At 65.1% G+C, this 56,482-nt stretch carries 50 protein-coding genes, 2 tRNA genes and 1 riboswitch (1 of these 53 only partly in view); of the genes, 26 read left to right on the top strand and 26 right to left on the bottom strand.

The features are described from left to right. From BLV07_RS09175 to BLV07_RS09145, 7 genes are all read left to right on the top strand, one after another. Positions 1-612, top strand: the 3' end of a protein-coding gene (locus tag BLV07_RS09175; RefSeq protein ID WP_091882875.1) for a TAXI family TRAP transporter solute-binding subunit. The gene continues 834 nt to the left of window position 1, outside the view; only the last 612 of its 1,446 coding nucleotides appear in the window; the start codon falls outside the window, past its left edge; the stop codon is at positions 610-612. A 188-nt stretch (positions 613-800) separates the two neighbouring features. After that, a complete protein-coding gene (locus BLV07_RS09170; protein WP_091882872.1) occupies positions 801-2,342 on the top strand; it encodes an alkaline phosphatase D family protein in 1,542 nt (513 codons plus the stop codon). Between the two features lie 312 nt (positions 2,343-2,654). Continuing rightward, positions 2,655-3,371 (top strand): prolipoprotein diacylglyceryl transferase family protein, encoded by a 717-nt coding sequence (locus BLV07_RS09165; protein ID WP_091882869.1) that lies wholly within the window; start codon positions 2,655-2,657, stop codon positions 3,369-3,371. Next, entirely contained in the window at positions 3,352-4,797 is a 1,446-nt protein-coding gene (locus BLV07_RS09160) for a radical SAM protein (RefSeq protein ID WP_091882866.1), read from the top strand. Before BLV07_RS09165 ends, BLV07_RS09160 begins: the two co-directional genes overlap by 20 nt. Further along, a complete protein-coding gene (locus BLV07_RS09155; RefSeq protein ID WP_091882862.1) occupies positions 4,794-5,078 on the top strand; it encodes a hypothetical protein in 285 nt (94 codons plus the stop codon). The genes BLV07_RS09160 and BLV07_RS09155 overlap by 4 nt, the downstream gene beginning before the upstream one ends. Before the next feature lie 238 nt (positions 5,079-5,316). Then, a complete protein-coding gene (gene typA, locus BLV07_RS09150) occupies positions 5,317-7,143 on the top strand; it encodes a translational GTPase TypA (protein ID WP_091882858.1) in 1,827 nt (608 codons plus the stop codon). Positions 7,144-7,416: 273 nt separating this feature from the next. After that, entirely contained in the window at positions 7,417-8,664 is a 1,248-nt protein-coding gene (locus BLV07_RS09145; RefSeq protein WP_091882855.1) for a flavin monoamine oxidase family protein, read from the top strand. A gap of 93 nt (positions 8,665-8,757) precedes the next feature. On the opposite strand, the gene BLV07_RS09140 is transcribed toward BLV07_RS09145, so the two are convergent. Genes BLV07_RS09140 through BLV07_RS09125 form a run of 4 tightly spaced genes read right to left on the bottom strand, consistent with a single transcriptional unit; the run spans position 8,758 to position 11,856 of the window. Then, the gene (locus BLV07_RS09140; protein WP_091882852.1) at positions 8,758-9,165 is read right to left on the bottom strand and encodes a thiol-disulfide oxidoreductase DCC family protein; all 408 of its coding nucleotides are present in this window, start codon (positions 9,163-9,165) and stop codon (positions 8,758-8,760) included. After that, positions 9,165-10,484, bottom strand: coding sequence for an SDR family oxidoreductase (locus BLV07_RS09135; RefSeq protein WP_091882849.1), 1,320 nt, complete (start codon positions 10,482-10,484; stop codon positions 9,165-9,167). Before BLV07_RS09135 ends, BLV07_RS09140 begins: the two co-directional genes overlap by 1 nt. An 8-nt stretch (positions 10,485-10,492) precedes the next feature. Then, positions 10,493-10,960 (bottom strand): DUF2269 family protein, encoded by a 468-nt coding sequence (locus BLV07_RS09130; protein WP_091882846.1) that lies wholly within the window; start codon positions 10,958-10,960, stop codon positions 10,493-10,495. Beyond that, on the bottom strand, positions 10,957-11,856 hold the full coding sequence (locus BLV07_RS09125; protein WP_091882843.1) for a dienelactone hydrolase family protein: 900 nt from the start codon (positions 11,854-11,856) through the stop codon (positions 10,957-10,959). Before BLV07_RS09125 ends, BLV07_RS09130 begins: the two co-directional genes overlap by 4 nt. A gap of 268 nt (positions 11,857-12,124) precedes the next feature. Here BLV07_RS09125 and BLV07_RS09120 point away from each other — a divergent pair, with 268 nt between their 5' ends. Continuing rightward, positions 12,125-12,634, top strand: coding sequence for a GNAT family N-acetyltransferase (locus BLV07_RS09120; protein WP_008136728.1), 510 nt, complete (start codon positions 12,125-12,127; stop codon positions 12,632-12,634). Positions 12,635-12,813: 179 nt separating this feature from the next. After that, positions 12,814-13,350, top strand: a complete 537-nt coding sequence (ppa, locus tag BLV07_RS09115) for an inorganic diphosphatase (protein ID WP_091882840.1) — start codon at positions 12,814-12,816, stop codon at positions 13,348-13,350. Positions 13,351-13,533: 183 nt separating this feature from the next. Here the strand turns inward: ppa and folD are convergent, their stop codons facing one another. From folD to BLV07_RS09100, 3 genes are read right to left on the bottom strand one after another with little or no spacing between them, the layout of a single operon-like run. Then, entirely contained in the window at positions 13,534-14,418 is an 885-nt protein-coding gene (gene folD / locus BLV07_RS09110) for a bifunctional methylenetetrahydrofolate dehydrogenase/methenyltetrahydrofolate cyclohydrolase FolD (RefSeq protein ID WP_091882837.1), read from the bottom strand. Positions 14,419-14,428: 10 nt separating this feature from the next. After that, a complete protein-coding gene (locus BLV07_RS09105) occupies positions 14,429-14,761 on the bottom strand; it encodes a DUF167 domain-containing protein (RefSeq protein WP_091882833.1) in 333 nt (110 codons plus the stop codon). A gap of 15 nt (positions 14,762-14,776) precedes the next feature. Beyond that, a complete protein-coding gene (locus tag BLV07_RS09100; protein ID WP_091882830.1) occupies positions 14,777-15,067 on the bottom strand; it encodes a YggT family protein in 291 nt (96 codons plus the stop codon). A 187-nt stretch (positions 15,068-15,254) separates the two neighbouring features. Here BLV07_RS09100 and BLV07_RS09095 point away from each other — a divergent pair. Next, positions 15,255-15,330, top strand: a tRNA-Ala gene (locus BLV07_RS09095). 106 nt (positions 15,331-15,436) lie between these two features. Here the strand turns inward: BLV07_RS09095 and BLV07_RS09090 are convergent. The 7 genes from BLV07_RS09090 to BLV07_RS09060 all read right to left on the bottom strand — a co-directional run bounded on the left by BLV07_RS09090 (position 15,437) and on the right by BLV07_RS09060 (position 23,286). Then, positions 15,437-16,249: an enoyl-CoA hydratase gene (locus tag BLV07_RS09090; protein ID WP_091882827.1), complete on the bottom strand. Its 813-nt coding sequence runs from the start codon at positions 16,247-16,249 to the stop codon at positions 15,437-15,439. 100 nt (positions 16,250-16,349) lie between these two features. Continuing rightward, positions 16,350-17,150 carry a glutamine amidotransferase gene (locus tag BLV07_RS09085; RefSeq protein WP_091882824.1) on the bottom strand — a complete coding sequence of 267 codons (801 nt, stop codon included), beginning with the start codon at positions 17,148-17,150 and terminating at the stop codon, positions 16,350-16,352. A gap of 125 nt (positions 17,151-17,275) precedes the next feature. Then, positions 17,276-18,055: an SDR family NAD(P)-dependent oxidoreductase gene (locus BLV07_RS09080; protein WP_091882821.1), complete on the bottom strand. Its 780-nt coding sequence runs from the start codon at positions 18,053-18,055 to the stop codon at positions 17,276-17,278. Between the two features lie 221 nt (positions 18,056-18,276). Then, complete coding sequence (locus BLV07_RS09075) at positions 18,277-18,765, bottom strand: tellurite resistance TerB family protein (protein ID WP_091882818.1); 489 nt, start codon at positions 18,763-18,765, stop codon at positions 18,277-18,279. Between the two features lie 288 nt (positions 18,766-19,053). Next, positions 19,054-20,463 carry an adenylate/guanylate cyclase domain-containing protein gene (locus tag BLV07_RS09070; RefSeq protein WP_091882814.1) on the bottom strand — a complete coding sequence of 470 codons (1,410 nt, stop codon included), beginning with the start codon at positions 20,461-20,463 and terminating at the stop codon, positions 19,054-19,056. 50 nt (positions 20,464-20,513) lie between these two features. Then, positions 20,514-21,878, bottom strand: coding sequence for a cytochrome P450 (locus BLV07_RS09065; RefSeq protein WP_091882811.1), 1,365 nt, complete (start codon positions 21,876-21,878; stop codon positions 20,514-20,516). A 34-nt stretch (positions 21,879-21,912) separates the two neighbouring features. After that, entirely contained in the window at positions 21,913-23,286 is a 1,374-nt protein-coding gene (locus BLV07_RS09060) for a hydrolase (protein ID WP_176945427.1), read from the bottom strand. A gap of 137 nt (positions 23,287-23,423) precedes the next feature. Here BLV07_RS09060 and BLV07_RS09055 point away from each other — a divergent pair, with 137 nt between their 5' ends. Next, entirely contained in the window at positions 23,424-25,112 is a 1,689-nt protein-coding gene (locus BLV07_RS09055) for an MFS transporter (protein ID WP_091883073.1), read from the top strand. A gap of 106 nt (positions 25,113-25,218) precedes the next feature. Here BLV07_RS09055 and BLV07_RS09050 read toward each other — a convergent pair whose 3' ends face one another. Both BLV07_RS09050 and BLV07_RS09045 read right to left on the bottom strand, forming a co-directional pair. Continuing rightward, on the bottom strand, positions 25,219-25,434 hold the full coding sequence (locus BLV07_RS09050; RefSeq protein ID WP_091882805.1) for a cysteine rich repeat-containing protein: 216 nt from the start codon (positions 25,432-25,434) through the stop codon (positions 25,219-25,221). 169 nt (positions 25,435-25,603) lie between these two features. Next, a complete protein-coding gene (locus BLV07_RS09045) occupies positions 25,604-25,939 on the bottom strand; it encodes a hypothetical protein (RefSeq protein WP_091882803.1) in 336 nt (111 codons plus the stop codon). A gap of 252 nt (positions 25,940-26,191) precedes the next feature. Between BLV07_RS09045 and BLV07_RS09040 the strand changes: the two genes are divergently transcribed. Then, positions 26,192-27,241, top strand: a complete 1,050-nt coding sequence (locus BLV07_RS09040) for a polysaccharide deacetylase family protein (protein ID WP_091882800.1) — start codon at positions 26,192-26,194, stop codon at positions 27,239-27,241. Positions 27,242-27,310: 69 nt separating this feature from the next. Here the strand turns inward: BLV07_RS09040 and BLV07_RS09035 are convergent, their stop codons facing one another. From BLV07_RS09035 to BLV07_RS09015, 5 genes are all read right to left on the bottom strand, one after another. Beyond that, positions 27,311-27,706 (bottom strand): hypothetical protein, encoded by a 396-nt coding sequence (locus BLV07_RS09035; protein ID WP_091882797.1) that lies wholly within the window; start codon positions 27,704-27,706, stop codon positions 27,311-27,313. A 165-nt stretch (positions 27,707-27,871) separates the two neighbouring features. Beyond that, positions 27,872-27,947: transfer RNA gene (locus tag BLV07_RS09030), tRNA-Thr, on the bottom strand. Between the two features lie 99 nt (positions 27,948-28,046). Then, on the bottom strand, positions 28,047-29,807 hold the full coding sequence (locus BLV07_RS09025; protein ID WP_091882794.1) for a heme biosynthesis protein HemY: 1,761 nt from the start codon (positions 29,805-29,807) through the stop codon (positions 28,047-28,049). A 35-nt stretch (positions 29,808-29,842) separates the two neighbouring features. After that, complete coding sequence (locus BLV07_RS09020) at positions 29,843-31,084, bottom strand: COG4223 family protein (RefSeq protein WP_091882791.1); 1,242 nt, start codon at positions 31,082-31,084, stop codon at positions 29,843-29,845. A gap of 72 nt (positions 31,085-31,156) precedes the next feature. Then, entirely contained in the window at positions 31,157-31,903 is a 747-nt protein-coding gene (locus BLV07_RS09015) for a uroporphyrinogen-III synthase (RefSeq protein WP_091882788.1), read from the bottom strand. Between the two features lie 151 nt (positions 31,904-32,054). On the opposite strand from BLV07_RS09015, the gene tsaD reads away from it, so the two are divergent. The 3 genes from tsaD to BLV07_RS09000 are packed head-to-tail and all read left to right on the top strand — an operon-like array spanning position 32,055 to position 34,527. Next, positions 32,055-33,128, top strand: a complete 1,074-nt coding sequence (tsaD, locus tag BLV07_RS09010; RefSeq protein WP_091882785.1) for a tRNA (adenosine(37)-N6)-threonylcarbamoyltransferase complex transferase subunit TsaD — start codon at positions 32,055-32,057, stop codon at positions 33,126-33,128. Positions 33,129-33,130: 2 nt separating this feature from the next. After that, positions 33,131-34,111, top strand: coding sequence for an NAD(P)H-dependent glycerol-3-phosphate dehydrogenase (locus tag BLV07_RS09005; protein WP_091882782.1), 981 nt, complete (start codon positions 33,131-33,133; stop codon positions 34,109-34,111). Between the two features lie 2 nt (positions 34,112-34,113). Next, positions 34,114-34,527, top strand: a complete 414-nt coding sequence (locus BLV07_RS09000; protein WP_091882779.1) for an EVE domain-containing protein — start codon at positions 34,114-34,116, stop codon at positions 34,525-34,527. A 64-nt stretch (positions 34,528-34,591) separates the two neighbouring features. Here the strand turns inward: BLV07_RS09000 and BLV07_RS08995 are convergent, their stop codons facing one another. Beyond that, positions 34,592-35,686, bottom strand: a complete 1,095-nt coding sequence (locus BLV07_RS08995) for an adenylate/guanylate cyclase domain-containing protein (RefSeq protein WP_176945426.1) — start codon at positions 35,684-35,686, stop codon at positions 34,592-34,594. 101 nt (positions 35,687-35,787) lie between these two features. Between BLV07_RS08995 and BLV07_RS08990 the strand changes: the two genes are divergently transcribed. Then, the gene (locus tag BLV07_RS08990) at positions 35,788-36,243 is read left to right on the top strand and encodes an SRPBCC family protein (protein ID WP_091882771.1); all 456 of its coding nucleotides are present in this window, start codon (positions 35,788-35,790) and stop codon (positions 36,241-36,243) included. A gap of 110 nt (positions 36,244-36,353) precedes the next feature. Here the strand turns inward: BLV07_RS08990 and BLV07_RS08985 are convergent, their stop codons facing one another. After that, entirely contained in the window at positions 36,354-37,523 is a 1,170-nt protein-coding gene (locus BLV07_RS08985) for a DNA topoisomerase IB (RefSeq protein ID WP_091882768.1), read from the bottom strand. Between the two features lie 402 nt (positions 37,524-37,925). Between BLV07_RS08985 and acs the strand changes: the two genes are divergently transcribed. Beyond that, the gene (gene acs / locus BLV07_RS08980) at positions 37,926-39,872 is read left to right on the top strand and encodes an acetate--CoA ligase (RefSeq protein ID WP_091882766.1); all 1,947 of its coding nucleotides are present in this window, start codon (positions 37,926-37,928) and stop codon (positions 39,870-39,872) included. Positions 39,873-40,290: 418 nt separating this feature from the next. Then, positions 40,291-40,806, top strand: coding sequence for a L,D-transpeptidase (locus BLV07_RS08975; RefSeq protein ID WP_091882763.1), 516 nt, complete (start codon positions 40,291-40,293; stop codon positions 40,804-40,806). A gap of 178 nt (positions 40,807-40,984) precedes the next feature. Here the strand turns inward: BLV07_RS08975 and BLV07_RS08970 are convergent, their stop codons facing one another. Next, positions 40,985-41,575 carry a thermonuclease family protein gene (locus BLV07_RS08970; RefSeq protein WP_091882760.1) on the bottom strand — a complete coding sequence of 197 codons (591 nt, stop codon included), beginning with the start codon at positions 41,573-41,575 and terminating at the stop codon, positions 40,985-40,987. 253 nt (positions 41,576-41,828) lie between these two features. Here BLV07_RS08970 and BLV07_RS08965 point away from each other — a divergent pair, with 253 nt between their 5' ends. From BLV07_RS08965 to cysN, 4 genes are all read left to right on the top strand, one after another. Then, complete coding sequence (locus BLV07_RS08965) at positions 41,829-43,574, top strand: methyl-accepting chemotaxis protein (RefSeq protein WP_091882755.1); 1,746 nt, start codon at positions 41,829-41,831, stop codon at positions 43,572-43,574. A gap of 154 nt (positions 43,575-43,728) precedes the next feature. After that, positions 43,729-44,748, top strand: coding sequence for a sulfotransferase family protein (locus BLV07_RS08960; RefSeq protein ID WP_091882754.1), 1,020 nt, complete (start codon positions 43,729-43,731; stop codon positions 44,746-44,748). Between the two features lie 5 nt (positions 44,749-44,753). Continuing rightward, positions 44,754-45,719 carry a sulfate adenylyltransferase subunit CysD gene (gene cysD / locus BLV07_RS08955; RefSeq protein WP_091883070.1) on the top strand — a complete coding sequence of 322 codons (966 nt, stop codon included), beginning with the start codon at positions 44,754-44,756 and terminating at the stop codon, positions 45,717-45,719. After that, the gene (gene cysN, locus BLV07_RS08950) at positions 45,719-47,614 is read left to right on the top strand and encodes a sulfate adenylyltransferase subunit CysN (protein ID WP_091882751.1); all 1,896 of its coding nucleotides are present in this window, start codon (positions 45,719-45,721) and stop codon (positions 47,612-47,614) included. Before cysD ends, cysN begins: the two co-directional genes overlap by 1 nt. Before the next feature lie 32 nt (positions 47,615-47,646). Here cysN and BLV07_RS08945 read toward each other — a convergent pair whose 3' ends face one another. After that, on the bottom strand, positions 47,647-47,838 hold the full coding sequence (locus BLV07_RS08945) for a DUF1674 domain-containing protein (RefSeq protein ID WP_091882748.1): 192 nt from the start codon (positions 47,836-47,838) through the stop codon (positions 47,647-47,649). Between the two features lie 189 nt (positions 47,839-48,027). On the opposite strand from BLV07_RS08945, the gene BLV07_RS08940 reads away from it, so the two are divergent. The 3 genes from BLV07_RS08940 to purH all read left to right on the top strand — a co-directional run bounded on the left by BLV07_RS08940 (position 48,028) and on the right by purH (position 53,010). Continuing rightward, complete coding sequence (locus tag BLV07_RS08940) at positions 48,028-49,374, top strand: RsmB/NOP family class I SAM-dependent RNA methyltransferase (protein WP_091882745.1); 1,347 nt, start codon at positions 48,028-48,030, stop codon at positions 49,372-49,374. Between the two features lie 158 nt (positions 49,375-49,532). Further along, entirely contained in the window at positions 49,533-51,251 is a 1,719-nt protein-coding gene (locus BLV07_RS08935; RefSeq protein WP_176945430.1) for a heparinase II/III family protein, read from the top strand. A 59-nt stretch (positions 51,252-51,310) separates the two neighbouring features. Continuing rightward, positions 51,311-51,392, top strand: a riboswitch (ZMP/ZTP riboswitch). A gap of 25 nt (positions 51,393-51,417) precedes the next feature. Continuing rightward, complete coding sequence (gene purH / locus BLV07_RS08930) at positions 51,418-53,010, top strand: bifunctional phosphoribosylaminoimidazolecarboxamide formyltransferase/IMP cyclohydrolase (RefSeq protein ID WP_091882738.1); 1,593 nt, start codon at positions 51,418-51,420, stop codon at positions 53,008-53,010. A 228-nt stretch (positions 53,011-53,238) separates the two neighbouring features. Here the strand turns inward: purH and BLV07_RS08925 are convergent, their stop codons facing one another. Further along, on the bottom strand, positions 53,239-54,627 hold the full coding sequence (locus BLV07_RS08925; RefSeq protein WP_091882734.1) for an MFS transporter: 1,389 nt from the start codon (positions 54,625-54,627) through the stop codon (positions 53,239-53,241). A 101-nt stretch (positions 54,628-54,728) separates the two neighbouring features. On the opposite strand from BLV07_RS08925, the gene ggt reads away from it, so the two are divergent. Then, positions 54,729-56,480, top strand: a complete 1,752-nt coding sequence (gene ggt / locus BLV07_RS08920; RefSeq protein WP_091882730.1) for a gamma-glutamyltransferase — start codon at positions 54,729-54,731, stop codon at positions 56,478-56,480. Positions 56,481-56,482 lie beyond the last annotated feature (2 nt).

Here is a 56,482-nt window from a genome sequence, read left to right as displayed (position 1 = left end):
GAGGTCAAGACGATCAGCTTCGCGCACCACATCGTGGCGCGCAAAGGTGTGTCCGAAACCACCATCGCGGCGTTCACGCGCCAGCTTTTCGCCGTGCGCCAGCAACTGGTGGCGGAATTCCCGCTGGCAGCGAAGATCGAGACACCCGACACCGACAAGGATGCAGTGATCCCCGTGCATCCCGGCGCCGCCGCCTTCGTCGACGGCGAGGAAAAAACCTTTCTCGACAAATACAGCGATTACATCTGGTGGAGCCTGATGGCGCTCTCCGCCATGGGCTCGATTGGCGCCTGGTTTGCCGGCTATCTGAAGAAGGACGAGCGCGACAACAACAGCCATTTGCGCGACCGCCTGCTCGACATGATCGCAACCGCGCGCAAGAGCGAGACGACCGAAGAGCTCGATCAGATGCAAACCGAGGCCGACGAGATTTTGCGCGATACGCTGCGCTGCTTCGATCACGGCGCTATCGAGGAGGCTGCGCTCACCGCGTTCAACATCGCACTCGACCAGTTCCACGCCGCCGTTGCCGACCGCAAGGCGGTGCTGTTCAGCCTGCCGCAGAACCTGCAACGCGCGGGCGCGCAGTTCAGAGCCGCCGGCAACGCGTAGCGCCTGCGCGTTATTGCTGCGTCACATTGTCTCAATATACGTTCACCGTCGTTCCGGGGCGCGCAATGCGCGAGCCCGGAATCCATCGCGCCGCATCCGCGACGGGAAATGGATTCCGGACTCGCGCCTGATGGCACGCTCCGGAATGACGAGCCTTCCCGCGACCCCAGCTTCGAAATCATCTCCCCATGAACATCAAATTCTCCCGCCGCCGTTTGCTCACGACCAGCGCCGGCGCGCTTGGCGCGGTCGCGATGCCTTACCTGTCGCGCGCGGCCGACCGACCTGCGGTCACCCACGGCGTGCAATCGGGCGACGTCACCGTCGACGGCGGCGTGGTCTGGGCGCGCACCGACCGGCCGGCGCAGATGCTGGTCGAGGTGGCGACGACGGAGTCGTTCAGGGATGCCCGTGCGCTGCCGCCGATCGCGGCGCTGCCCGAGAGCGACTTCACCGCAAAAATGCTGATCGAGAACCTGCCGGGCGGCCAGGATATCTTTTATCGCGTCCGCTTCCGCGATCTCTCGCACAGCGCGGTCGAGGGCGAGCCGGTGACCGGCCGCTTCCGCACCGCGCCCGCCGACCGCCGCGACGTCAGTTTCGTCTGGGGTGGCGATGTCGCCGGCCAGGGCTGGGGCATCAACCCCGAAGACGGCGGCATGTTCACCTTCGCCGCGATGCGCAAGCACCGGCCGGATTTCTTCCTGCACTCGGGCGATACGATCTACGCCGATAGTCCGATCCAATCCGAGGTGAAGCTCACCGACGGCAAGATCTGGAAGAACGTCACGATCCCCGAAAAGGCCAAGGTCGCGGAAACGCTGGACGAGTTCCGCGCCGCGCACAAATACAATCTGACCGACGACAATCTCCGCGCCTTCAATGCCGAGGTGCCGATCTTCGTGCAGTGGGACGACCACGAAGTGACCAACAACTGGTCGCTCTCGAAGGAGCTGCCGGCTACCTACAAGGAGCGCAACATCGCGCTGCTCGCGGCGCGCGCGGCTCGCGCCTTCCACGGGATGTATCCGATGCGCGAGAGCATCAATGAGCCGGGCCGGGTCTATCGCCAGATCGCTTACGGCCCGCATCTCGACGTGTTCGTGCTCGACGAGCGCAGCTATCGCGGTCCGAACGGCGCCAATCTCGAGACCACTTACGGACCGGCCAGCTACTTCCTCGGACCCGACCAGATCGCCTGGCTCAAGCGCGGCCTGCTCAATTCGCGTGCGACCTGGAAGGTGATCGCCTCAGACATGCCGCTCAGCCTCATCGTATCGGACACACCAAAGGGTGGCTCGGAGGCAGTCGCGCAAGGCGACGGCCCGGTGCGCGGCCGCGAGCTCGAGATCGCGGACATCCTGCGCTTCATCAAGATGGCGCCGATCAGCAACACGGTGTGGCTGACCGCGGACGTGCACTACGCCGCCGCGCATTATTACGATCCGAACAAGGCGCAATTCCAGGATTTCGAGCCGTTCTGGGAGTTCGTCTCGGGTCCGCTGCACGCGGGCACGTTCGGTCCGAACGCGCTCGACAACACCTTTGGACCCGAAGTCCGCTTCGTCAAGGCACCGGGCAAGGACAACCAGAATCTGCCACCGTCAGCCGGCATGCAGTTCTTCGGTCACGTCAAGATCGACGGCGCCTCCGGCCAGATGACGGTGACACTGCGCGACCGCGCCGACGTCGCGCTGTGGTCGACCACGCTCGACCCCAAACAGGCCTAATGGCTAGAGCACGATGAATTTGGTTGAATCGATGCGCGCTCAGGACTCGGTTCACCTCTCCCGTAGGGAGAGGTCGGAGCGCATCGAAGATGCGATCCGGGTGAGGGGATCTGGTCTCACTGGATGCCGCGGCCCCTCACCCGGATTGCACTGGACGATGCTTCGCATCGCCAGGAGCAATCCGACCTCTCCCCGTCGGGGAGAGGTGGACAACAGGCAGTCCGCCGAACCAGATTTCACCATGCATTAGCTTGCGGCTCGCACCTTGAGCGCAACCTATTTCGAACGTGATCGTGCTATGCTCTCCCCTGCATGAGCGGGGCTTTCCTTCACACCGTCTTTGACATCGCGGCGTGGCTGGCGGCGGCAGCTGCCGTCTACTGGCTGTCGCGACGGCGCCTGGAATTTCCGGCGCAATCCTTCGCGCTGCCCTACATCGCCGCGCTGGTGTTCGGCGCAGGCATCGGTGCCTATCTGTTCGGGTCGATCAATCTGTGGCTGTCGGGCCAGAGCGGCATTGCGCGCTCGGTCGAGGGCGCACTCGCCGGCGGCATCGTGGCGATCGAGCTCTACAAATGGTCCGCAGGCATCGCTATACGAACCGGGGCCCGTTTTGCCTTGCCGCTGGCGCTCGGGATCGCGATCGGGCGGCTCGGCTGCTACTTCGCAGGCCTCGACGATTTCACTTACGGCACGCCGACGGGGTTGCCCTTCGGGCACGATTTCGGCGATGGCATCCTTCGGCACCCGGTGCAGCTCTATGAGAGCGCCGCCATGGGCGTGTTCGCGCTTCTCTATGTGCTGGCGGCCTTGAACCGAAACGGGTTTGTGGTCACCAATGGTTTCTACCTCGTCCTCATCTATTATGGAGCGCAGCGCTTCCTGTGGGAATTCCTCAAGCCCTATGGCACGCTGATCGGCCCCTTCACGCTGTTTCACCTGCTGTCGCTGTCCATCCTTCTCTACGCCGCATTCATGCTGGCGACGGCGCCCAAAGCGAGATCCCTGCATGAACGCGCCGTTGCGTAAGTCGCGTCCCTATATCTTCTGGGGTCAGACCCAGTCCCTCTGCGAGACCTGCCTGAAGCTGGTGCCGACCAAGATCCAGATTCTCGGCAACGAGGTCTGGTACGAAAAGCGTTGCAAGCAGCACGGCGTCCAGTCGACGCTGGTGTCGACGGACGCGGCCTATTGGCGCCTGTGCAAGGACTTCATCAAGCCCGGCGATCGGCCGCTGCAATTCCAGCAGCGCACGGAATTCGGCTGCCCCTATGATTGCGGCCTGTGCGCCGACCACGAACAGCATTCCTGCCTGGCGCTGATCGAGATCACCGAGCACTGCAATCTCACTTGCCCGGTGTGCTTCGCCGACTCCTCGCCCGCGCGCACGAAATTCACCCCGCTCGTAAAGGTCGAGCGGATGCTGGACGCGCTGGTCGCGAGCGAAGGCGAACCCGACCTGGTGCAGATTTCGGGCGGCGAACCGACGCTGCATCCGGATTTCTTCGAGATCCTCGATGCCGTGCGTGCCCGCCCGATCCGCCACGTCATGATCAACACCAACGGCCTGCGCATCGCCCGCGAGAAGGATTTCGTGGCGCGGCTCGCCGAGAACAAGCGCGGGCTGGAGGTCTATCTCCAGTTCGATTCGCTGCAGCGCGATGCGCTGATCAATCTGCGCGGGGCGGACCTGCGCAAAATCCGCCAGCAGGCGCTGGAGAATCTCGAACATTACGGCGTCTCGACCACGCTGGTCGCGACCATCAAGCGCGGCGTCAATGATGCCGAGATCGGCGACATCGTCCGTCATGCGCTCACCTGGAAATGCGTGCGCGGCGTCACGCTGCAACCGGTGCAGGACGCCGGCCGCAACGAGAATTTCGACAAGAATACCGATCGCATCATGCTGTCGGAGATCCGCAAGCGCGTGATTGAGACCGGCGTGTTCGGCGACAAGGACATGATCCCGCTGCCTTGCAACCCCGAAAGCATCTCGATCGGCTATGGCCTGCGCAACGGCGAGAAGGTGCTGCCGCTGACCTCGCTGTTACCGCAGGAGCAGCTCGTCGCCGTGATGCCCAACACGATCAGCCCGGAGAAATATCCGGTGCTGCGGGAGAAATTCGTCGATCTGTTTTCGCTGTCCTCGGGGCCGCTGAACACCAGCGAGCGGGTCTGCGAATTGCTGTGCTGCCTGCCGAGCTTCGAGGTGCCGCAAGGGCTCTCTTACGAGAACGTGTTCCGCGTCACCATCGTGCAGTTTCTCGATCGCTTCAATTTCTGCGTCGGCAACGTCAAGCGCAGCTGCATCCATTTCGTAACGGAGCAGGGGGCGATCATTCCGTTCGACACCTACAATCTGTTCTACCGCAACGGCAAGATTGACGGCATTCGTGCCGAACTCGAAGGCCAGACTTATCGCGAGGCAAGGCAGAGCGAGGAGGCACCACGATGAGCGATACGCCACCACCGGTTCTGCCGCCCGTCTCGACGCCCGTTGAACCACGCAGCGGCTGCCTCACCGCGTTCATGGTGATTTCAGGGGTAATCCTGCTGCTTCCGGGTCTCTGCGCCCTGCTCTTCGGCGGAGCTTCGGTGATCGACGGGGGCAAGATCGACTCGGACATCGCGCCGCTGGTCTTCCTGGGACTGGTCGTCGGCATCGGAGGCGTCGTCCTGATCTGGGCGGCCATCAGGGGGCGAAAGGCCCCCGCCCATCCCGGAACCCAGCCCTAAGCCCCGGGAATTCCCGGACAAAATTCAGTCAACCAACGGCCAAAGAACACATTGTTTTTTGGCGTTTTTTGCATATATTGCGCCGCAACGCGTAGGGCGCCCGGTCTGATATGGCCGGGCTTCCTTTTTGGGCGGCGAGCGCCCGTTTCCAGTCTTCCAGCGTTGTTTCGAGAAGAGGTCCCGGTCCGACCGGCGAGATCGCGCTTAACCCATTGTTCGAACGCAAAGAAGCTCACTCATGAACCTCCGCAACGTCGCCATCATCGCCCACGTCGACCATGGCAAGACGACCCTGGTCGACCGTCTCCTGCAGCAGTCCGGCACGTTCCGCGAGAACCAGAAGGTGACCGAGCGCGCCATGGACTCCAACGATCTGGAGCGCGAGCGCGGCATCACCATCCTGGCCAAGGCGGCCTCGGTGCAGTGGAAGGACACCCGCGTCAACATCGTCGACACCCCCGGCCACGCCGATTTCGGCGGCGAGGTCGAGCGCATCCTGAACATGGTGGACGGCGCACTGGTGCTGGTGGACGCCGCCGAAGGCCCGCTGCCGCAGACCAAGTTCGTGGTCTCCAAGGCGCTCAAGGTCGGCCTGAAGCCGATCGTCGTCATCAACAAGGTCGACCGTCCCGACGCGCGTCCGACCGAAGTCATCAACGAGGTGTTCGACCTGTTCGCGGCGTTAGATGCCAGCGAGGAGCAGCTCGACTTCCCGATCCTCTACGGGTCGGCCAAGCAGGGCTGGATGGCCGAAAGCCCCGAGGGTCCGAAGGACAAGGGCATGGAGCCGCTGTTCGACCTGATCCTGCGCCACGTCGCGCCGCCGAAGGTCGAGGAAGGTCCGTTCAAGATGATCGGCACCATCCTGGAGGCCAACCCCTATCTCGGCCGCATCATCACCGGCCGCATTTCTTCCGGCGTGCTGAAGCCGAACCAGCAGGTCAAGGTGCTCAACGCCGACGGCAAGCTGGTCGAATCCGGGCGCATCACCAAGATCCTGGCGTTCCGTGGCCTGGAGCGTACCCCGCTCGATGAAGCCGAAGCCGGAGACATCGTTGCGATTGCGGGTCTGACCAAGGGCACCGTTGCCGACACCTTCTGCGATCCGTCCGTCGAGGTGCCGCTGCCGGCACAGCCGATCGATCCGCCGACCGTGTCGATGTCGTTCATCGTCAACAACTCTCCGCTCGCCGGCACCGAAGGCGACAAGGTGACGAGCCGCATGATCCGCGACCGTCTCTTGCGCGAAGCCGAGGGCAATGTCGCGCTGCGCGTCGTCGAAGCCGCCGACAAGGACGCCATGGAAGTCTCGGGCCGCGGCGAATTGCAGCTTGCGATCCTGATCGAGACCATGCGCCGCGAGGGCTTTGAGCTCTCGGTGTCGCGCCCGCGCGTCGTGTTCCAGAAGGATGAAGCGACCGGCGCCACCATGGAGCCGATCGAGGAGGTCGTCATCGATGTCGACGAGGAGCATTCCGGCGTCGTCGTGCAGAAGATGAGCGAGCGCAAGGCCGAGCTGATCGAGATGAAGCCGTCCGGCGGCAACCGCCAGCGCCTGGTGTTCTACGCGCCGACCCGCGGCCTGATCGGCTATCAGGGCGAGCTGCTCACTGACACCCGCGGCACCGCGATCATGAACCGCCTGTTCCACGGCTATGCCCCGTACAAGGGCGAGATCCAGGGCCGCCGCAACGGCGTCCTGATCTCCAACGACCAGGGCGACGCCGTGGCCTACGCCATGTTCAAGTTGGAAGACCGCGGCCCGATGATGATCGAACCGGGCTGGAAGGTCTATCGCGGCATGATCGTCGGCGAGCACACCCGCGACAACGATCTCGAGATCAACGTGCTCAAGGGCAAGCAGCTCACCAACATCCGCACGACATCCAAGGACGAAGCCGTGCGCCTGACCCCGCCGATCCGCATGACCCTGGAAAAGGCGCTCGCCTATATCGAGGACGACGAGCTCGTCGAGGTCACGCCGAAGTCGATCCGCCTGCGCAAGAAACACCTCGACCCGAACGAGCGCAAGCGCGCGGAGAAGGCCAAGGAAGCGGTGGCGTAAGCTACCGCACGCCGCAGTGCCGTAGGGTGGGCAAAGCGCAAGCGTGCCCACCACTTCTACTGCGACTGGCGAGCGATGGTGGGCACGGCGCTGTGCGCCTTTGCCCACCCTACGAAACTGTCATTCTCCGCGAAGGCGGGGAATCCAGTACGCCGCGGCTTCTCCGCAAATCACTAGCTTCTCTGGAATACTGGATCGCCCGGTCAAGCCGGGCGATGACAGTTGTGCGCGGGGTGGCTTCAGCGCGTATCACAGACGTGCTAGAGCCCGCCTATGACTTCCCTCCCCTCCTCCGTCGACGTGGCGATCATCGGCGCCGGTGCCGCCGGCCTTGGTGCCGCGCACGCGCTGGCGGGCTCCGGCCTTTCCGTGGTCGTGCTGGAGGCGCGTAACCGGCTCGGCGGCCGCGCCTGGACGGTGCAGGCCTCGCCCGAGGTCATCTTCGACGTCGGCTGCGGCTGGCTGCACTCGGCCAACAAGAACTCCTTCGCTCCAATCGCGAAGCAGCTCGGATTCGAGCTCAACACCGCCCTGCCGCCCTGGCGCGAGCGCGCCTTCGGCAACGCCTTTCCGCAAACCGAGCGCGACGATTTCATGCGCGCGATGGAGGCGTTCTATGAGCGCCTCTGGCAGGCCGCGCAAAAGGGCAAGGACGAACCCGCGAGCCTCAGCCTCGAGCCGGGCAACCGCTGGAATCCGATGATCGACGCGGTCTCGACCTACGTCAATGGCTGCGAATTGACGGACATGTCGACGCTGGACTGGGACGCCTATGAGGACAGTGACCTCAACTGGCGCGTCCGTCGCGGCTATGGCGCGCTGATCGCCGCCTACGGCGCGCCGGTCACGGTGGCCCTGAGCTGCAACGTCACGTTGGTCGATCACTCCGGTCAGCGCGTCCGGCTCGAAACATCGCGGGGCACGCTGACCGCGGACAAGGTGATCCTCACCGTCCCGACCAATCTGATCGCCGATGAGACGATTCGCTTTTCACCACCGTTGCCGACCAAGGTCGATGCCGCCGCCGGCCTACCGCTCGGCGTCGACGACAAGGTGACGCTGGCGCTCGATGGCGCCGAAGCCTTCCCAACCGAAGGTAATCTGCGCGGCGCCACCATGCGCACCAAGATGGGCACCTACCACATCCGTCCGTTCGGCCAGCCCTGCATCGAAGGCTTCTTCGGCGGCAGCTTTGCGCGCGAGCTGGAAGACGCGGGCGAAGGCGCCATTGCCGCGCAGAGCATCGACGAGATCGCGGGCCTTCTCGGCAACGACATCAGGCGCAAGCTGAGGCCGCTGTATGAATCGCGCTGGGCGCGCGATCCCTTCGCGAGGGGCTCCTATTCGCATGCGCTGCCGGGGCACGCGGGAGATCGTGCTGTGCTCGCGGAGCCAGTGGACGGACGGTTGTTCTTCGCGGGAGAGGCGACGTCGCCGAATTTCTTCACGACCGCGCATGGGGCGCGGGACAGCGGGGAGCGGGCGGCTAACGAGGCGCTTGCGGCCCTTCGCGAGCCCTAGCCACGACTTCCGTCATTGCGAGCGCAGCGAAGCAATCCAGACTGCCGCCGCGGGCAAGACCCTGGATTGCTTCGCTACGCTCGCAATGACGCGTCACTCGATCACCCGCGTCCGCAAATCGGCATCGGGCACGAAGCAGGTGTCATACTTGCCGAAGATGCGATAGCGGTTGCGTGCGACGAGGCTGTAGACGGGGTCTCTTAACAGTCTCGGCACGGCGAACAACGCGCGCACCCAGCCCCAGCCAGGGAGCAGCGACAACACGGTCAGCGCGGCGTCCGACTTCATGAGCACCTCGCCGCCGTGGACTACGGCATTGGTATCTGGATCGTGCGGATCGATGCCGAACGTCTTCGCGAGCCGGGTCCCGTAGTTCGACTGGATCGGCGTGAAGCGAAACCGCTTCGCCGTATCGCGGGTCGCCACGAAGTGGACCCAACGCGAGCAGAAGATGCAGACGCCGTCATACAGGATCACGTCGTCGTCGGGCCATTTGCTCATCAGCGATTATCCAGTGTCAGGAGGGCCACCAGCATCAGCACGATCGCCGGCCCGGTCTTCACCAAAGCACCTAACGGCTCGATCCAGAGATCGGGCGTGAGGATGGCTGCACCCACCATGTAGCCCAGCGAGGCGACGATGCCTGCAACGAGCCCGATCGCCGCGGTGCGGCGGAAGGCGATCAGCACGCCGATGCTCATATCCATCAGGCTGGTGCCGATGGTGATGGGATCGACCAGCGCAGGCGGAAAGTTGTGCGCGGTCAGGATGCCGGCGGCGCCGCGATAGGACACGAACAGTGCGATGAAACCCGAGACGAGCCAGAACACGACCAGGCTTGCGAAGATCGGCGCCTTGATCAGGAACAGCCGCGCGAACCATTTGTCCTGGATACGTGCCGGATGGCGACCGATCGTCTCAGCCAATGTCTTCGGCGCGATGCCCGTGGCTGCGATCCACGCCGCGGGATCGCCGGTCACGCCACGGCGCAGCTCGGCAATGGCGGTGGAACGCAGCGGCGGCGTCCAGCCGAGATGATTGGCTAAATCGCCGATTTTGGCGCCGAGATCGAGCAGGAGGGCCGGCATCGCGAGACGCGGCCAAGTGGCCGTGCCGAACGCGTGGCGAAACTGCTTGATGACGCCGGCCATCGTGACCGGCTCTGCCTGCATCAGGTCCCAGCTCACCGCTTTCACGGAGGCGTCATCGATGTCGCGCGCAGCGAGCCAGGCAATGGTGGCGGCGATGTCCTCGACCGCGACGGGCTGGAAGAGCGTCGCCATTTCCTTGTCCGGCAGGTCGAGCGGGAAAGCGGCCAGCGCACGCAGCATGGCGCTGCCGCCATAGGCTGACGGCGCAACCACGAAGCCCGGCCGCAGGATGGAATGGGGAATGCCGGAGGCCGCGATCAGACGTTCCGCTTCGCGTTTGGTCGTTGCGAAGGCAGTGCGATCCGCCTCCACCATCCCGGGGATCGAGATGTGCACCAGACGGATCGCACGGCCGCTATCGCCAATTGCCTGAAGCAGGCGCGCGACGAAATCACGATGCACGGCATTCGCGTCGCTGCCGGGCCCGTCCTGGAGCACGCCGAGGCAGTTCACGACGACATCGACGGCATGCTCGTTGAGCACTCGCGCCAGCGCAGCCGCATCCAGGATGAGGATCGGCAGCTCGATGTCCAGCGCGCTCATCTGCTGCGCCGGCGACAGCTTACGTGCCACGCCGACAACGCGAAAGCCACGCGCGCGCAGATCGTCGGTGACGAAGCGGCCGATCAGGCCGGAGGCGCCGAACAGCAAGATGGTTCGCTTACTCATTGCGCCTCTCAAAACGGTTTTGCGATCATCAGCCAGAGGATCAGCATCGTCGCGCCGAAGCCGGGGAAGCCGAATATGAACCAGCGGCGGAACAGAACGAAATAGCGCTCCGGAAGCGCGTTGCACTGTTCGGCCGCCTTGCGCGCGAGGTCGCGCATCTCGATCTGCATGAAAACGACGGGGACCCAGAACAGGCCTGCAACGGCATACAGCGCGAGCGAAGTCAGCAGCCAGCGCTCGGTGAGCGACGTCGCCGAGAGCATCATCAGCAGGCCGCCCGTGACCGGCTGAACGATCACGGCCGACAGCGTGAAGATCGCATCCGCGATCACGACCACGGCGGCAGTGCGCGCGATGAATGCCACATCCTGCGTGCGATGGGCCATCAGCATGAAGAAGGCGATGCCGGTTCCGGTGCCGAGGATGACGATGGCGCCGAGCACATGCAGGAATTTGACCAGGAAATACAGCGTCATGGCTTCTTGGTCGCCATTGGCTTGGGCTGGTTCAGCCCACGCGCGAGATCACCGCTTGCGGCTTTGACGCCGGCCTCGGTTTCGATCATCCAATGACCCTCGCTGCCGATGGCCGGCAAGGTGTGGAAGTCGACCTCGCCGCCAGCGCCGCGAAACGCCTCGACCAGCTTTTGCGAAAACGCCGGCGCGAAGTAACTGTCATTGGTTGCAACGAGCCACGTGACGGGAATGCGCGCGGCCTTGCCGAATTCGGCTGCGGCCGCAAGGAGCGTGTGCGGCGCGCAGATCCTGTTCGGCTCATCATTGGCATGGCCGCCGCGCCCCGGTGCGAATGCAATGATGGCAGAGACCGCCTTCGGATCGGCATTGGCGAGCGCCAGCGCGCCCCAGCCGCCGGCGGAATGGCCGAGCACGATCGCGGCGTCTTTGCGGATAAATTCCTGCTTTCGCAAATAGTCCAGCGCGAGCGAGATTTGGTCGGCCGTTGCGCGGGCCGATCGCGCGTAGTCCGCCTCGTCGCAGCCGCCCTGGTCTTCGACATAGTGGCCACCGGTCGCGCCATGGCCGAGCCGTTCCGGCACCAGTACGGCAAAGCCGCGCGCGACGAGATACGTCGTGAGCGCGCGATATTCCGGCCGCGGCATTTGCGCGCGACGCAAGCCATTCTGCGTCGAGGCGTGGGCGATGACCGCGAGCCGGAACGGGCCGACGCCGAGGGGGCGAAACAGCAGCGCATGCGCGGCCATGCCGGTATCCGGCGATGGCACGCGCCACTCTTGCCGGCGAAACGGTTCGCCCTGCTCTCCCAATGGGCCCAACGTGACCTGAGCGCACAGAGGTGACGCAGCCAGCACGGCCAGCAAAGACAAAAGCGCAGGAGTGACGAGGAGCCGCATGAATTGCCAGAGGAGGCGGACACGAACAGCAATGGCCACACTAATAGGAACGAATCACTCCGGGCAGACTTTCTGCGCTGCCATTGCCATTCATTCGTTGCCGCAACGAGTTTTGCACCGACACATGGCAGGCCACTGCCATTCAAAACGCCGGCGTGTCCTCTTTCGGGACAACGGGCTTGAAATACTGATGCAGAAAGTCCACACGTTAACCGATAATTAACGATAGGTCTTGCCGCCGGCGCGGCGACTTGATTTGATCGCCTCCATGAGCACAACCCTGATCGAGGTCCGGCCGGCCAAAGCCGCAGATGCAACTGCGGTGGCGTCGACCCATGACGAAGCCTGGCGCTCGGCCTATCAGGGCATCATCCCCGGCGCGGAGCTGGAAAAGCTGATCAACCGCCGCGGTCCACAGTGGTGGGACAGCGCAATTCGCAAGGGCAGCCGCGTCAGCGTGCTGGTGTTCGGCGACAAGATCGCGGGCTATGCCAACTATGGCCGCAACCGCGCCCGCAGCCTGCATTTCGACGGCGAGATCTACGAGCTCTATCTGCGGCCGGAATTCCAGGGCCTCGGCTTCGGCCGCCGTCTGTTCGCCGCCGCCCGCCGCGACCTGATGCAGAGCGGCCTGAAGAGCATGGTGGTGTGGGCGCTCTCCGATAACGATCCGGCCACCGAGTTCTACCGTGCCTTGGGCGGCCGCATGGTGGCGCGCTCCTCGGAGCGGTTCGGGCCGAAGTCGCTCGACAAGGTTGCCTTCGCTTGGACCAATTGAGCTGCTGAAACCTGAATCGGCAGCGTTTTCCATCCGTTGATACCGCCCGCCTTTTGCGTCGGTGATCGCCGGATTCATTATTTCACAAAAACGCGATGGATCAGCGGGCCAAGCCCGCGTATGACAGCGCCAAAATCGCTGCCGGGCGCGATTTCACCTCGGCAACAACGGAGCCTTGAATGCGTATCGATGCGGTCTCGATCGGGAAGAACGTACCCCACGACGTCAATGTCATTATCGAAGTCCCCGTGGGCGGCGAACCGATCAAATACGAGATGGACAAGGAGGCCGGCACGCTCGTCGTCGATCGCTTCCTCTACACGCCGATGCGTTACCCCGGGAACTACGGCTTCATCCCGCACACGCTGTCGGATGACGGCGATCCCTGCGACGTGCTGATCATCAACACCCGCGCCATCATTCCCGGTGCCGTCATGAGCGTGCGCCCGGTCGGCGTGCTGTTCATGGAAGACGAAGCCGGCGGCGACGAGAAGATTCTGGCGGTACCGTCGTCAAAGCTGACGCAGCGCTACGACAAGGTGAAGAGCTATTCCGACCTGCCGGATATTACGCTCCAGCAGATCCAGCACTTCTTCGAGCACTACAAGGATCTCGAGAAGGGCAAGTGGGTGAAGATTTTGCGCTGGGGCGGCCCGGAGGAAGCGCACAAGCTGATCCTCGAAGGCATGGATCGCGAGAAGAAAAAGAAGGCCTGAGCCTTCGGTATCCCGGACAAAAGGTGTGCTCCCTCGCCCCGTTCTTACGGGGAGAGGGTTGGGGTGAGGGGCTACCTCCACAAAGACGGTCAGAGTTGGACTCGCGGAGAGTCCCCTCACCCGGAGTCCGCGCTTCGCGCGAATTCCGACCTCTCCCCGCAAGCGGGGAGAGGTGAAGAAAAGCTACACCGCCGGCTTCGGCAGCCCTGCGATCGCGCAGGCGGCGCGCAGCGTGTTCACCAGCAGGCAGGCGACCGTCATCTGGCCGACGCCGCCCGGCACCGGCGTGATCGCGCCGGTAACTCCAAGTGCTTCCTGATAGGCGACGTCGCCGACGAGCCGCGTCTTGCCGTCTGCTTTGGGGATGCGGTTGATGCCGACGTCGATCACGGTCGCGCCCGGTTTCAGCCAGTCGCCGCGCACCATCTCCGGCTTGCCGACCGCGGCGTAAACGAGGTCGGCGCGCTTGACGAGGCCGGGCAGGTCGCGCGAGCGCGAATGCGCGATCGTGACCGTGGCGTTCTCGTTCAGCAGCAATTGCACCAGCGGACGGCCGACCAGGTTGGAGCGGCCGATGACGATGGCGTTCATGCCTTCGAGCGAAGTGTGCACGCTTTTGGTCAGGATGATGCAGCCGAGCGGCGTGCAGGGCGACAGCGCCTCAAAACCGCCGGCGAGCCGGCCGGCATTGCTCGGATGCAGGCCATCGACATCCTTGGCGGGATCGATGGCGTTGATGACGGCCTCGGTGTTCAGCCCCTTCGGCAGCGGCAGTTGCACCAGAATGCCGTGCACGGCCGGATCGCGGTTGAGCTTTGCGACGAGAGCCAGGAGATTCGCTTGCGAGACGTCGGCGGGCAGCTTGTGCTCGAACGAGGCCATGCCGGCGCCTTGCGTCTGGGTGTGCTTGGAGCGGACATAGACCTCGCTGGCGGGGTCGTTGCCAACCAGCACCACCGCGAGGCCGGGGACCAGATTGTGCTCGCGCTTGACGCGGGCGACCTCCTCGGCGACGCGGCCGCGAAGTTCCGCGGCAATGACTTTTCCATCGATGATTTTGGCGGTCATGTCAGTTCCCTCAGTCTTTCGATTTAGCCGACACGAGCTGGCGCAGGGCTTCTCCGAGCCGCACCGGGTCGCCGTCGACCGCGATCTGCTTCAACCGCGAGGTAGCTCCCGATAGCAATTTTACGCTGGCCTTGGGCACGCCAAGCGATTTCGCCAGCAGGACCAAGACAGCCTTGTTGGCCTCGCCACCATCGGCAATGGCGCGTACCCGCACCTTGAGCACGCTGCGGCCGTCGGAGAGTTGCTCGATCCCGTCGATGTCGTCGCGGCCGCCGCGCGGCGTCACCCGCAGCGCGATGCCGACGCCTGCGGCAGAGATGCGCCAGGGTTCTTTGGCAACCAAGGCGCTCCAGCCCGCTTAGATCACGTTCGGGTAGATGTAGTACAGGATCACCCGCTCGATGAACATGATCAGCAGAATCAGGATGATCGGCGAGATATCGAGGCCGCCGAGACTGGGCAGGAAATTGCGAATCGGTGCCAGCAGAGGCTCGGTGATCCGGTACAGGAACTCCGCCACCGCCGAGACGAACTGGTTGCGGGTGTTCACCACGTTGAAGGCGATCAGCCAGGACAGGATCGCGGCCGCGATCAGCAGCCAGACGTAGAGATCGAGCACGATGATGACGATGTCGAGAACGGCACGCATGGCTTTTGAAAACTCTGGCTCCGGTCGGGATTGACGGCGTTTGCTTGATATCGGTTCCCCCCGACCCAAACAAGGGAAGTCGGCGCCCGGATGGCCAAAACCGGGTTATACCCGTCCTTGACTTGACCTTGGCGGGGACTTAAATGGCGCCCGGTTGTCGGCCGCGTTCACCAGAGCGGCCAGCAAAGGGGCCATAGCTCAGCTGGGAGAGCGCGTCGTTCGCAATGACGAGGTCGGCGGTTCGATCCCGCCTGGCTCCACCACGCTTCGCCCTTCGGGCTACGCGTGGCGCAGCCGCGTCGGAGCCCGAAGGACGAGGCGTGGTGTCCGGCGAAGCCCGCAGGGCGAAGACGGACTATCTCGGAAAATCTACCTCCCCGTGAACCTCGGCGGCCGTTTCTCCATAAAACTCGCCACGCCCTCCCGGAAATCGCTGCCGTTGAGCGCCACCATCATTTCCCGGTTGGCCTCGATCGTCGCCTCGGCCAGGGTCTGGAACGGCACCTCGTAGAGCTGCCGCTTGATCACGGCCATCGCGCTCGGTGAGACGAAATCGGCGAGATCGCGCGCATAGGCATAGGTCTCCTCGCGGAGTTTTTCCGGCGAGTAGAGCCGGTTCACCAGCCCGATCCGCAACGCTTCGTCGCTCGGCACGCGCCTCGCCGAGAGCAACAGATCCAGCGCATGGGCATGGCCGACGATGCGCGGCAGCATCCAGCTGATGCCGTGCTCGGCGATCAGGCCGCGCCGCGCGAAGGCGGTCGTGAACACCGTATTGTCGGCGGCAAAGCGCAGGTCGCAATAGAGCGCGTGGACCAGGCCGATACCGGCGGTCGCGCCGTTGAGCATGGCGATGACGGGCTTTGCGATCGACGGATAGAAGCCGTAGCGCGTCTGCCAGTCCGGGCGGCGGTTCATGTCGAACGGCGGCAGGTTCGATGCGCGCCCGACGTCATTGGGATCGAGCCCTTTCAGCGCATCCATGTCGGCACCGGCGCAGAAGGCGCGGCCCGCGCCGGTGAGCACGATGACGCGGACATTGTCGTCGGCGCTTGAGGCTTCCATCGCGTGACGCACGTCGCGCTCCATCGTCGGCGTCCACGCATTCATGCGGTCCGGGCGATTGAGCGTGATGGTCGCGATCCTGTCGCTCACCTCATAGAGAATGTGTTCATAGGCCATGGCGCTCTCCCTTTGCTTGCCGGCGCAATCTCGCGTGCGCGCGTTGCGAACGAGCCTAGCATATAAAGGGATGAGGCAAGGGCTTGCGCGGAGGCGCGATTCACTCGGCGGCTTGCGCCAGCACCGGCCGGCGCGCCAGCCAGCCATTGATGAAGTGATCGAGCCAGGCGCGCTCCGCGAGGTCGTAGACGGCACGATCCGCGAAATGGTGATGCCGCTGCCGCGCGCCGGGCGCGCTGAAGCCGTCATAGCCGCGCGTGGTCCAGCAATGCATCATCGCGTAGGTCACGTCTGGATGAAACTGCACACCGAAGGCGTTGCCGGCACGGAACGCCTGCACCGGAAAATCATCACCTTCCGCGAGCTGCTCGGCGCCGACCGGCAGCTCAAATCCCTCGCGATGCCAATGATAGACCTGCGCAGGCCAATCCGGGCAGAGCGCGTGGCCCGCAGCGGTCGGCCTGATCGGGTAATAGCCGATCTGGGTCAGCGCATCCGCATGCGGCGCGACGCGGGCCCCTAGCTGCATCGCGAGCATCTGCGCGCCGAGGCAGATGCCAAGGAACGGACGCTGCTCACGAAGCGGAATTTCGATCCAGTCGATCTCGCGGCGGATGTAGTCGTCGGAATCATTGGCGCTCATCGGACCGCCGAAGAACACGGCGCCGGCATGCTGATCGAGCGTCTCGGGCAGGGGATCGCCGAAGCGGGGACGGCGAATGTCGAGGCGATGGCCGAGCGCGCGCAGCGCATTGCCGACCCGGCCGGGCGTCGAGGATTCCTGATGCAGGACGATCAGAACCGGCAACCGGGCTTCGGAAGCGGAGGCGGCCGCGCCCGGCGTCCTTCTGGGAAAGGGCACCAATTCTGCGCCACCAAACCTGTCCGTCCGGAACGACATGGCCTCTGCGAGTGCTATCGGTTCAGGCCGCCAGCATAGCTAAGCGATGGTTAACATCGTGTGAGTTCGCGCACACACACCGGCTGAAGCAAGCTCCGGGCCACTACGGTGCTTCAAAGTTTTCTCTAGTGCCTGCGCCTCTGAAACCGGCTGGTAGCGGCCAGGATGAAGCCTCGCGGGAAGAAACGCAGCGCCAACGGCACAATCTTGATGCCCAGACCAGGCAGCACTGCCCGTTTGTTGGCCATCAAGCCACGATATGCATCGCGCGCAACTTCGGCGGCTGAGACGTTGAGAACGGCCGTATCATGTTGGGAGCCGACACCGGCGCGCGCCTGGAATTCGGTGGGCACCGGACCCGGGCAAAGTACGGTGACGCGAACGCCGCGCGGCGCGAGCTCCGCCCGCAAGGCTTCGGTGAACGAAATCACATAGGCCTTGGAGGCGTAATAGACGGCCATGCCGGGGCCAGGCAGAAAGCCGGCGACCGATCCGACATTGAGAAGACCGCCCTTGTTCTTGATGAGCTGATCGGCAAAGCGCAGCGATAGATCCGTCAGGGCCCGCACGTTGACGTCGACGATGCCGAGCTGCTCGAGGCGATCGCGCTCGATCGCATCGCCGAACACGCCGAAGCCGGCATTGTTGACGAGATGATCGAGCTCGACGCCTTCGGCGGCAAGTGCTGCCGCAATGGTCTTGCCGGCATCCGCTTGCTCGAGATCGCAGGCGATCACGATCGGCTTCTTGCCGCCGTTGGCGGCGAGCTCGTTCGCGAGCGCCTCCAGCCGATCCGTCCGGCGCGCCGTCAACGCGAGGCGATGCCCGTTGGCAGCAAACACACGCGCCAGCTCCGTGCCGATGCCCGCCGAGGCACCGGTGATCAGCGTCACCCGCTCAGTCACGATGGAAGACTCTTGAATTCAAGTTTTTGGCCCCGCAATGGCGGAACGAGAGCACAGGCCGCGCGCGACATGCAAGCCGCGCCGCCAGCATGGCCGCTTGAGCAGAACGACAGGCCGCGCTGAAAAACCGTTGATTTGCAGGCGGATTCAGCGCAGGCAGCGGATAAATTAAAGTTTCGTCATGTGTCCGGGCAGGCCGCGATCAGTCGCGTCTAGAGCTGTCAGCCGCCGACAGCGCTGTCCTTGACTTGGCCGCCGACGCGGTCCGCGACCGCGTGCTTCAGGTCGATCCGGTCGCGCTGCGATATCCCGAGCAGGTCGGAGGCGCGCCAGACGACGTTGTCCTCGAATTCGCTGACCTGACCGTCGGCATAGACCAGCTCCCACATCATCTGCACGATGCGTTTGCGCCCCTCTTCGTCGAGCGAGCGCATGATGACGCTGGTGAAATGATAGAGATCGACCGCCTCGCCCTCGACCTGGGTGGCGTCGGCGATCAGCCGATCCGCGGTGCCGCGATCGAGCCCAAAATGGCTTTCGATCAGGCTGTGCAGCTTGCGCTGCTCGGCCGCGCTCGGCTGGCCGTCCAGCGAGACCACGTGAATCAGCAGCGCCGTGGCCGCCAGCCGATAGTCGCTGTCGCCAAATGCGCGGTCCTGGTCATGGGGAGCAACAATGTCGGCGATGAATTGGCGCAGGCCGTCGAGCATAAAGTCCTACCGAGATCGATGAAGCCGCGAGGGGTGGCTGTTATCAGCACTATATGAGCAGCAAACTCAACCGGCGCAATGTACGTCAGTTCCGCGCGCTGCATTACGTTTCGGCAATCTGTTGTCGTGATTTGAAGCACCCCTCAGGGGTCGTCCCGGCGAAGGCCGGGACCCATAACCACAGGGTGTAGTTCGGCGAAGATTGGTCGTTTTTTACTGTGTCCATTCGCAACCGAGAGATCACGCGGTATGGGTCCCGGCCTTCGCCGGGACGACGTCGGGTGATGATTACGGTATCTCATACACCACCATCTTGTCGGCGATGCCGCGCAGCGCGGCGTGCTTCTGGATCGGTTTGATCTCGCGCTGCTGAAGGATTTCAGCAACCGCGGGCGCATCGAGCACCGGGCCGGTGATGTGAATTTCCTGCGCGGTCGACAGACTTTGCACGCGCGAGGCGATGTTGACTGTCTGGCCGAAATAATCCTGGCGCTCGTTCAGCATCACCGCAAGACATGGACCTTCATGGATGCCGATCTTGAGAATGAGATCGTTGGCGCCGCGTTCCTTGTTCAATTCATCCATGGCTGCACGCATGCGCAGTCCCGCCGTAATCGCGTGCTCAGGTCTCACGAAGGTCGCCATGACAGCATCGCCGATCGTCTTTACAACCGCCCCCTTCTCGGCGGCAATGATCTCCAGCAGCGCACGGAAATGCGCGCGCACGAGATCGAAGGCGGCGAGATCGCCGACGCGCTCATAAAGCGCGGTCGATCCCTTCAGGTCGGTGAACAGGAACGTCAGCGAGGTGATCTGGAGCCGCTGGTCGAGACTGAGATTGTCCGCCTTGAAGACGTCGCGAAAAGTCTGGTTCGACAGCATCCGCTTGGCGGTGAGGAACGGCTTACGCTTGCCGATGAGATGATGAAGCGCCTCGGCCGCGATGAACACCGACGGCAGCACGCGCACACCGGCCTGGTTTTCCAGCGATAGCCGCAGCGGACCCGGCCGCATGGTCGTCGTTCCCGTTGGGGCCTGCACCTTGTTGTACATGATGGCGAGCTGCTGACGGTCCTTGGTCGGCTCGCCCTGGACATCGATGAAATGAGCGGCGTGCGTCACCGGCTCGAAGATGATGACGAAATCACTCGGCAATTGCAGTGACATCGTCGCCTTCTCGCCGGCCGGCAGCTCCATCGTATCCAGCGTCACCTCGTTGGCCAGCGTCGCAAACGATTCCTTGTTGAAGTCGACCCCGGAGCTCCAGAACACCTGCTTGAAATATTCCCACACCGGAAGCGTATCGGGATCGTGCGCCGCGATGCGCCGGACGCGCGGATTCACGGTGAAAGAGACCTCGACCTGGTCGTCGACGGACGCCTTGTAGCCGCAGGCGCAGAGCGCGCAGTGATAGTCGTCCGGCTTGAGCGCCTTGAGCGTCGAGTGAGCGCCCAGCACGCCGCCGCAACCCGGACACAGCACGTTCCAGCCGAGATCGAACAGACCGAGCCTGGCCGAATGCAGGAAAGCCGAGATGACGCGCTCTTCGTCGAGGCCGTGATGCCGGGAGAAATCGAGGACATTGACGCGGTTGAGCTCGTGGTCCTCGCCATCCTGGATGAGGCGCGCAATCGCATCGACCACCTTTGCATCGGCTGTCTGCTTCAGAACGGAAAACTGGGCCTGGATGTCGCTCATGGCGGGGCTCTGTCTAAGCTGGATCACGCCATCGGCCAGACGAGGGTCCGTTACCGACGGGTGATGCGGAACATGGGTGAGTGGTCCGGCTGGGTCGTGACGACGCCATGCGGGATCACGGGAACGGTATCGGCAAGCTCGACGCGGAACGCACCGATCAGCCGGGCCAGCGCCAGCACCGATTCGGCTTGGGCAAACGGCGCGCCGATGCAGACGCGTGGCCCCGCGCCGAACGGCAGATATGCGAAGCGATCGGGCTCCGCCGACATGAAGCGCTTTGGAATGAACGCGTTCGGCTGATCCCACAGTTTCTCGTGCCGGTGCAAAAGCCACGGCGCGATCATGATGATATCGCCCTTGCCGATCTCGATGCCGGCCGCGTTGTCCCTATCGCGCGCGGCACGCGCGACCAGGAAGGCGGGCGGGTAGAGTCGCATCGTCTCCTCGATCACGGCACGAGTGAACTTCTGCCGATCGATGTCGGCGATGCTGTCGAGATGTTCGCCGCGGGTCTCCGTGGCAACTTCCTCCTGCGTGTCAGGATCGAGCGACAGCAGATAGAGCGCCCAGAACAGCGCCGTCGCCGTGGTCTCGTGACCTGCGAGAATCATGGTCGCGACCTCGTCGACGAGCTGTTCGTCGGAAAAGCCCTTGCCCGTTTCAGGATCCCGTGCCTCGTCCATGAGATCGAACAGGTCGCGCGGCGGTGCGCCGTCCTTCTTGCCCGCCGCGCGCCGTTCGGCAATCAGCATGGCAACGAATTCGGTCCAGCGCTTGCGAAACCGCGCCCGTGCGAAATCCATCGGGCTCGGCCAGGACACGGGCAGCACCATGTCGAGGAAATAAGCCCGCCCCAGCCGCGCGGCATATTCCATGATGAAGTTGCGCAAGGTCGCGCCATGCCGGTCCATGCCGAACGAGAACATCGTGCGTCCGGCGATCTCGAGCGTCATGTGCTGCATGACCTCGCGCAGATCGACCGGCTCGCCGGTTCGCGTATCGAGCTTTGTGATGGTCTCGTCGAGCACCGCCGTCATATGCGGGACGAGATTTGCGGTGGCGCGCGGCGTGAAGGCCGGCGCGAGCGTGCGGCGCTGAAACGTCCAGGAATGACCTTCCGCAATCAGGAGGCCGTCACCCAGCACGGGGCGCAGCATGCGGATGCCCGCCGGCGTGCGCGTATAGTTCTCGTAATTGCTGAGCAGGACGTGTCGGATCGCGTCCGGCTGGTTGAGGATGAAACTGTTGCGCAGAAAAAAGCGGCCCGGGATGACGTCTTCCTCATAGGCACGCTGTCCCCAGGTCGCGATCATGTTCTGCCGGATCACCGCGAGCTTGCCAAAGAACGACATGTCATCCGGCGCGCGCGGCGGCGTCGGAGGGATGAGGGGCCGACGCACGCTGGCGATGTTCATGGCTCGCTCCCGCAGAAGTGACGCAGGTCAATAGCTAGTAAGTCAGCTCGGCGATCGCAATCCTGTTCTCGGCGGCGGGCCAGGCGCGTGCCACAATCCGTTCTTCGCCAAATTGGGCCACGATGTTACGCCCGACCTCGCTGGCCGGAAGCCGCAGGGTTGCTGCCGCATCCGTGGGCACGCCCGGTTTGACGTCGGCCGGCTCCTTGCCGTCGAGCAGCACCACGTCCCGCGGCAGGCCGAAATAGCCGCGCGGCCGCGACATGATCACGACAGCTCCTGCGTCCTTGTCGGCCGGCCCGAGCGGGCGCGCGGGACGCAGGTGCACGACGTCGGACGAGCGCGGGAAGGGCGAGCGGTAGATGTGCGTCGTCGGCGCGTCGGGCGATGCCAGGACGAATTCGAGTGACCAGGCCGGATTGACCTGCGCCGGTCCCCAGCGGCCATCGGCACCGGTCTTTGCGCTGTGCAGCGCCCCGCCGTTGCGCTCTCCCGTTTCAGGATCGACGCGGAAGACATCGACGGTTGCGCCCGCCACCGGACGGTTGGTCGACACGCCGCCCGGCGTGCCCGTGACCAAACCGCTCAACTTCACGCTTGGCTCCGGCACAATCGCGATACGCGTGGGCTCGCGGCCGGCGATGAACTTGTAGATCTCGCGGAACGCGCGCGGATGAAACGCCACCTCGCGATGATCGAGCGCACCAAGCACGAGGTTGGTGGCGCCCTTCAGCTCCGGCCCTTCGGCGGTGACACCGGTCGGAACGCCGGGCTTTCCGATGAAACGCCCGTCGGCCTGGGCATATTTGTCCAGGCCGTCACTGCGCAGAGTGAGAAAAGCCGTGCCCGGCGTCACCTCGCTCTCGCCCTCGTTCAGGCCGCGCAGGAATGCGCCGCGGCCGTTGAACTCGTTGTTGGGCGTATCGTCGGTCGCGAACACGCCGTGATTGGGCGTGCCGCACAACACGGCGTGGCTGACATCGCCGGCGCCGCCATTTTTGATGACGTTGCGGATGGCATAGCCGCCGCGCGAGCTGCCGACCAACGCCACGCGGGACGCGCCGGTACGGCGCTTCAGGTCCGCGATGGCCGCAGTGAGCCCGCGGCGCTGGTCCTCGGTCGAGGACCGGTTCGCCTGCTCGACCTTGTCGTCGCTCCGCGCCAGCGGATCGGTGAAATTGATCGCCGCCATGCGATCGCGCGCGACGCCGTTGGATTCCATCCGCCACAAGGTCGTGATCCAGAGCGCGTCGTAGTCGCCATTGCCGTGGACGAACAGGATCGGCGGCAGCTCGGTGCTTGGCGTGGCGGCCGGCGCAGTTTGGGCCATCGCGCCTGCCCGCAAGCTCGCAACTGCGAAAGGCAGGCTGCTGACCCCTTGCAGGATCGTCCGTCGCGACAGCTTCATTTGTTCCTCCCCCCGGCAAACGCCTCTTTGCACCGCTTATACCGACCTAACCACTGGACAGCGAAGGACTTTCGCAGGCATCAGTGAATTGGCCGGAATCACCACGACCACTTCTGACACCCGATATGGAAGGGGATATGACCGAGCAGACGAACCGCCAGAGAATTGCCGCCGAGGGCATCACCGCACCCCTGCGGTACACCGTATTCCGGCGCATCTGGCTCGCCAGCCTGCTCTCCAATCTCGGCCTCCTGATCCAGGGCGTCGGTGCCGCCTGGGCGATGACGCAGATGGCGGCCTCCGCCGACAAGGTGGCGCTGGTGCAGACCGCGCTGATGTTGCCGATCATGCTGATTTCGATGCCGGCCGGCGCCATCGCCGACATGTATGACCGCCGCATCGTCACCCTGGTCTCGCTGTCGATCGCGCTGACCGGCGCCACCGCGCTCACGATCCTGGCCGGGCTCAAGCTGATCACGCCGGAAACGCTGCTGGCGTTCTGCTTCGTCGTCGGCAGCGGCAACGCATTGTTTGGACCTGCCTGGCAGTCCTCGGTCAGCGAGCAGGTGCCGCCGGATGCGTTGCCGTCGGCCGTCGCGCTGAACGGCATCAGCTACAACATCGCGCGTAGCTTCGGTCCGGCGGTCGGCGGTGTCATCGTCGCCGCGGCCGGCGCAGTCGCTGCGTTTGCCTGCAACGCGGTCCTCTATCTGCCGCTGCTGGTGGTGCTGCTGCTCTGGCGTCGCAGCACCGAACCCTCGCGCCTGCCGCGGGAAAAGCTCAACCGCGCCATGGTCTCCGGCTTCCGCTACATCACCAACTCGCCGCCGATCAAGATCGTGCTGCTGCGCACGCTGGTGATGGGCCTGATCGGCGGCGCCGTAATGGCGCTGATGCCGCTGGTCGCGCGCGACCTCTTGCATGGCGGCGCGCAGACCTACGGCATCATGCTCGGCGCGTTCGGCATGGGCGCGGTGGTCGGCGCGCTCAACATCCATGAATTGCGCAAGCGCATGAGCGGCGAGGCGGCGATCCGCGCCTGCACCATCTCGATGGCGCTCGCGATGGCCGCACTCGCCTTGAGCACGGAGCCGGTGTTGACGGCGACCGCGCTGGTGCTGGCCGGTGCGGTCTGGATGGCCGCGGTCGCGCTGTTCAATATCGGCGTGCAGCTCTCGGCGCCGCGCTGGGTCGCCGGCCGCTCGCTTGCGGCGTTCCAGGCCTCGATTTCGGGCGGCATCGCGATCGGCGCCTGGGGCTGGGGCCATCTCACCGACTATGCCGGGGTCGAGGTCGCGCTCCTGGTCGCGGCCGGCCTGATGCTGATCTCGCCGCTGCTCGGCATCTGGCTGGCGATGCCGCGCGTCGGCGCGCGCAACGAGGATGCCGAGGTGCTGGCCGATCCCGAGGTGAAGCTGTCGCTGACCGGCCGCAGTGGGCCACTGGTGGTCGAGATCGAATACCGGGTGAGCCAGGAGAATGCCCGCGCCTTCCACAATGTGATGCAGGACGTGCAGCTCTCCAGGCAACGCAATGGTGCCTATGGCTGGTCGATCGCGCGCGACATCGCCGATCCGGAATTGTGGACCGAGCGCTATCATTGTCCGACCTGGCTCGACTATCTACGCCAGCGCAACCGTTCGACCCAGTCCGAACGCGCGCTGCATCAGCAGGCGATCGATTTCCACATCGGTCCCGAACCAGTGCGGATCAGGCGCATGCTTGAACGTCCGTTCGGCTCGGTGCGCTGGAAAGAGGAGACGCCGGACCGCGCCAATAGCGAGGTGCTGCCGGTGGTCGCGACTGCGGCGGGGAGCAGCACGTAAGTCTGTCAACCTGTAGCCCGGATGGAGCGAAGCGCAATCCGGGACGGTCTCACCGCGGAAACAGAACCCCGGATTACGCTCCGCTCCATCCGGGCTACGAAAACCACTACTGCCCGTGATCCGTCAGCACCTTGTCGCAGCCTTTGCTCAGCCGGGTACGGTTCTGCTTCAGGCAGGCGAGCACGGCGCCGTCGCCATTGTTCATCACGGGTCGGCAGAAGCGGCTGACATCACGCGCGCAGGCATCGTGGCCGGGCTGCTGCTGCGCGAACGCGCTCGATGCGCACAAGAGCAAAGGAATAATGAAAAGCAATCTGGTCATCGCGCAATGCCTCTTACCCGGAAGAAATGTGCGGGCGAAGCTAGTGCGGTGATCCCGAGGCCGCAACGGCTTTGTTGATTGGCTGCAACGTGCCGCCGCATGGTCCCGGCTTAACGCCGGGGCACATCGCGAGGGGAGCTAACCGACGCAACGATCGCCGCATTGCTTACTACTTGTCCTGCGCGTCAGCGATCTTGCGCGAGGCGCCCTTGGCGAGGTCCTTGTCCATCACCGCGCGGCAGCCGGCGCTTAAGTCAGAACGATGCTTGATCATGCACGCCGTGATCTTCGGGATGTTGGGGATGTCCGCCGAGCAGAGGCGGAATGCATCGCCGGTGCACATCTGCTGCGCCTCGGCCGAGAAGGCGAAGCTCGAGGTCGTCGAAACGATCGACACGATGGTGGCAAAGCCCAGGGCCAGGCTGGTGTCGCGGATCTTGGTGGTCAGGGACTTGGCAGAAAGAGGCTTGGCAGGACGAGACTTGCCAGAAAAAGACTTGGTCATTTGAAGCTCCCATTGGCGCCGTCGAACGGCGCCCGTTGTTGATGGGAACTACGATGCTCCGGCAAAACGGTTTCCACTGTGATGACAGTCACGGCAGGCGCAGCCTCTGTGACCTCCGTCACTTTGGCGCACCTCGCTGAAATTCCTCCGCAACCGCTGTCGCGTTGGTGTCACGTTAACTGTTCCTTCGCATTAATGGCTCGTCGCGCGGGAAATTCCGCCGGTTTGGTTGCGTAATTGGAAAGAATAGCGATGCGTAATGCGTTGGGCCTGATGCTGGCCAGTGTATTTGCGGCGGTCGTGATCGCCGCCGGCGGTTGGTTTTATTATTCCGCGCGCGCCGATCAGGGCGCTCCCAAGACAGTTGCCGCCCGTGCCGCCGATCCATTGCCGGCACCGGCGAAGCTCGCCGCCAAGGACGATGTCGAGTCCACCGCGACGATCGCGGCCAAGCCGGCGGCAGCTGCTGCAGCACCTGCGCCCGCCCCCGCCATGCCGGCGCAGCAGAAACAGGCCTGCGCCAATCCGAACGCGCTGGGCGTTGCCCGGGTGGTCGAGATCGACACCACAGGCGGTCCCGGCTTCGGCTTCGAGCACTTCAAGCAGTTCGACTTCCTCACCGAGAAGGAGGTTGTGTTGACCTTCGACGACGGTCCGTGGCCGGTCAACACGCCCGCGGTGCTGAAGGCGCTCGCGGATGAATGCACCAAAGGCCTGTTCTTCTCGGTCGGCAAGCACGCAACCTATCATCCGGAGATCCTGCGTCAGGTGCTGGCCCAGGGCCACACGGTCGGCACGCACACCTGGTCGCATGTCAACCTGAACAGCAAGAAGATGACCGAGCAACAGGTCAAGGACGAGGTCGAGAAGGGCTTCAGCGCAGTGCGATTCGCGCTCGGCACCAACCCGGCGCCGTTCTTCCGCTTCCCGCAGCTTCAGCACAATCCGGCGATGGTGACCTATTTCGGCACCCGCAACGTCGCGATGTTCTCGACCGACATCGACTCCTTCGACTTCAGGAAGGGCGCCACGCCGGAGAAGATCGTCGAGACCGTGATGACCAGGCTGGACAAGCTCGGCAAGGGCATCATCCTGATGCACGACTTCCAGAAGCACACCGGCGAAGCCCTGCCGGCCCTGCTCGCGCGGCTCAAGGCCGGCGGTTACAAGGTGGTGCAGATGAAGGCCAAGACCACCTTCCAGACGCTGCCGGAATATGACGAGGCGTTGCTGAAGGACCTGAAGGTGCCGACCTCGAGCGCGCGTCCGATCGGAAGCGTGGTGCAGACGGTTTCGCAGTAACCGTGATCACCGCTTCAATATGCGCATGGCCGGGCCTTCGCCCGGCCATTTGCTTTGGGCAAGCGGCTGTTACCAGTAGATACCGTGACGGTGCAGCTCGCTGATGATGCGGCGCTCGGTCCAGCTGCGCTTGTGCTTCGGCTTGTCCGCCCTGGCCGTGGTCTTGGTGGCGGGCTTGGTCGTCGCGACCGGCGCGGAGCTCGTCGTGGGCGTCGTCGCGGCCGGAGCAGTCGCCGCAGCCGGCGCAGAAAGCGACACGGCCGGCGGACGATCGGAATATTTCGGAGCCTCCGTGGTTGGCGCGACTTCGCTCAGCTGCGTCGTCGCGGTGGCGGTCGCCGACGTCGTGGTTTGCGGCGCGGAGGTCTGCTCGCCTGCCGCGGCCAGCGACAGACTGCGGGGCCCGCCTGCCTGGGCAGACGCGGAAACCAGGAGCATGGCGGCAACCAGAATGATCTTGCGCATGTGAAATCTCCCCGTGTTGGCGTTGCTGGACGTTACGGGAAGCGCGCCCGAGCTTATGTGATCACGGTCACTCGGGCTGCCGTGCAGTCTTGAACCGTGTGCTCGAGCAGGCTGGATGCGCTGGTCAAAACGCCGGGCTTGTGAGGGTCGGATGAACTGAGGCACTGGTGCCGCAAGAGGGATTCGAACCCCCGACCCCGTCATTACGAATGACGTGCTCTACCGACTGAGCTATTGCGGCGAACCCTGCCGGAGCCAGGACGATGCCGGCCCGATACGCGCGCCCCTGATATCGGGCATGGCCCGAATTGGCAAGGACAAGCGGCGTTTGAAATGCGTCTCACGCGCCCCAGCGGGACCAGAATCCGCGCCAGCCGCCGGCCTGGGCCTTCGGCGTGCCGATTTGTTCCGTAAATTCATCGCTCGGGCCCTCGTCGTCGATCCCGGGATCGTCAGGCGCGCGGACGATCGGGATTACGGCAGGGATGGGGGCCGGTCCCGGTTTGCCGAGGTCGGCGCGACTCCGGAACACCGGCGTTGCCGCCGGCGACGATGATTCGACGGGCGCGGGAGCGGGATCAACCGGCTCGGCGGGGATAAGGGTCGGCTCTTCCTTGACAGCTTCCTTGGTAGGCTCCTTGGCCTGAGGGGGCGAATTGTCCTGGGCGGCCGGCGCTGGCGCTGGGGGCGCCGCCGGCGGTTCCACCGGAGCTTCGCTGGCAGCCGCCGTCACCCGCTTCGGCGGTGGGGCCGCCAGCATGGCCTCCTCGAAGGCCGAGGATTCGATCGTGGCGCCCTTGTCGGAAGGAAGGCTCGCGACCGGTGTCTGCCACTGGAACGCATCGAGACGGCCGGTGACCGGGGAGACCGGACGCCAGCGGTCGCTGACATAGCCGTCCGCAGTCCAGGCCGGATCGTGGCGGGCCCGCACCGCGCGCAAGGTCCAGGCGCGGGCACGGCCGCCGTCGCCATGCTCGGTGCGTTCGATCTCGGCCATCAGCAGCGCGACGCGTTGGGTCGGATCGTTGACGTAGGGCGCGAGCGCCTCGCGCGCGCGGGCGAACTCGGAGGCATCGATCGCAGCGCGCGCGATCGCGAGCTGGCCCTCGATCTGACCTGCCTTGTCGGCAGGCGTCTTGGCCGCGAGCGTCTCGACCCGCTGCAAGCGCTGCCGCGCGGAATCGCCGAGCTTCACATGAGCATAGGCATCCGCGAGATCGGGATGCGGATTGGCGAGCCAGGCGGCCTCGACCAGCTTCATGGCGCGGCGCACCTGATGTGCCTCGCTCTCGAATTTCGCGGCGAGCACCGCGGCCGGCACCAGGGTCGGCGCGAGCTTGACCGCCTCCATCACGCTCTCGCGCGCGACGTCGCGGTCCATGGTTTCCAATTCCAGCGCGCGCGCGGTGAGCAGGACGCCGCGCTGCCGGCGATAGCTCCGCTTGTCGATCAGGCCAGCTGACAGATTCGAATCGAGGATCGCGAGCGCGCCGCTCCAGTCGCCGCGCGCGCAGCGGAAGCCGAGCACCGCCTGCGAGGCCCAGGTCGAGGACGGCGACAGCTTGATGGCTTCCTCGGCGATCATGACGGCGCCGACCGCATCGTCGGCGCGCTGCGCCTCGATGAACAGGCCGCGCAGACCGAGCAGCCGCGTGTCCTCACGCTCGGCCATGGCGCGGAAGACGCGCTGCGCTTCGTCGCGATTGCCTTCGAGCTGCGCCGACTGCGCGTGCAAGAGCAGCGCGAGCGGATCGTTCGGCGCATGCCGTCGCGCCGCTTCCGCATGCCGACGGGCGAGCGCGGTGTCGCCATGACCGATTGCGAGCAGGCCGTGAGTGATGGCGTGGCGGCCGCGGGCATGGCGCTTCTCATGACGACGGCGGCGCAAACGCCCCGGCATGCGCCAGATCATGGTCAGGATGCTCCAGACCAGCACGATTGCGGCTGCGAAGATGCCGAGCCCGAGCACGAACCCGGGAAACGTCGTCGTGGCACGGAGACCGCCCCAGGTCAGGACCAAATCGCCGGGCTGATCGGCAACCCAGGCTCCACCGGCCGCCGCCAGTGCGATCAGAATGAGAAAGAGGACGATGCGAAGCATGGTGATCTCTATACGCGCTGATTGTTGCGCGAACCTTATTGAGCAGGCTTGACCGGATCAGATTTGGCGAGATCCGCCATGGCATCGTCGGCGAACTTGCGGGACGCGGCGAGCGCGGCGTCGCGGGCATCGGCCTTGTCGAGCCAGGCTTGCGCCGCGGTGCGATCGGCCTCCGGCAGCGACTTCAGCTCGCGACGTGCCTCCGCGAAATCGTTGCGTAGCGCCGCCGCGGTGACGCGCGTCACGATCGCACCGCGATCATTGCCGACGCCGTCGGTGCGTTCGATGCGGACGAGCTTCGATGCGCCGGCCTGGAGGCGGTCGACGATACCGCTGCCGCCGGTCTGGGTTTCCGCCGGCGGCGACAATTTCGGCACGATGTTGAGAAGCTCGCGGCTCAGTGCGACCGGTGTCGGGATGCCGGAGGAAGCAAAGATGTCGAGCGGCTTCAGCGTGTCGGGCTTGGCCGCCAGTGACCGCGCCGCAGCCAATTGCTGTTGATAGGGATCGCCATGGCGAACGGCGACATCGAGCAGGGCCGCCGCAACCACATGACGCAGCGGCTTGTCGTCCATCGTCTTGGCGTCGGCGATCTTCTCGCCCTGCTGCGCGAGCTCGGCCCGCTCGGTCCTGCCGGCGCGTTCGAGCTGCGCGATGCGGTCGTTGAGAGCGCTAAGATCGGGCGCGGCAGCGCTTGGAGCCGACTTCACCTCGTTCAGTGCATTCGCCGCCTTGTCGGACTGCGCGCGCAAATTGGCGATGTCGCTGCGCAGGCTGCCGACGGACTTCTCCAGCGCGTCGATCCGCGCCGCCGTCGCCGGATCGGCCACGGGCTTGCCAGCCTTGGCTTCGACCGCGGCAACGCGGCCGCTGAGCGCATCGATCGTCGCACTCGTGACTTGCGATGCGGCAGGCGGCGCCTGCACGGCGGGCCAGCCCAGCATCCAGCCGACCGCGATGACGACCGCCGCTGCGACAGCGCCGGAGAGCGGAGCAACGACCCAGGGCGAAATCGGCGGAGAGACGGGCGCGGATGCAACGGCGGCCGGCGCCTCATCGCGCTCCGGCTCAGCATCAGCCGGCTCGGACTTGACCTGCTCGGATTGTGACGACTCGGTCTCGGCGCGCTCCGGCGCCGCCTGAGCCTCGGGCTCGCCCGCCGCCTGCTGCGGCTGGGTCGAGACTTCGGTCGCCTCGAGGTCGATGGTGGGCGGGGTGCGCTTGGCACGACCGCTGTCGGGGGCCAATCCTGCGTCTTCAGGCTTGTCATCGACCATCGTGACGGTTCCTCACATCCATACCTTGCACAGGTCCTTCGGATCCGATTGCGTCGGATTCGGCCCGACCTCTTACGCCAAACGAGTGCGCAAAGCACGCTCCAAGGTGTCGAATAAGGCATTTTCGTCCGGCGTCGCCGCCACCAGAACCTGCGACGCGCCGGCTTCGCGCAGCACGCCAGCAACCGTCTCGGACAGGCAGCATTGCGGTATAGCCAGCGCCGAGATTTCGACACCTTCGTCCCGCGCCGCGTCCAGGAACGCACGCGCGCTGCGCCGGGAATAGTGCAGCACCGCCTCGATCCCATGGGCGGCAAAGCCGTCGCAAACTTCGCGTGGCAGCAACTTGACCGGAGACATGCGATAGGTGGTCTGCGTGACCACATTGAATCCTTCGGCGCCGAGCTCGTTGCCGAGGTCACGCGACAGATCCGCACCCGCGAGGTAAAGCAGCGTGCTCTTTTTCTTCAGCACCTTGTCGCGTGCACTCTGCACCACCTTGTCGCGCAAGGCCGCAGCGTCGCCACCGGCGACGATCACGTCGGCAAAGCCGGCATCGCGCGCCGCAGCCGCCGTGTGCTCGCCGACCGCAAACAGCGGCAGCTCCAACAAGCCAAGGTCCCGCAGTTGCGGCGCGACCCCACGGATCGCATTGGCCGATGTAACGATGACGCCGTTATAGTTCGTCTCGCGCTCGTCATGAAAGGCGACCGGCTCGAACTTGAGCACCGGAGCAAGCAGCACCACATGCCCCCGCGCGCGCAGACTCTCCGCCGTCGCCTCATTGTCGGGATGCGCTCGTGTGACAAGAATGGACATCGCTGGTGTTCCCGAACCACGTGGCGGTGGCGCATTTACGAGGACGGCCGTGCGTGACGATTGCGCAAGCCATCCCCGGAATGCTACCGGACGTACCAGAACTCTGCTTTACGGATGAGCGCAAGGGCGCAAATTGGATAACAATTCGCCAATGCTGGTATTGGGCATCGAAACCACCTGCGACGAAACCGCCGCGGCCGTGATCGAGCGTGCGCCTGACGGCAGCGGCAAGATCCTGTCCAACATCGTGCGGTCGCAGGTCGAGGAGCACGCACGCTTCGGCGGCGTGGTGCCGGAGATCGCCGCCCGCGCCCATGTCGATCTGCTCGACGGCATCATCGACCGCGCCATGAGCGAGGCCGGCGTCGGCTTCGCCCAGCTGGGCGGTGTCGCCGCGGCGGCGGGGCCGGGGCTGATCGGCGGCGTCATCGTCGGGCTCACCACTGCCAAGGCGATCGCGATGGTGCACGACACCCCACTGATCGCGGTGAACCATCTGGAGGCGCATGCGCTGACGCCGCGTCTCACCGACGGGATCGGATTCCCCTATTGCCTGTTCCTCGCCTCGGGCGGACATACCCAGATCGTCGCCGTCACTGGCGTCGGCCAGTATGTGCGGCTCGGCACCACGGTCGACGACGCCATTGGCGAGGCCTTCGACAAGGTCGCGAAGATGCTGGGCCTGCCCTATCCCGGCGGTCCGCAGGTCGAGCGCGCGGCGGCAAGCGGCGATGCGATGCGCTTCGCCTTCCCGCGCCCGATGCAGGGGCGTCCCGATGCCAATTTCTCGCTGTCGGGCTTGAAGACGGCGGTCCGCAACGAAGCAAGCCGCATCGCCGAGCTCACGCCGCAGGACATCAGCGACCTCTGCGCGAGCTTTCAAGCCGCCGTGCTGGATTCGACGGCGGACCGGCTGAGCGTCGGCCTAAGACTTTTCCGCGAGCAGTTCGGCGCGCCACGCGCACTCGTGGCCGCCGGCGGCGTTGCCGCCAATCAGGCCATCCGCGGCGCCCTGCTCGATGTCGCGCAGCAAGCTGGGACCCAGCTGATCATGCCGCCGCCCGCGCTCTGCACAGACAACGGCGCGATGATCGCCTGGGCCGGCGCCGAGCGCCTCGCGCTCGGCATGACAGACACGATGGAAGCGCAGCCCCGCGCACGCTGGTTGCTCGACGCCAACGCGACGGCACCGGCCGGCTACGGCAACACGCGGGCGGGATTCTAGTAATGACCGCGTTCGACTCCGTCACCGTGATCGGGGCAGGCGCCTGGGGCACGGCGCTGGCAACCGTGGCGGCGCGGGCAGGACGGAACGTGACGCTGTGGGCGCGCAATGCCGAACATGCGACGCGCATCGCTTCGACGCGCGACAATCCGCGCCTGCCCGGCGTGCGGATCGCTCCGGAGATTGTCGTGACGAGCGATCTGGCGCTCGCCGCACGTGCCGACATGCTGCTGATCGCAACGCCCGCGCAGCACTTGCGCAGCGCGGTCAACCTGCTGTCCTCGCGCATTGCAAGGCCGGTCCCTGTCGTCGCCTGCGCCAAGGGCATCGAGCACGGCACCCGCAAATTCATGACTGAGGTGATTGCCGAAGCCGCACCGGGCGCGCAGCCGGCAATCCTGTCGGGCCCGAGCTTCGCCGACGACGTCGCGCGCGGCCTGCCGACCGCGGTAACGCTGGCCGCGAAGGAAGAAGCGCTGGCCAGCAGCCTGGTGCAGGCGCTGGGCTCGGCGACATTCCGTCCCTATCATTCCACTGATATCCGAGGTGTCGAGATCGGCGGCGCGGCCAAGAACGTGCTGGCGATCGCGGTCGGCATCGCGGTCGGGCGCAAGCTCGGCGCCTCGGCCCAGGCCGCGCTGACGACCCGCGGCTTCGCCGAGCTCACTCGCCTTGGACGCGCGCTTGGTGCGCGCAGCGAGACGCTCACGGGCCTGTCCGGCCTCGGTGATCTCATTCTGACCTGTTCGAGCCCGCAATCACGCAATTTCGCGCTGGGCCTTGCGCTGGGCCGCGGCGAGAACCCGCCCGCGGGCAAGCTTGCCGAGGGCGAGTCCACCGCGCCGGTGCTGATCGAGCTTGCGGCTTCGCAAAACATCGAGATGCCGGTATCAGAAGCGGTCGCTTCGATCCTGAGCGGCCGGAGCACGATTGACGCCGCGATCTCGGGGCTGTTGACGCGCCCCTTCAAGGCAGAGGAATGAACATGGCGTACTGGCTGGTGAAATCCGAACCGTCGGTGTGGTCCTGGGACCAGCAGGTGGCGAAGGGCGCCAAGGGCGAGGCCTGGACCGGCGTGCGCAACTTCACCGCACGCCAGAACCTCGTTGCGATGAAGAAGGGCGACAAGGCGTTCTTCTATCATTCCAACGAGGGCAAGGAGATCGTCGGCATCGCGGAGATCATCAAGGAGGCCTATCCGGACCCGACCGACAAGACGGAGAAATTCGTCTGCGTCGACATCAAGGCCGACAAGCCCTTGAAGACGCCGGTGACGATGGCCGCGATCAAGGCCGAGAAGAAGCTCGCAGACATGGCGCTGGTGAAATATTCGCGCCTGTCGGTGCAGCCGGTGACGGCGGAGGAGTGGAAGCTCGTCTGCAAGATGGGTGGGATTTAAGAGCAGGTGCTGTAGCCCGGATGAGTGAAGCGATATCCGGGAGCACTGCACCCGCGTGTCGCTACTACGATGTCCGCGCTTGCGTCTCCGGCAGCGCAAAAACCTCGCATGGCGCGGCAATGCCGCGCAGCGAATGCGATCCGAGCGCGATGAGGGGCGTATCCGTCTCTGCGGCGAGCGCGCCCGACACGAGCACGGTCCGCCCCAACGGCTTGCATAATCCTTCGAGCCGACTGGCGAGATTGACGGCGGGACCGATCGCCGTGAAATCGAGCCGGTTGGCAGCGCCGATATTGCCCCAGAGCATCTCGCCGAGATGAAGTGCGGCACCGAACGCGAGCGGCGGCAAGCCCTGGCCGCGGCGCTCCGCGTTGAGATACACCATCCCGGCTTCGGCCGCGCCTGCCGCGCGCAGAGCGGCATCGCAGGCGCGGCGGGGCGACGCCTCGATCACGGGAAAGATCGCGAGCACGCCGTCGCCGATGAATTTCAGCACCTCGCCGCCGAAAGCGTGAACGGCGCCGGCGATCCGGTCGAACCATGCGTCGAGCGCCGCGATGACATCGGCCGGCGGATTGGTCTCCGATAAGCTGGTGAAGTTGCGCAAGTCGGCATAGAGCAGCGCGGCCTGAATGGTCTCGCCGAGATCGCGCCGCAGCGGCGCCGCCAACACCCGCTCCGCACTGCGCCTGCCGAGATAGGCGTCCAGCGTCGCCCGCAGCGTGGCACGCGCGGCGAGCACGGCGAGCGGCGTCGCGGCAAAACGTGCAGCTTGACGCAAATGCTCGATTTCATCTGCGGTGAACGGGCGCGGCCCGATCCAACCGAGCTGCGGCCCATCTGCCCGTCCGACAATGTCTTCATGCACCTCACCGCCCGCAATGTCGCGCAGCCAGCGGCGGCCGGCATCGTTGGGCGGGTCCGGTGCCAGCCCGCCCGGGGCAAAGCCGAGCGCTTCGATCACCCGGCCGCTGTCGGCGCGCCACAACCAGGTCCGCTTCGCGATCAGCGGGTGCGGCACCTCCAGCGTCAGGGCGCCCGCCGCAAGCGGCACGCCATCAGCAACCAGATGGGCGCCGAGTTCCGCAAGCAGGCGGTCCGCCCCAGGACTGTCTGAGGCGGCGTCGACAAGCCAGGCGAGCGTCGGAGAGAGCTGCATGGCTCGATCATGACGAAGGCACGCCGTCTTTGTCACGGGCAATCCTTGACGGACCGCTCTGGCGCCGCCATGTCCGAGTGTCAGCCCAGGGATGATCGCCGATGACCGAACCGTTCATAGTGCAACGCGAGACCCAGATCGCCGCCCCACGCGCCACTGTTTTCGCCTATCTGACCGACCCCGAGAAGATCTTGAGCTGGATGGGTTCCGACGCGAGCACGGAGCCGCATCCCGGCGGCCTCTATCTGGTGAAGGGTGTCGGCCCGCGCGGCGGCGTCGCGCGCGGCGCCTTCCGCGAGGTCGTGCCGGTGCATCGTCTCGCTTACACGTTCGGCTGGGAGGGCGGCCAGGAGGTGCCGCCCGGCTCGAGCCTGATTGAGATCGACCTGATTGAGCACGACGGCGGCACTTTGATGCGGATGACCCATAGCGGGCTGCCGACGGAAGAGCAGGCGGCCGCGCATGCAAAGGGCTGGGCGCATTATCTGGTACGGCTCACCACGGCAGCCGCGGGCGGCGATCCCGGTCCGGATAAGGGCGTGTCCGAGAAGGCGTAGGGACTGTAGGGTGGGCAAAGGCGCACTTGCGCCGTGCCCACCATCTATCCCAACACCGCAGCAGAAATGGTGGGCACGCTCCGCTTTGCCCACCCTACGGGAGCGCGACGCTAAACCGCCGCGGTCGCCACCACCTGGGCCAGAAGCTGCTCGCGCCTTGCCTGCGAGCGCTGGCCCTTCATGGTCGCGGCGAAGCGTTCGAGGATGCCATCCTCGAAGGCGGTGACGATGGTGTCGTGGACATAGCTCTTGCGGCAAATCGCAGGCGTGTTGGAGAGCTGGTCGGCGGCGGCGCGGATCGCGTCCAGCACCTGCTTCTTGCGGCCGCGCTGGCTGGTCGCAGGCGTGATCCGCGACAAGGATTCCACGACGACGGCAGACGCCATCAGCGTGCGAAAATCCTTCAGCGAGATTTTGATGCCGGCGATCTCGCGCAGAAACGCATTCACCTGCGTGGTATTGACCGCGCGCACGATGCCGTAGGCGTCGCGATACTGGAACATGCGCTTACCCGGGACGGCCCGCAAAATGCCGATGGCGCGCACCAGCTTGGCCGCGTCGCACTCCTTCCGCACCGCCTTGCCGCCCTTCGCCTTGAAGGTCAGCACGAAGCAATCATCTTCCAGCGTCACGTTGGACTTGAGCAGCGTGGTGGCGCCGCGGGTGCCGTTGAGACGGGCATAGGATTCGTTGCCGGGGCGGATCGCGGTGCGGGCGATCAGCTCGATGACGGCCGAGAGCGCGAATTCACGCGTCGGCTCGTCGCCCGACAGGAACGCCGAGACCTTGCGGCGGATCTTTGGCAGCGCGCCGACGAGCTTCTCAAGGCGATGCGCCTTGCGGTGCTCGCGGACCTTCTCCCAGTCGGCGTGATAGCGATATTGCAGCCGGCCCGCGGCATCGCGTCCCACGGCCTGGAGATGCGAGCTCGGATCGGCGGAGTAGCGCACCTCGCGATAGGCCGGCGGCACCGCCATGGCGTGCAGCCGGCGGATGATGCGGGCGTCGCGAATATGCGCACCGTTCGGGCGGACGAAGGAATAGCCCTTGCCGCGCTTGATGCGCCGGATGGTCAGCTCGTTCTGGTCGCCGAGGCGCAGGCCCAGTCCCCTGGCGAGCGCCTCGACCGTCGCCGCCGACGTCGTGTCGAAGGTCTTTTTGGGGCTGAGACGCCTGAAACCGGCCGGTTCCGGCCATTGTCCGAGGGCTTTGGCGAGGGCAACGGCCGCAGGATCGGCGGAAGCGGGCCGCATCGCGCCGAGATTCTGCTGATCCATCATAGTCTTATGCCTTTGGCCCTGCCTGTTACCGATCAATGCGATTGTTTTGATTTTTGTTCCAGGAGCCTCGTTGGGATCCCGGGTTCGCCATTTAGGGTGTTCCGAACCGTAATGCGAGTCCCGAATCAGTGAGGAAAGGTTTCTAAATACCTCCGTCGGTTGCATGGCGCCCTGCGCGGGCCTGTTCCGGAGAGTTGGGTCAAGGCCCGAAAGCCGGTCCCCGGCCTGTTTCAGATCTGCGACAGTCGCCCAAGCGGGCTTGATCCTCCGCATGGCCGGCGGCCCGCCGAAGGTCCAGCTTGTGCTCCTTGTCGGGTCCGGTTAGCCCGACGCATAATCATTCAATGATCAAGTCGGCTCGCCAATCACTAGCGTTCGGCCTGCCGTATGTGGAGGGAAAGCATGTCCGAGAAGATCTACGACGTACCGGCAGAGTGGGCGAAGCGCGCCTGGGTCGACCAGGCCAAGTACAAGGACATGTACGCGCGCTCGATCTCGGACCCGAACGGTTTCTGGGCGGAGCAGGCCAAGCGCATCGACTGGATGAAGGCGCCGACGAAAATCGAGAACGTCTCCTTCGCGCCCGGCAACATCTCGATCAAATGGTTCGAGGATGGCGTCCTCAACGTCGCCCATAATTGCATCGACCGGCATCTCCACACGCGTGCCAATCAGACCGCGATCATCTGGGAGGGCGACGATCCCTCGCAGTCAAAGCACATCACCTACAAGGAGCTGCACGACGAGGTCTGCCGGATGGCCAACATCCTGCGCACCCGCAACGTCAAGAAGGGCGACCGCGTCACCATCTACCTGCCGATGGTTCCGGAAGCGGCCTATGCGATGCTGGCCTGCGCGCGGATCGGCGCGATCCATTCCGTGGTGTTCGCGGGCTTCTCCCCCGACAGCCTCGCCCAGCGCATCAACGACTGCCAATCCAAGGTGATCATCACTGCGGATGAAGGCTTGCGCGGCGGCAAGAAGGTGCCGCTGAAGGCCAATGTCGACGCGGCGCTCGCCAAAGCGGACGGCGTCGACTGGGTCGTCGTGGTCAAGCGCACCGGCGGCAAGATCGACATGAACCCGACGCGCGACCTCTGGTACCACGACGCCGCCAAGATGGTGACGACGGAGTGCCCGGCCGAGCACATGCACGCCGAGGATCCGCTATTCATCCTCTACACCTCGGGCTCGACCGGCCAGCCCAAGGGCGTGCTGCACACCTCCGCCGGCTATCTCGTCTATGCCGCGATGACGCATCAATACGTCTTCGACTATCACGACGGCGACGTCTATTGGTGCACCGCCGACGTCGGCTGGGTCACCGGCCACAGTTACATTCTCTACGGGCCGCTCTGTAATGGCGCGACCACGCTGATGTTCGAAGGCGTGCCGAATTATCCCGATAATTCCAGGTTCTGGAACGTCATCGACAAGCACAAGGTCAACACCTTCTACACCGCGCCGACCGCGATCCGCGCACTCATGCAAGGTGGCGACGAGCCGGTGAAGAAGACCTCGCGCGCCTCGCTGCGCCTGCTCGGCTCGGTCGGCGAGCCCATCAATCCGGAAGCCTGGGAGTGGTATCACCGCGTCGTCGGCGACGGCCGCTGCCCGATCGTCGACACCTGGTGGCAGACCGAGACTGGCGGCATCTTGATCACGCCGCTGCCGGGCGCGATCAAGCTCAAGCCGGGTTCGGCGACGCTGCCGTTCTTCGGCGTGGTGCCGGAGATCGTCGATGCCGACGGCAAGACGCTCGAAGGCGAGACGACGGGCAACCTCTGTCTCACGCGGTCATGGCCGGGCATGATGCGCACGGTCTATGGCGACCACGCCCGGTTCGAGCAGACCTACTTCTCGACCTACAAGGGCAAATACTTCACCGGCGATGGCTGCCGGCGCGACGCCGACGGCTATTACTGGATCACCGGCCGCGTCGACGACGTCATCAACGTTTCCGGCCATCGCATGGGCACCGCTGAAGTCGAGAGCGCGCTGGTCGCGCACGAGAAGGTGTCGGAGGCGGCCGTGGTCGGCTTCCCGCACGACATCAAGGGCCAGGGCATCTACGCCTATGTCACCCTGATGGCGGGCGTCCAGCCGACCGAGGATCTGCGCAAGGAGCTCGTCACCTGGGTACGCAAGGAGATCGGCCCGATCGCCTCGCCGGACCAGATCCAGTTCGCCCCTAGCCTGCCCAAAACCCGCTCCGGCAAAATCATGCGCCGCATCCTGCGCAAGATCGCCGAGGACGAGCCGGGCAGCTTAGGCGACACCTCGACACTGGCCGATCCGGCCGTGGTCGACGACCTCGTCAAGAACCGGCAGAACCGGAAGTCGGCGTAAGAAGCGGCTCCGTGCCCCGGACGCAGCGCAGCGCGCGCTTCAGCGGTGCGCTGCAGAGCCGGGGCCCATCTCTCCGCACTAGAACTGGGTCCCGGCTCAGCGTCGCGGCGCTACGCGCCGCGCCTTGTCCGGGACACGAGACCAGCTCGCCAACGCCTCCTGAAATAACAGGCGTTTACATCCGCACGCATTCGTCAGGGTGCGCCCCGGGACCTGCGCGTCTTTCCCGCCGAGTGTTGTTTTCAGGTCATTTACTTTATTTCGAACATTTCCTTTGTTCCCGTGCCGGCTGGCCCTTGGCGGCCGCGCGTGGAAACCATCCGGTTAACGAGCGCGGTTAAGAATATCTGGGCAAGCCGCGATTGCCGGGTTCTGCGTAAATTTCTGGACGATCCGTTTGGGGCAAGGGGAAGCATCGATGTCGATGAGGATTGCGGTGGCGCTGGCCGCCACCATCGGGGCTGGGGTTTTGATGTCGACCGCGGCCGAGGCGCGGCCGGAAATGGTCGGGACGCACCTGGCCGACTATTCGCCGGGCACCATCGTGGTCAAAACCAGCGAGCGCCGGCTCTATCTCATCCTCGATAACGGCCACGCCGTGCGCTATCCGGTTGGCGTCGGCAAGGCCGGCAAGCAATGGGCCGGCACGACGAAGATCGACGGCAAGTATCTCAATCCAGCCTGGGCACCGCCTGCCGAGGTGAAGCGCGACAAGCCGAGTATTCCCGACGTCATTCCGGGCGGCTCGCCGCGCAACCCGATGGGCGTTGCGGCGATGACCTTGGCCGGCGGCGAATATGCGATCCACGGCACCAACGTGCCGGGCTCGATCGGCGGGTTCGTCTCCTATGGCTGCATCCGCATGCTCAACGACGACATCACCGATCTCTACGGCCGCGTCTCCGTGGGCACGACGGTGGTCGTGACGCGCTGATCGAGGAGATCGGGAGAGGATTGCGAGAGCCGCGTCTAAAGCGCGATGAGATCAGGATGAATCGTCATCGCGCTTTAGGTTATTGTTTGAGCATGATCTTTTCGGAAAACCGCTACACACTTTGCGCGAACGCGGCCCTTCGGGTCCGGATCATGCTCTAGCGACGCGGCTTTTTTTATTACCAAAAACGCCAGCTGCGCGCACACCAGCCGTCGCGATGGCCGCCATTGTAACTGCGCACGTAACCGCCTGCGAGCAGCGTGGCCGAGACGTTGGCGGTCCGCCGGGTCGCGACGTCAGCGAGAATGCGTCCGTATTTGTCGGGCCCGAGATTGGAGATCGTCACGTCCCCCTGGCCGAGCAGATTGCGCAGCGCATCGGTGGCGGCTTCAGCCTTGTTCAGCTCATCCTGGCACGATGCTTTCAGTTCAGGTGCATCGATGCCGCGCAGGCGAACCCGCACGACGAGATGACCGCCGTTGCGCTGATGCACGCGCGCCAGAAAGGTGTCGCCGTCGATGGTGCGGATGACTTCGATCGGCTGGTGAGCGCCGGCATCTCCGGCCTGCTCGAGGACGATGTCGGTCGCCTGCGACCGGCCGTCGGCCCCATGCGGGACGGGCCAGTTCGTGCCGTGCCGGAAGGCAAGCACGACAGCCGTCACGACGCCGACCACGAACATCCAGGGCAACAGTCCGGAGAATCGGCGATGGAACGGAGAGCCGCTGAAGGATGACCGATACGGATTGAGACGATCGCGGGAACGCATTGTCTCACGCTAGAGCTGAGTCGGCAGAACCGGCAAGCCGCGTTCCAAGCTTTCTAGCGGTTACTGCCTGTAGTTGCACGGAGAGCGATCTTCACATTCCGTTTAGCGCCTGCGTGGTCGCATCGCGCGCGGTCTGCATCCCGAGATACCGCCACTCCATCGTTCTGCCAGGCGGGCATGCGGCGCATCGGCCGTACTTCTACGGCCATCGGTGAATATTACCCAAATCTCAATCTTTGGTTGCGCATACCTGATGCGGGACGGAATTGAGGAGAGAGCGGTGGGATTATTCAAGCTTCGCATTGGAACAAAGCTCGGCATCATCACGGGCATCAACGTTCTGCTGGTCGGCGGTATCCTGACCAACCAGATGCTCGGCAACCAGTCGATCGCGGAGTCCAACCGGCTGGTCATCATCAACTACCTCAACAAAGGCAATGCGCAGGCGGCGCAGACGGCGATGGCGCGCGCGCAGCTCGTCGCCCTCGAGCTCGGCTCCGCGCCGTCGGTCGGTGAGGTCGACAAGCTCCTCGAAACTCTCCGCAGCCATGCAACCGAGGCCGGTACGGAAATCGACGCCGCAAGGGAGCGGGCGACGCGAAAGGTCACGCAGGATGCCTATCGCGAGGCGAGGAAGTTCGTCGATACTTATCTTGCCAGTGCCGTCGAGCTGGCGGCGGCGCAGAGGGCCGTCATCAATGCCCCCGCCGGCGGCGCCAAGTCCGCAGCGGAAACAGCAAGGGCGGGCATTCTTGCAGAGCATATGCGCCCGGCGGCCAAGGAAGTCGGCAAACGCGTCGACGATCTGGTGGGCGTCGCCAACGAATTCGCAGCGCGACGTAAAGGCGAATTGCTGGTCGAACTTGATCGTGTCGCCAACTTCGCGGTGATCGTCGGCGTCTTCGTCATGCTGATGCTGATCGGCTCCGCGGTCTTTTCGGTGTCGAGCATCGCCCGCCCGATCCGGCGCATCGGCGATGTGCTCCTGCAACTCGCCAGCGGCAGCAAGGCCGTCGAGATCCCCTATACGGCCCGCGGCGACGAAGTGGGCGACAACGCTCGCGCGGCGCAGACCTTCAAGGACAACCTGATCCGCATCGAGCAGATGGAAGCCGAGCAGAAGCAGCAGGAAGCCGCTGCGGCCGCGCAGCGCAAGGAAGAGATGATCCGGCTCGCCGGCGCATTCGAAGCGGCAGTCGGCAGCATCATCAATTCGGTCTCCGCCGCTTCCCAGCAGCTCGAATCCGCCGCCGGCACGTTGTCGGGCACCGCGGAAGAGACCCAGCAGCTCTCCGGAATGGTGGCAGCGGCCTCCGAGGAGGCATCCACCAATGTCGGCGCCGTGGCGTCGGCCGCCGAAGAAATGAGCACGTCGGTGGTCGAGATCAGCCGCCAGGTCCACGATTCCAGCCGTATCGCCGGCGAAGCGGTGAAGCAGGCCGAGCGCACCGACATCCGCATCAATGAACTGCTCAAGGCCGCGGGCCGGATCGGCGACGTCGTCAAGCTGATCACTGCGATTGCCGAACAGACCAACCTCCTGGCGCTGAACGCCACGATCGAAGCGGCACGCGCCGGTGAATCCGGCCGCGGATTCGCCGTGGTGGCGAGCGAGGTCAAGGCGCTCGCTGCCCAGACCGCGAAAGCGACCGAGGAAATCGGCACGCAGATCGCTGGCATGCAGGCAGCGACGGAAGATTCCGTCGGCGCGATCAAGGAGATCGGCGCGACCATCGCCAGGATCTCGGACATCTCGACCACCATCGCTGCGACCATCGAGGAGCAGGGAGCCGCGACGTCGGAGATCGCACGCAACGTCAGCGAAGCCGCCAAGGGCACGGTCGAGGTCGCCGACAAGATCGCGCAGGTCAGTCACGGTGCAAGCGCCACCGGCGCGGCATCTGGACAAGTGCTCGCATCGGCGCGCTCGCTGTCCACCGAAAGCGGTCTGTTGAAGGCCGAGGTCGAGAAATTCCTCAATACTGTGCGCGCCGCCTAGATCGGCAACGAAGCGGCGAGCACAGTTTCTGTGCTCGCCGGACATTCATGACACCCCCGGGATTTCCCGGGTTTGACCGGCATTGTGAGCAACGATAGGTTGAATTTGAAACCGTAAGCAACTCGTTTGCGGAGCCTGTTCGAGTCCCCCCAACATGAACATCGACGTGACTTCACACGATTCGCTCGAACGAATCGCCGATCTGGTGCGCCAGCAACATCATTCCCTCGACACCACGCGGCTTTCGCCGGTGGATGGATTCCAGACCCGGACCGTCGCGCTCGAAACGCTGATGCGCGAAGTGACGGAATGTCTTGCCGAGAGCTTTCGGCATCGCCCGGCGCAGGATTTTCCCATGCTTTATTTTGCATGCGGCAAGGCGCGGGTCGGATCGACGGCCCTGAGCAATTTGTTCGGCATGACCGGGATGCCCTCGTATTATCAACCGCTGAAGGCCATGCTGCGCGATTCGCTCGTCGGCGAGGCGCTGACACCGTGGATCGTGCCGTCGGCGGCCGATGAGCCGAATATCTTCAGCAAGGAGACGATCGGGCCCTACGTGCTCGCCGAGAGCCTGTTCAATCCGCTCAAGCTGCTGATCGACGCAGGCTACCCGCGGCACCGGCTGCACCTCATCGCGCTCGACCGCGAGCCAGCCAGCGCGCTGGCGTCCTGGCTCGAGAAGCTGATCTCGCGCGCTCCTGGAAGTACGCTGCTGGCGCACTATGTCGTCGCCGCACTCAGCGCAGTCCGGGTCGCTGGCTACGCCAGGCAACAGGGCGTTCCGGTCACGCATTACGTCTACGAGGTGAGCAAGGAGGCGGTATCGTCGGTTCGAGTCCTGTTCGACCGCCTCGGCATTTCGGGCAGCTTTACCGAAAATGCCGTGACCTCATGGCGGGAGCCGGGACAAGAGCAGGCGAACAACGCGCGCGTCATCTTCCCGAGCGAAGCGGCGATCTACAAGGTGCCCAATCTGCACACCTCGGATAGCGCCTATCGCTACCAGCGCCGCGCAACGACCTCGCTGAGCCAGGCCCAGCTGGACGTCCTGGAGCGCTGCGGCGTCAACGATGCTTATCGTGCCTCGGTTGCGGCATGCGTTCGCGATCTCGACCTGAATGCAGCGACGTCGGCGCACCTGTTCGGCGATTGGCTCGCTACGGCTGCGTGATCACCATGCTCGACATTGCCGCGACCACCGAGCCAGCCGTCCCTGGAGCGGTTGACGACAAGCCGAGCCGCGCGACAGTCATCCACCTTCGACGCCTGGAGGCGGAAAGCATCCACATCCTGCGGGAGACGGCGGCCGAGTTCCGCAAGCCGGTCATGCTGTATTCGATCGGGAAAGACTCTTCGGTGCTGCTGCATCTGGCGATGAAGGCGTTTCATCCCGGCAAGCCGCCGTTTCCCATGCTGCATGTCGACACGACGTGGAAGTTCCGGGAGATGATCGCATTTCGCGACATGCGCGCGCGCGAGCTCGGCCTCGATCTGATCGTCCACACCAACAATGACGGACTGAGCCAGGGCATTGACCCCTTCACCCACGGGTCGGCCCGTTACACCGACGTCATGAAGACGCAGGCGTTGCGACAGGCGCTGGACCTCCACGGCTTCGACGCCGCGATCGGAGGAGCGCGGCGCGACGAGGAGAAGTCGCGCGCCAAGGAGCGCATCTTCTCGCATCGCAGTGCGGCGCATCGCTGGGACCCGAAGAACCAGCGGCCGGAGCTGTGGAGCCTGTACAACACGATGCTCGCGCCGGGCGAGAGCATGCGGGTGTTTCCGCTGTCGAACTGGACCGAGCTCGACGTCTGGGACTACATCCTGCTCGAAGACATCCCGATCGTTCCACTCTATCTGGCGGCGCCGCGTCCGGTGGTCGAGCGCGACGGTGCGCTGATCATGGTGGATGACGAACGGATGCCGCTGCGTCCGTACGAGGAGCCGCGCTGGCGCTCCGTCAGGTTTCGCACGCTCGGCTGCTATCCTCTCACCGGCGCGACGACCTCGACGGCGGCGACCCTGCCGGAGATCGTTCGGGAGATGATGGTCTCGCGCACCTCCGAGCGGCAGGGGCGCATGATCGACCGGGACAGTCCCGCGTCGATGGAGCGCAAGAAAGCGGAAGGCTACTTCTGATGTCCTATCACGAGGCCCCCGCGATCGCCGCCTCCGATGCGCCGCGGCTGGATCAGGACGACCGCCCGACGCTGCGCTTCGTCACCTGCGGCAGCGTCGATGACGGCAAGAGCACGCTGGTCGGCCGCCTGCTTTACGATTCCAAGACGCTGCTCGACGACCAGCTCGACGCCCTCGCCTCCGAGAGCCGGACCGTTGGCACCACAGGCGGCGATCTCGATTTCGCGCTGCTGGTCGACGGCTTGCAGGCCGAGCGCGAGCAGGGCATCACGATCGACGTCGCCTACCGGTTCTTCGCCACGCCGTTGCGCCGCTTCATCGTCGCCGACACACCGGGACATGCACAATATACCCGCAACATGGCGACCGGCGCCTCCAACGCCGATCTCGCCGTGGTGTTGATCGACGCACGCAAGGGCGTGATCACGCAGACGCGGCGTCACAGCCACATCCTGTCGCTGCTCGGCGTCCGCCACGTCGTCCTCGCCGTGAACAAGATGGATCTGATCGGATTCGACGGTGGTCGCTTCGCGGCGATCACCGCCGAATATCTGACGCTGGCCGGGCAGCTCGGCATTTCCCAGGTCCAATGCATCCCGGTGGTGGCGCCCGACGGCGACAACATCGTCGCCGCGAGCACGCGGATGCCGTGGTACACCGGGCCAACCGTCACGGCCTATCTGGAATCGGTGGACGTGTCCGGCGACGTCTCGCAGCGGCCGTTCCGGCTGCCGGTGCAATGGGTCAACCGGCCGCATGCGGATTTTCGCGGCTTCTGCGGCCGAATCGCCAGCGGAACGATCCGGGCAGGCGACGCCGTTGCCGTGCAGCCCTCGGGCCGTCCAACCCAGGTCGCGCGCATTCTCACGCCCGGCGGCGAACGCGATCGGGCTGCGGCGGGCGAATCGGTGACGCTCACATTGGCGGACGAGATCGACGTCAGTCGCGGTGACGTGCTGACGGCGGGGTCCACACCACAGATCTCGGATCAACTGGCGGCCCATCTCGTCTGGTTTGATGACCAGGCCATGGTCGCGGGCCGGCGCTACGTTCTCAAATGCGGCACGGCTTCGATCGGCGCGGTGATCACGTCGCTCGAGCACCGCATCGCCATCGACACCATGGCGCAGGAAAGCGCCACGACGCTCGATGCCAACCAGATCGGCCAGGTCCATCTCCGCCTCGACCGCCCGCTGGTGTTCGAGGCCTATCGCGACGACCGCAACATGGGCAGCTTCATCCTCATCGATCCGATCAGCCATCGCACCGCTGCCGCCGGTATGGTCGACCTCTCGCTGAGCCGCGCAACCAACATTCACCGCCATCGACTCGCAGTCGACAAGTCCGTGCGTGCGCGGCTCAAGCAGCAGCGGCCCTGCGTGCTCTGGTTCACGGGCTTCAGTGGAGCCGGCAAATCGACGATCGCAGATCTCGTCGACCGGCGCCTTGCCGAGCTCGGACGCCACGCCGCGCTGCTCGACGGCGACAATCTCCGCCACGGCATCAATCGCGATCTCGGCTTCTCCAGCGCGGAGAGAATGGAAAACGTCCGGCGTGTCGCGGAAATCGCGGCGCTGTTCGTCGATGCCGGCATGATCGCGCTGGTCGCGCTGATTTCGCCGTTCCGCAGCGAGCGCGCACTGGCGCGGCAGCGGGTCGAGACGAGCGAGTTCATCGAAATCCATGTCGCGACCCCGCTTGCCGAATGCGAGCGTCGCGACCCCAAGGGCCTCTATCGCAAGGCGCGCGCGGGCGAGCTGACAGGCTTCACCGGGATCGATGATCCCTACGAGGCACCGCAAGCGCCGGAGATCAGCATCGACACCTCGGAACTGTCGAGCGAAGCGGCCTGCGAACGCATCATCCGCTATCTCAGAGACAATCACTATCTATAGCGGCGTGCACCCAGCGTGGACCTTCGCAGGCCTCAGAAGTCGGAGGCGATGCCCTTTCTTTCCCAATCGCCATAGCGGGTGGGCTCGGGTCCCTTCGGTCCCTGAAGCTCCCTGGGCCGCGCTTTGGCTTCGGCCGCCTGCCGCCGCGCCTCGGCTTCAGCCAGCGCACGCTGGGCTGCGGGCGGCAGCGGCTTGCGATCGGGAACGGGAGGCTGGTCACTCATGGCCCGGCTTATTAGCGCAGGACGGCCCGCGGCGCGACGTCCAATAACGCATTCCTGAAATCGGGCCTAAAGGGCTGAAAAAGCCGGAAGCGATTCTTACATTTGGCATATTCGCGTGCCACAGATGAGCTGGTTAAGGCATGCGCCCATCGCGGCGGAACTGCCGCTCGCTCAGAACCTTGCTTCCGCATGCCATCTCAACGTTTCGTTCCTCCGTCCGAAGTGCCCGGTCTTGCGGCGCGGCGGATTGCCGCCGACATCGTCGACGGCGTTCTGCACAAGCACCGCACGCTTGACGACCAACTCGACGGCGGCGGCGCCCATCCCGGACTGAAGACGCTGGCCGACCGCGACCGCGCGCTGATGCGGCGCCTGGTCGCCACCGTGCTGCGCCGGCTCGGCACGCTCGGTCATGTGCTGTCCCGGCTGCTCGACAAGGGCATTCCCTCCGATGCACCGCGTGCGCAGAGCGCGCTGTTGATCGGCGCCGCGCAGATCCTCTGGATGGATGTACCCGATCATGCCGCCGTCGATCTCTCCGTTCGCCTCGTGCAATCCGACCGGCGCGCCGCGCGATATGCCGGCCTCGTCAATGCCGTGCTGCGCCGCTGCGCGCGCGAGGGCAAGGCCCTGGTCGAGGAAGTTGCCACGCAATCGCTGGATCTGCCGCCCTGGCTGCTCGCGCGCTGGAGCGCACATTATGGCGAGGCGACCGCGAGAGACATGGCGCTCGCGCTCGGCCACGAACCGTCGCTCGATCTGACCGTGAAGTCGGATGCCGCGCAATGGGCAAGCCGCCTGCATGGCGAGACGCTGCCGACCGGGACGGTGCGGATGCTGCTGCATGGCTCGGTGACCATGCTGCCGGGTTTTGCCGAGGGACAATGGTGGGTGCAGGACGCCGCCGCTGCGCTGCCGGCCCGGCTGTTCGGCGACATCAAGGGCAAGTCCATCGCCGATCTCTGCGCCGCCCCGGGCGGCAAGACCGCGCAGCTGGCACTTGCCGGCGCCCATGTCACGGCCATCGACCGCTCACCCGCCCGCGTGGCGCGGCTGCGCGAAAACCTCGGGCGGTTGTCGTTGCAGGCCGAGACTGTCGTCGCTGACGCCGTGGAATGGGCCGGCCCCGCCGAGGCCTTCGACGGTGTTTTGATCGATGCGCCCTGCACCTCGACCGGCACGATCCGCCGCCATCCCGATGTGGCATGGCTCCGGCAGGAATCCGACATCGCCGCCCTGACCGCGCTCCAGCAGCGGCTGCTGCGCAAATCGCTGTCGCTGCTCAAATCCGGCGGGACGCTGATCTACTGCACCTGTTCGTTGGAACCCGAAGAGGGCGAGCAGGCCATCACCGCGCTGCTGGCCGCAGAGCCCGCGCTTCGCCGTGTCCCGATCGAGGCGTCGGAGGTCGCAGGTCTCGACGAAATCCTCACCGCGGAAGGCGATCTGCGCACCCTGCCGAGCCATCTGCCGAATGCCGATCCCAAGCTCGGCGGGCTCGACGGATTCTTCGCGGCCCGGCTCGTTAAATCCTGATTTTGCACCGGATTTTGCAACCTCGACGCTGATTCGCGCCGTTCAAGGTGGTGTCAGCGGTCCGATTTTGGGATTAATAAGGATTCGTCGGAATCCTCCTCTCCCCTTCAAGGCAAGGCGTGTCGGTCGCTCAACGCAGACGTATCTCGACGCTGGTGATGAACCGCTTCGCGCGGAACATGCTCGCGCGCGCGAGCGGCGGGCCCGTGGCGGTGTCGCGGGTCTGGCCCAGCCGGACCGATCGGCTGATCATCGCGCCGCATGACCTGCGCACCGCGGATGCGACCCGCGCCGCCGAGATCTATGCCGGCCGCTTCGTCTTCGCCGGCAAGATCGTCAATTGCCACGGCCGCTCGATCTTCGATCTCGAACCGCCGTCGGAGGATTGGGAGGTCGCGCTGCTCGGCTTCGGCTGGCTGCGGCACTTGCGCGCCGCCGACACCGCGCTGACCCGGGCGAATGCGCGCGCGCTGGTCGAGGACTGGATCTCGAACCCCGCCAACAAGCGCCGTCCGGTCGCGCGGCGTGCCGACGTGCTGGCACGGCGCGTGATCTCGCTGTTGTCGCAGGCGCCGCTGGTGCTCAATGACACCGACAACAAGTTCTACCGCCGCTACCTGCGCGCGCTCGCACGCGAGATCCGCTTGCTGCGCTACACCATGCTCGACATTCCCGACGGGGTGCCGAAGCTCCAGGTGCTGATCGCACTGTGCTACGCGGCGCTGTGCCTCGCCAACCAGGCGCGCCACATCCGCAGCACCTCGAAAAAGCTCTCCGACGAATTGCAGCGGCAGATCCTGCCCGATGGTGGACACATCTCCCGCAACCCGGGCGCCCTGATCGACCTCCTGATCGACCTGTTGCCGCTGCGGCAAACCTTCGCGGCGCGCAACATCGCGCCGCCGCCGGCGCTGCTCAACGCGATCGACCGCATGATGCCGATGCTGCGCTTCTTCCGTCACGGCGATGGCAATTTTGCGCTGTTCAACGGCATGAGCGCGACACCGTCCGACCTGCTCGCCACGCTGCTCGCCTATGACGACACCCACGGCGCACCGATGGCGAACATGCCGCATACCGGCTTCCAGCGTCTCGATGCCGGCCAGACCACGCTGATCATCGACACCGGCCCGCCGCCGCCGGCCGGCGTCAGCCACGACGCCCATGCCGGCTGCCTGTCGTTCGAACTGTCCTCCGGCATCAGCCGCATCGTCACCAATTGCGGCATGCCGACCACGGGCCGCGACAATTGGCGGCCGTTCGCCCGCGGCACGGTGGCACATTCGACACTGGCCTATCACGACACCTCCTCATGCCAGTTCGTGGAGATGTCGGCGATGAAGCGGCTGTTGCACGGCGCGCCCGTGACCAGCGGCCCGGTGGAGGTCGAGAGCTATCGCGAAATCGTGCCGAACGGCACGCTGCTCACGACCTCGCATGACGGCTATCTCTCTAAATTCGGCGCGATCCACCGCCGTGTGCTGATGATCGCCAATGACGGCGCGCGCATCGACGGCGAGGACACGCTGTCGCCGCCGCAGGGCGGACGCTTCAAGGGCGCGGATGCCGATTTCGCGCTGCGCTTCCATCTGCATCCGGCGGTGAAGGCGAGCCGCCTGTCGGATGCCCGCGGCGTCATGCTGGTGCTGCCGAACCGCGACGTCTGGACCTTTGAAGCATTGGACGACAAGGTCGACCTCGAGGACAGCGTGTTCCTGGCCGGCAATGACGGGCCGCGCCGCACCGCGCAGATCGTGATCCGGCAGGATGCGCGGCAGGCTCCGTCGATCCGCTGGAGTTTTGTCCGTTCCACCGCCTCGCCCGCAGTCACCAATGCCCGAAGAAATGCGCGGCGGGAGCCGGAACTACCGCTATAGATGCCCGTATTTCAGCCCTATCTGATCGTTGTGAAGGGCGTCGAAAACTGCTAACCAGCACGCGCTCGCGCGACTGGCGACCTTGGATGGAGCACCATCGGGAAGCGCGAGATACACCTGCCGCGCGCCTGGGCATAGACACTCCTTAAGACAGAGGATCTTGCTCATGACTGACCATCCCCGCCGCGTCACCCGCGCCCTGCTCTCCGTTTCCGACAAGACCGGCCTGATCGAGTTCGCAAAGGCGCTTGCGGCACACAATGTCGAGCTGGTCTCGACCGGCGGCACCGCCAAGGCGATCGCCGCTGCCGGCCTCAAGGTGAAGGACGTCTCCGAGCTGACCGGCTTCCCCGAGATGATGGACGGCCGGGTCAAGACGTTGCATCCGAAGGTGCATGGCGGCCTGCTCGCGATCCGCGACAACGCCGAGCACGCGTCGGCGATGAAGACCCACGGCATCGCTCCGATCGATCTCCTCGTCGTCAATCTCTATCCATTCGAAGCGACGGTCGACAAGGGTGCCGGCTTCGAGGATTGCATCGAGAACATCGACATCGGCGGCCCCGCGATGATCCGCGCCGCCGCCAAGAACCATGATGACGTCGCCGTCGTGGTCGAGGCCGACGACTACAAGGCCGTGCTCGACGAGCTCGCCGCCAACAAGGGCGCGACCACGTTGAAGCTGCGCCGGCGCCTTGCCGCAAAGGCCTATGCCCGCACTGCGGCCTATGACGCTGCGATCTCGAATTGGTTCAACCGGCAGCTCGAGATCGACGCGCCCGACTTCCGCGCCTTCGGCGGCAGGCTGATCCAGTCGCTGCGCTATGGCGAGAACCCGCACCAGACCGCGGCATTCTACGCGACGCCCGACAAGCGCCCGGGCGTCTCGACGGCGCGGCAGCTGCAGGGCAAAGAGCTCTCCTACAACAACATCAACGACACCGACGCGGCCTATGAATGCATCGGCGAGTTCGACGCCAAGCGCACCGCGGCCTGCGTCATCGTCAAGCACGCCAATCCCTGCGGCGTCGCGGAGGGCGCGAACCTCGTCGACGCCTATCGCAAGGCGCTGGCCTGCGATTCCACCTCGGCGTTCGGCGGCATCATCGCGATGAACCGCCCGCTCGATGCCGACACCGCGCGCGAGATCACAAAAATCTTCACCGAGGTGATTATCGCCCCCGACGCCAGCGAAGAGGCGATCTCCATCATCGGCGGCAAGAAGAACCTCCGCCTGCTGCTCGCTGGCAGCCTGCCCGATCCGCGGGCGCCGGGCCTGACCGCCAAGACGGTGGCCGGCGGGCTGCTCGTGCAGAGCCGCGACAACGCCGTGGTCGACGACATGACGTTCAAGGTCGTGACCAAGCGTGCGCCGACCGAGGCCGAGATGCGCGACCTGAAATTCGCGTTCCGTGTGGCCAAGCACGTCAAGTCCAACACCATCATCTACGCCAAGGATCTCGCTACTGTCGGCATCGGCGCGGGCCAGATGAGCCGGGTGGATTCAGCGCGGATCGCGGCGCGCAAGGCCCAGGACGCGGCGAGTGAGCTCAAGCTCGCGGAGCCGCTCACCAGGGGCTCGGTGGTGGCGTCGGACGCCTTCTTCCCGTTCGCCGACGGCATGCTTGCCTGCATCGAAGCCGGCGCCACCGCGGTGGTGCAGCCCGGCGGCTCGATGCGAGACGACGAGGTCATCAAGGCCGCCGACGAGCACGGCATCGCCATGGTGTTCACGGGAACGCGGCACTTCAGGCACTGACACGATCAGTGCACTACTAACTCTCTCAACGGGTCGTCCCGGCCTAGCGCGCAATTGCGCGCGGGGGGCCGGGACCCATGCCGCGTGATTTATCGATGGAGCGCGGACTTGGTACCGCGGAACGACCAGCCTTCGCCAAACTACGCTTTGGGGCTATGGGTCCCGGCCCCCCGCGCGCAATTGCGCGCTAGGCCGGGACGACAGCGGAGATTGGCGCGACGACGAGGCTCAAGCCTCCCGCACTCGCATTAACAATCCCAACCCCGCGACGAAGAACACCACCAGCACCGCCATGCCGGCTTTCTGGCTCGCCGTCGCGGCGGTGATCATGCCGATCAATAGCGGGCCGATGAAGGACGTCACCTTCCCGGTCAATGCGAACAGGCCGAAATACTGCGCGATGCGATCCTTCGGCGCGAGACGGATCAGCAGCGTGCGCGAAGCGGCTTGCAGCGGGCCGCCGGCGGCGCCGATGAGACAGCCCAGCACCAGATAGGCGCGCTCCGCGGCACTCGAGAACAGCGCCGCACCCGGCTCGGGCGGCGCGACCTTGACGAACAACACACCGTCCTTGTCGACCAGCAGGATCGCCGCCACCGACAGCAGCAGGATCAGCAGGCTGCCGGCGATCACGCGCTTCGGCCCGAGATGATCGTCGAGCTTGCCGCCAAACCATGCGCCGAACGCACCGGCGATCGCGAGCATGATGCCGAACGTGCCGATCTGAATCGTGTGCCAGCCGAAGGTGCCGGCGGCATAGATGCCGCCGAACGCGAACAGCGACACCAGACCATCGGTATAGATCATGTTGGCGAGCAGGAACGCCGCAAGAGATTTCTGGTGCGGCAGACTCTTGATCGATTGCTTCAGCTCCCAAAGTCCTTCGCGCAGCGCCTCGCGCACCGGAAGCTTCGCGGGATAATCCGGCGTGAACAGGAACATTGGCGTCACGAAGATGATGAACCACAGCCCGGTCAACGGCCCGGCGGCACGATCGCCCTGATGAGTGACGGGATCGAGCCCGAAGAGCGGCGTGAAGCCGAGCAGCGTGCGGCCGGTCTCGGGATTGGCGGCGAGCAGGCCAAGCACGATGATCAGGCTGACGATGCCGCCAATGTAACCTGTGGCCCAGCCGGTGCCGGACAGCCGCCCGATGCGCTCTGGCGGCACCAGGGTCGGCATCATCGCGTTGTTGAAGACGGTGGCGAATTCCGCACCGACGCTGGCGAGCGCGACGGCGGTGAGCAGCGGCGGAATGATGGCGTATTCACCGGGCTTGCCGATCCACAGCGTGCAGGACGCCACCACCAGCACCGCGCCGAAACCTGCGATCCATGGTTTCCTGCGGCCCGAAGCATCCGCGATCGCCCCGAGCACCGGTGACAACAACGCGATCGCAAGTCCCGCGGCCGCCATCGCAAAGCCCCACAGCGATTGGCCGGTGGCGGGATTTGGCGCGATGCCGGTCGCGAAATAGGGCGCAAACACGAAGGTCGTGATCAGCGTGAAATAAGGCTGCGCAGCCCAATCGAAAAAGATCCAGCTGACGACGGCGGCGCGCGGCGGATAGGTCCGCGGCACGCCGGCCATGCGCACATCCGGAGCGATCGTCGTCATCACGCAGTCCTCATCACGAACAGTTTTGCCTCTCTCGGGGCAAACCGTATAGCATTGGCGTGACGCGTGTGAACTGCCCCGGGGGCGCAACGGGAATTTTGATGATGTCGTCATATTCGACGCGGCGGACATTTTTCGCCGTCATGGCCGCTTTGGCGCTCGGTCTTGCCCCCGCGACTGCCCAGGATGCGCGGCGGGGCTATGTCCCGCCCGCGCGCGATATCGTGCGTGCCGTCGCTGCCGAGCACGGCATGGTGGTGGCGCAGGAGAAGATCTCCGCGCAGGTCGGTGCCGACATCCTGCGACGTGGCGGCAATGCCGTCGATGCCGCGGTCGCCACCGGCTTTGCGATGGCCGTGACCTATCCGCGCGCCGGCAATGTCGGCGGCGGCGGCTTCATGGTGATCCATTCCGCCGACCGCAATGAGGACATCACGATCGACTATCGCGAGACCGCCCCGGCCGCGACCACGCCGCAGATCTTCCTCGGACCCGACGGCAAGCCTGACGCGACGAAGTCACGCGATTCCGCGCTCGGCGTCGGCGTGCCCGGCACCGTCGCAGGTCTCGCCCTCGCATTGGAAAGATACGGCTCCGGCCAGTTCACGCTGGCGCAACTGCTCGAGCCGGCAATCGCACTCGCCCGCGACGGCTTTGTCGTCAGCGACGATATCGCCGATACGCTGCCGAGCTGGCACCGGCGCCTGGCGCGATGGCCTTCCTCGGCCAAAATCTTCTCGCGCGCCGACGGCACGCCACTGGGCGAGGGCGACAGGCTTGTGCAAGCCGATCTCGCCGCGACGCTGTCGGCCGTCGGCGCACAGGGGCCGCGCGGCTTCTATGAGGGGCCAGTTGCGGAAAAGCTCGCCAAGGCCGTGACGGACGCCGGCGGCATCATGACGCCTGCCGACCTGAAAGCCTATCAGGCGGTGATCCGTGCGCCGGTGCGCGGCACCTATCGCGGCTACGACATCGTCTCGATGCCGCTGCCCTCGTCCGGCGGCGTGGTGCTGGTGGAGACGCTCAACATCCTCGAAGGCTTTCAGCTCGCCGATCTGAAGCAGGGATCGCCGGCATCGCTGCATCTCTTGATCGAGGCCATGAAGCGCGCCTATGCGGACCGTGCGCGCTATCTCGGCGATCCCGCCTTCGTCAACGCACCGATCGAGACGCTGATCGCGAAGGACTACGCCGCCAAGCTGCGCGCAGGCATCTCCGCCGAACGCGCCACGCCTTCGAAAGAGCTCGTTTCCGCTGCTGTCGCGCCGCGCGAAGGCAGCAACACCACGCATTTTTCCGTCGTCGACGGCCGCGGCAACGCCGTCAGCAACACCTATACGCTGAACTTCAGCTATGGTGTCGGTCTCGTTGCCGACGGCACCGGCGTGCTGCTCAACAACGAGCTCGACGACTTCACTGCGGCGGTGGGCGCTTCCAATGCCTATGGCCTCGTCGGCTTCGAGGCCAATCTGCCTGGGCCTGGAAAACGCCCGCTGTCCTCGATGTCGCCGACCATCGTGCTCGGAAGCGGCAAGCCGGTGCTGGTGACGGGCTCGCCTGGTGGCAGCCGCATCATCTCGACCGTGCTCCAGGTGATCGTGAACGTCCTCGACTACAAGATGGACGTGGCTGCTGCCGTTGCTACACCGCGGCTGCATCACCAATGGCTACCGGATGAGGTGCGCATCGAGAGCGGCTTTCCCAGCGATGTCCTGTCCGAGCTGAAGGCGATGGGCCACCTCGTCGTCGAGCCGATGGGACAGACATCGGCTAATTCGATTCTCGTGACTCCGAACGGGCCGCTCGGCGCGCCAGACCCACGCACGCGAGGCGCAGAAGCAGCGGGACAGTAACC

This window comes from Bradyrhizobium sp. Rc2d (assembly GCF_900099855.1).
Taxonomy (GTDB): Bacteria; Pseudomonadota; Alphaproteobacteria; order Rhizobiales; family Xanthobacteraceae; genus Bradyrhizobium.
Note: the sequence above shows the minus strand (reverse complement) of the source record. Positions and strands in the feature narration are given on the sequence as shown.

What these genes read in the sequence shown, in the direction of transcription:
- BLV07_RS09170 (WP_091882872.1), top strand. Translation starts at nt 801, where the DNA reads ATGAACATCAAATTCTCCCGCCGCCGTTTGCTCACGACCAGCGCCGGC.
- BLV07_RS09165 (WP_091882869.1), top strand. Translation starts at nt 2,655, where the DNA reads ATGAGCGGGGCTTTCCTTCACACCGTCTTTGACATCGCGGCGTGGCTG.
- BLV07_RS09160 (WP_091882866.1), top strand. Translation starts at nt 3,352, where the DNA reads ATGAACGCGCCGTTGCGTAAGTCGCGTCCCTATATCTTCTGGGGTCAG.
- BLV07_RS09155 (WP_091882862.1), top strand. Translation starts at nt 4,794, where the DNA reads ATGAGCGATACGCCACCACCGGTTCTGCCGCCCGTCTCGACGCCCGTT.
- typA (WP_091882858.1), top strand. Translation starts at nt 5,317, where the DNA reads ATGAACCTCCGCAACGTCGCCATCATCGCCCACGTCGACCATGGCAAG.
- BLV07_RS09145 (WP_091882855.1), top strand. Translation starts at nt 7,417, where the DNA reads ATGACTTCCCTCCCCTCCTCCGTCGACGTGGCGATCATCGGCGCCGGT.
- BLV07_RS09140 (WP_091882852.1), bottom strand. Translation starts at nt 9,165, where the DNA reads ATGAGCAAATGGCCCGACGACGACGTGATCCTGTATGACGGCGTCTGC.
- BLV07_RS09135 (WP_091882849.1), bottom strand. Translation starts at nt 10,484, where the DNA reads ATGAGTAAGCGAACCATCTTGCTGTTCGGCGCCTCCGGCCTGATCGGC.
- BLV07_RS09130 (WP_091882846.1), bottom strand. Translation starts at nt 10,960, where the DNA reads ATGACGCTGTATTTCCTGGTCAAATTCCTGCATGTGCTCGGCGCCATC.
- BLV07_RS09125 (WP_091882843.1), bottom strand. Translation starts at nt 11,856, where the DNA reads ATGCGGCTCCTCGTCACTCCTGCGCTTTTGTCTTTGCTGGCCGTGCTG.
- BLV07_RS09120 (WP_008136728.1), top strand. Translation starts at nt 12,125, where the DNA reads ATGAGCACAACCCTGATCGAGGTCCGGCCGGCCAAAGCCGCAGATGCA.
- ppa (WP_091882840.1), top strand. Translation starts at nt 12,814, where the DNA reads ATGCGTATCGATGCGGTCTCGATCGGGAAGAACGTACCCCACGACGTC.
- folD (WP_091882837.1), bottom strand. Translation starts at nt 14,418, where the DNA reads ATGACCGCCAAAATCATCGATGGAAAAGTCATTGCCGCGGAACTTCGC.
- BLV07_RS09100 (WP_091882830.1), bottom strand. Translation starts at nt 15,067, where the DNA reads ATGCGTGCCGTTCTCGACATCGTCATCATCGTGCTCGATCTCTACGTC.
- BLV07_RS09090 (WP_091882827.1), bottom strand. Translation starts at nt 16,249, where the DNA reads ATGGCCTATGAACACATTCTCTATGAGGTGAGCGACAGGATCGCGACC.
- BLV07_RS09085 (WP_091882824.1), bottom strand. Translation starts at nt 17,150, where the DNA reads ATGTCGTTCCGGACGGACAGGTTTGGTGGCGCAGAATTGGTGCCCTTT.
- BLV07_RS09075 (WP_091882818.1), bottom strand. Translation starts at nt 18,765, where the DNA reads ATGCTCGACGGCCTGCGCCAATTCATCGCCGACATTGTTGCTCCCCAT.
- BLV07_RS09070 (WP_091882814.1), bottom strand. Translation starts at nt 20,463, where the DNA reads ATGAGCGACATCCAGGCCCAGTTTTCCGTTCTGAAGCAGACAGCCGAT.
- BLV07_RS09065 (WP_091882811.1), bottom strand. Translation starts at nt 21,878, where the DNA reads ATGAACATCGCCAGCGTGCGTCGGCCCCTCATCCCTCCGACGCCGCCG.
- BLV07_RS09060 (WP_176945427.1), bottom strand. Translation starts at nt 23,286, where the DNA reads ATGAAGCTGTCGCGACGGACGATCCTGCAAGGGGTCAGCAGCCTGCCT.
- BLV07_RS09055 (WP_091883073.1), top strand. Translation starts at nt 23,424, where the DNA reads ATGACCGAGCAGACGAACCGCCAGAGAATTGCCGCCGAGGGCATCACC.
- BLV07_RS09050 (WP_091882805.1), bottom strand. Translation starts at nt 25,434, where the DNA reads ATGACCAGATTGCTTTTCATTATTCCTTTGCTCTTGTGCGCATCGAGC.
- BLV07_RS09045 (WP_091882803.1), bottom strand. Translation starts at nt 25,939, where the DNA reads ATGACCAAGTCTTTTTCTGGCAAGTCTCGTCCTGCCAAGCCTCTTTCT.
- BLV07_RS09040 (WP_091882800.1), top strand. Translation starts at nt 26,192, where the DNA reads ATGCGTAATGCGTTGGGCCTGATGCTGGCCAGTGTATTTGCGGCGGTC.
- BLV07_RS09035 (WP_091882797.1), bottom strand. Translation starts at nt 27,706, where the DNA reads ATGCGCAAGATCATTCTGGTTGCCGCCATGCTCCTGGTTTCCGCGTCT.
- BLV07_RS09025 (WP_091882794.1), bottom strand. Translation starts at nt 29,807, where the DNA reads ATGCTTCGCATCGTCCTCTTTCTCATTCTGATCGCACTGGCGGCGGCC.
- BLV07_RS09020 (WP_091882791.1), bottom strand. Translation starts at nt 31,084, where the DNA reads ATGGTCGATGACAAGCCTGAAGACGCAGGATTGGCCCCCGACAGCGGT.
- BLV07_RS09015 (WP_091882788.1), bottom strand. Translation starts at nt 31,903, where the DNA reads ATGTCCATTCTTGTCACACGAGCGCATCCCGACAATGAGGCGACGGCG.
- tsaD (WP_091882785.1), top strand. Translation starts at nt 32,055, where the DNA reads ATGCTGGTATTGGGCATCGAAACCACCTGCGACGAAACCGCCGCGGCC.
- BLV07_RS09005 (WP_091882782.1), top strand. Translation starts at nt 33,131, where the DNA reads ATGACCGCGTTCGACTCCGTCACCGTGATCGGGGCAGGCGCCTGGGGC.
- BLV07_RS09000 (WP_091882779.1), top strand. Translation starts at nt 34,114, where the DNA reads ATGGCGTACTGGCTGGTGAAATCCGAACCGTCGGTGTGGTCCTGGGAC.
- BLV07_RS08995 (WP_176945426.1), bottom strand. Translation starts at nt 35,686, where the DNA reads ATGCAGCTCTCTCCGACGCTCGCCTGGCTTGTCGACGCCGCCTCAGAC.
- BLV07_RS08990 (WP_091882771.1), top strand. Translation starts at nt 35,788, where the DNA reads ATGACCGAACCGTTCATAGTGCAACGCGAGACCCAGATCGCCGCCCCA.
- BLV07_RS08985 (WP_091882768.1), bottom strand. Translation starts at nt 37,523, where the DNA reads ATGATGGATCAGCAGAATCTCGGCGCGATGCGGCCCGCTTCCGCCGAT.
- acs (WP_091882766.1), top strand. Translation starts at nt 37,926, where the DNA reads ATGTCCGAGAAGATCTACGACGTACCGGCAGAGTGGGCGAAGCGCGCC.
- BLV07_RS08975 (WP_091882763.1), top strand. Translation starts at nt 40,291, where the DNA reads ATGTCGATGAGGATTGCGGTGGCGCTGGCCGCCACCATCGGGGCTGGG.
- BLV07_RS08970 (WP_091882760.1), bottom strand. Translation starts at nt 41,575, where the DNA reads ATGCGTTCCCGCGATCGTCTCAATCCGTATCGGTCATCCTTCAGCGGC.
- BLV07_RS08965 (WP_091882755.1), top strand. Translation starts at nt 41,829, where the DNA reads ATGCGGGACGGAATTGAGGAGAGAGCGGTGGGATTATTCAAGCTTCGC.
- BLV07_RS08960 (WP_091882754.1), top strand. Translation starts at nt 43,729, where the DNA reads ATGAACATCGACGTGACTTCACACGATTCGCTCGAACGAATCGCCGAT.
- cysD (WP_091883070.1), top strand. Translation starts at nt 44,754, where the DNA reads ATGCTCGACATTGCCGCGACCACCGAGCCAGCCGTCCCTGGAGCGGTT.
- cysN (WP_091882751.1), top strand. Translation starts at nt 45,719, where the DNA reads ATGTCCTATCACGAGGCCCCCGCGATCGCCGCCTCCGATGCGCCGCGG.
- BLV07_RS08945 (WP_091882748.1), bottom strand. Translation starts at nt 47,838, where the DNA reads ATGAGTGACCAGCCTCCCGTTCCCGATCGCAAGCCGCTGCCGCCCGCA.
- BLV07_RS08940 (WP_091882745.1), top strand. Translation starts at nt 48,028, where the DNA reads ATGCCATCTCAACGTTTCGTTCCTCCGTCCGAAGTGCCCGGTCTTGCG.
- BLV07_RS08935 (WP_176945430.1), top strand. Translation starts at nt 49,533, where the DNA reads ATGAACCGCTTCGCGCGGAACATGCTCGCGCGCGCGAGCGGCGGGCCC.
- purH (WP_091882738.1), top strand. Translation starts at nt 51,418, where the DNA reads ATGACTGACCATCCCCGCCGCGTCACCCGCGCCCTGCTCTCCGTTTCC.
- BLV07_RS08925 (WP_091882734.1), bottom strand. Translation starts at nt 54,627, where the DNA reads ATGACGACGATCGCTCCGGATGTGCGCATGGCCGGCGTGCCGCGGACC.
- ggt (WP_091882730.1), top strand. Translation starts at nt 54,729, where the DNA reads ATGATGTCGTCATATTCGACGCGGCGGACATTTTTCGCCGTCATGGCC.